General features: G+C 72.1%; 48 protein-coding genes (2 of these 48 only partly in view). 27 read left to right on the forward strand and 21 right to left on the reverse strand.

From position 1 onward, the window contains the following. Both ACIPSJ_RS35235 and ACIPSJ_RS35240 read left to right on the forward strand, forming a co-directional pair. On the forward strand, positions 1 to 3,616 hold the 3' portion of the coding sequence (locus ACIPSJ_RS35235; RefSeq protein ID WP_401351900.1) for a S8 family serine peptidase. 71 nt of this gene lie to the left of the window's left edge; 3,616 of the gene's 3,687 nt are visible here — the last part of the coding sequence; its start codon lies off the left edge, out of view; its stop codon occupies positions 3,614 to 3,616. Between the two features lie 76 nt (positions 3,617 to 3,692). Continuing rightward, complete coding sequence (locus ACIPSJ_RS35240) at positions 3,693 to 4,694, forward strand: LuxR C-terminal-related transcriptional regulator (protein WP_401351903.1); 1,002 nt, start codon at positions 3,693 to 3,695, stop codon at positions 4,692 to 4,694. A gap of 78 nt (positions 4,695 to 4,772) precedes the next feature. Here the strand turns inward: ACIPSJ_RS35240 and acnA are convergent, their stop codons facing one another. Continuing rightward, entirely contained in the window at positions 4,773 to 7,487 is a 2,715-nt protein-coding gene (acnA, locus tag ACIPSJ_RS35245) for an aconitate hydratase AcnA (RefSeq protein WP_401351906.1), read from the reverse strand. Positions 7,488 to 7,840: 353 nt separating this feature from the next. Here acnA and ACIPSJ_RS35250 point away from each other — a divergent pair, with 353 nt between their 5' ends. Next, positions 7,841 to 9,370 carry a helix-turn-helix domain-containing protein gene (locus tag ACIPSJ_RS35250; protein WP_401351909.1) on the forward strand — a complete coding sequence of 510 codons (1,530 nt, stop codon included), beginning with the start codon at positions 7,841 to 7,843 and terminating at the stop codon, positions 9,368 to 9,370. Between the two features lie 54 nt (positions 9,371 to 9,424). Here the strand turns inward: ACIPSJ_RS35250 and ACIPSJ_RS35255 are convergent, their stop codons facing one another. Continuing rightward, a complete protein-coding gene (locus tag ACIPSJ_RS35255; protein WP_355724211.1) occupies positions 9,425 to 9,964 on the reverse strand; it encodes a hypothetical protein in 540 nt (179 codons plus the stop codon). 188 nt (positions 9,965 to 10,152) lie between these two features. Between ACIPSJ_RS35255 and ACIPSJ_RS35260 the strand changes: the two genes are divergently transcribed. Both ACIPSJ_RS35260 and ACIPSJ_RS35265 read left to right on the forward strand, forming a co-directional pair. Continuing rightward, positions 10,153 to 11,151, forward strand: coding sequence for a LacI family DNA-binding transcriptional regulator (locus ACIPSJ_RS35260; protein ID WP_359217226.1), 999 nt, complete (start codon positions 10,153 to 10,155; stop codon positions 11,149 to 11,151). 138 nt (positions 11,152 to 11,289) lie between these two features. After that, entirely contained in the window at positions 11,290 to 11,853 is a 564-nt protein-coding gene (locus ACIPSJ_RS35265; protein ID WP_401351913.1) for a hypothetical protein, read from the forward strand. Positions 11,854 to 11,924: 71 nt separating this feature from the next. Here ACIPSJ_RS35265 and ACIPSJ_RS35270 read toward each other — a convergent pair whose 3' ends face one another. From ACIPSJ_RS35270 to ACIPSJ_RS35280, 3 genes are all read right to left on the reverse strand, one after another. Next, entirely contained in the window at positions 11,925 to 13,115 is a 1,191-nt protein-coding gene (locus tag ACIPSJ_RS35270) for an acyltransferase family protein (RefSeq protein WP_401351916.1), read from the reverse strand. Positions 13,116 to 13,191: 76 nt separating this feature from the next. After that, a complete protein-coding gene (locus ACIPSJ_RS35275) occupies positions 13,192 to 14,106 on the reverse strand; it encodes an ion transporter (RefSeq protein ID WP_401351919.1) in 915 nt (304 codons plus the stop codon). A 109-nt stretch (positions 14,107 to 14,215) separates the two neighbouring features. Continuing rightward, entirely contained in the window at positions 14,216 to 15,004 is a 789-nt protein-coding gene (locus ACIPSJ_RS35280) for a hypothetical protein (RefSeq protein WP_401351921.1), read from the reverse strand. Between the two features lie 302 nt (positions 15,005 to 15,306). Here ACIPSJ_RS35280 and ACIPSJ_RS35285 point away from each other — a divergent pair, with 302 nt between their 5' ends. From ACIPSJ_RS35285 to ACIPSJ_RS35295, 3 genes are read left to right on the forward strand one after another with little or no spacing between them, the layout of a single operon-like run. Next, positions 15,307 to 15,984: a DedA family protein gene (locus ACIPSJ_RS35285; RefSeq protein WP_401351923.1), complete on the forward strand. Its 678-nt coding sequence runs from the start codon at positions 15,307 to 15,309 to the stop codon at positions 15,982 to 15,984. Between the two features lie 41 nt (positions 15,985 to 16,025). Beyond that, positions 16,026 to 16,688, forward strand: coding sequence for a response regulator transcription factor (locus ACIPSJ_RS35290; protein WP_359217244.1), 663 nt, complete (start codon positions 16,026 to 16,028; stop codon positions 16,686 to 16,688). Then, on the forward strand, positions 16,685 to 18,055 hold the full coding sequence (locus ACIPSJ_RS35295) for a sensor histidine kinase (RefSeq protein ID WP_401351926.1): 1,371 nt from the start codon (positions 16,685 to 16,687) through the stop codon (positions 18,053 to 18,055). Before ACIPSJ_RS35290 ends, ACIPSJ_RS35295 begins: the two co-directional genes overlap by 4 nt. 20 nt (positions 18,056 to 18,075) lie before the next feature. Here the strand turns inward: ACIPSJ_RS35295 and ACIPSJ_RS35300 are convergent, their stop codons facing one another. Beyond that, a complete protein-coding gene (locus ACIPSJ_RS35300; RefSeq protein WP_359217250.1) occupies positions 18,076 to 18,921 on the reverse strand; it encodes a hypothetical protein in 846 nt (281 codons plus the stop codon). 415 nt (positions 18,922 to 19,336) lie between these two features. Here ACIPSJ_RS35300 and ACIPSJ_RS35305 point away from each other — a divergent pair, with 415 nt between their 5' ends. Continuing rightward, entirely contained in the window at positions 19,337 to 20,341 is a 1,005-nt protein-coding gene (locus ACIPSJ_RS35305; RefSeq protein WP_401351929.1) for a substrate-binding domain-containing protein, read from the forward strand. A gap of 14 nt (positions 20,342 to 20,355) precedes the next feature. On the opposite strand, the gene ACIPSJ_RS35310 is transcribed toward ACIPSJ_RS35305, so the two are convergent. Beyond that, on the reverse strand, positions 20,356 to 21,369 hold the full coding sequence (locus ACIPSJ_RS35310; RefSeq protein ID WP_401352513.1) for a LacI family DNA-binding transcriptional regulator: 1,014 nt from the start codon (positions 21,367 to 21,369) through the stop codon (positions 20,356 to 20,358). 220 nt (positions 21,370 to 21,589) lie between these two features. On the opposite strand from ACIPSJ_RS35310, the gene ACIPSJ_RS35315 reads away from it, so the two are divergent. Genes ACIPSJ_RS35315 through ACIPSJ_RS35330 form a run of 4 tightly spaced genes read left to right on the forward strand, consistent with a single transcriptional unit; the run spans position 21,590 to position 25,879 of the window. After that, complete coding sequence (locus ACIPSJ_RS35315; RefSeq protein WP_401351932.1) at positions 21,590 to 22,546, forward strand: TIM barrel protein; 957 nt, start codon at positions 21,590 to 21,592, stop codon at positions 22,544 to 22,546. A 10-nt stretch (positions 22,547 to 22,556) separates the two neighbouring features. Continuing rightward, on the forward strand, positions 22,557 to 23,981 hold the full coding sequence (locus ACIPSJ_RS35320; RefSeq protein ID WP_359217258.1) for a sugar porter family MFS transporter: 1,425 nt from the start codon (positions 22,557 to 22,559) through the stop codon (positions 23,979 to 23,981). 18 nt (positions 23,982 to 23,999) lie between these two features. After that, positions 24,000 to 25,016, forward strand: a complete 1,017-nt coding sequence (locus ACIPSJ_RS35325; RefSeq protein WP_401351935.1) for a Gfo/Idh/MocA family oxidoreductase — start codon at positions 24,000 to 24,002, stop codon at positions 25,014 to 25,016. Then, entirely contained in the window at positions 25,013 to 25,879 is an 867-nt protein-coding gene (locus ACIPSJ_RS35330; protein WP_359217264.1) for a sugar phosphate isomerase/epimerase, read from the forward strand. Before ACIPSJ_RS35325 ends, ACIPSJ_RS35330 begins: the two co-directional genes overlap by 4 nt. Positions 25,880 to 26,004: 125 nt before the next feature. Here the strand turns inward: ACIPSJ_RS35330 and ACIPSJ_RS35335 are convergent, their stop codons facing one another. Beyond that, on the reverse strand, positions 26,005 to 27,990 hold the full coding sequence (locus ACIPSJ_RS35335; protein ID WP_401351938.1) for a BTAD domain-containing putative transcriptional regulator: 1,986 nt from the start codon (positions 27,988 to 27,990) through the stop codon (positions 26,005 to 26,007). Positions 27,991 to 28,047: 57 nt separating this feature from the next. Here ACIPSJ_RS35335 and ACIPSJ_RS35340 point away from each other — a divergent pair, with 57 nt between their 5' ends. Continuing rightward, positions 28,048 to 28,920 (forward strand): alpha/beta fold hydrolase, encoded by an 873-nt coding sequence (locus ACIPSJ_RS35340; protein ID WP_401351941.1) that lies wholly within the window; start codon positions 28,048 to 28,050, stop codon positions 28,918 to 28,920. A gap of 52 nt (positions 28,921 to 28,972) precedes the next feature. On the opposite strand, the gene ACIPSJ_RS35345 is transcribed toward ACIPSJ_RS35340, so the two are convergent. Then, on the reverse strand, positions 28,973 to 29,398 hold the full coding sequence (locus ACIPSJ_RS35345; protein WP_401351944.1) for a DUF6299 family protein: 426 nt from the start codon (positions 29,396 to 29,398) through the stop codon (positions 28,973 to 28,975). A gap of 293 nt (positions 29,399 to 29,691) precedes the next feature. Here ACIPSJ_RS35345 and ACIPSJ_RS35350 point away from each other — a divergent pair, with 293 nt between their 5' ends. From ACIPSJ_RS35350 to ACIPSJ_RS35380, 7 genes are all read left to right on the forward strand, one after another. Then, the gene (locus tag ACIPSJ_RS35350) at positions 29,692 to 29,886 is read left to right on the forward strand and encodes a DUF5999 family protein (RefSeq protein WP_365685862.1); all 195 of its coding nucleotides are present in this window, start codon (positions 29,692 to 29,694) and stop codon (positions 29,884 to 29,886) included. 56 nt (positions 29,887 to 29,942) lie between these two features. Beyond that, positions 29,943 to 30,749, forward strand: coding sequence for a class I SAM-dependent methyltransferase (locus ACIPSJ_RS35355; RefSeq protein ID WP_401351947.1), 807 nt, complete (start codon positions 29,943 to 29,945; stop codon positions 30,747 to 30,749). Positions 30,750 to 30,802: 53 nt separating this feature from the next. Then, positions 30,803 to 31,615: a PaaX family transcriptional regulator C-terminal domain-containing protein gene (locus tag ACIPSJ_RS35360; protein ID WP_359217282.1), complete on the forward strand. Its 813-nt coding sequence runs from the start codon at positions 30,803 to 30,805 to the stop codon at positions 31,613 to 31,615. Positions 31,616 to 31,804: 189 nt separating this feature from the next. After that, complete coding sequence (gene cysC, locus ACIPSJ_RS35365; protein WP_355724153.1) at positions 31,805 to 32,356, forward strand: adenylyl-sulfate kinase; 552 nt, start codon at positions 31,805 to 31,807, stop codon at positions 32,354 to 32,356. Then, a complete protein-coding gene (cysD, locus tag ACIPSJ_RS35370; protein ID WP_401351951.1) occupies positions 32,353 to 33,255 on the forward strand; it encodes a sulfate adenylyltransferase subunit CysD in 903 nt (300 codons plus the stop codon). Before cysC ends, cysD begins: the two co-directional genes overlap by 4 nt. A gap of 2 nt (positions 33,256 to 33,257) precedes the next feature. Beyond that, complete coding sequence (locus ACIPSJ_RS35375) at positions 33,258 to 34,466, forward strand: GTP-binding protein (RefSeq protein WP_359226241.1); 1,209 nt, start codon at positions 33,258 to 33,260, stop codon at positions 34,464 to 34,466. Positions 34,467 to 34,724: 258 nt separating this feature from the next. Then, complete coding sequence (locus tag ACIPSJ_RS35380) at positions 34,725 to 35,174, forward strand: ATP-binding protein (RefSeq protein ID WP_355710157.1); 450 nt, start codon at positions 34,725 to 34,727, stop codon at positions 35,172 to 35,174. Here ACIPSJ_RS35380 and ACIPSJ_RS35385 read toward each other — a convergent pair. From ACIPSJ_RS35385 to ACIPSJ_RS35395, 3 genes are all read right to left on the reverse strand, one after another. Then, positions 35,134 to 36,573 (reverse strand): amino acid permease, encoded by a 1,440-nt coding sequence (locus tag ACIPSJ_RS35385; protein WP_401351954.1) that lies wholly within the window; start codon positions 36,571 to 36,573, stop codon positions 35,134 to 35,136. The genes ACIPSJ_RS35380 and ACIPSJ_RS35385 overlap by 41 nt on opposite strands. A gap of 102 nt (positions 36,574 to 36,675) precedes the next feature. Next, positions 36,676 to 37,683 (reverse strand): ornithine carbamoyltransferase, encoded by a 1,008-nt coding sequence (argF, locus tag ACIPSJ_RS35390; protein ID WP_393654586.1) that lies wholly within the window; start codon positions 37,681 to 37,683, stop codon positions 36,676 to 36,678. A 101-nt stretch (positions 37,684 to 37,784) separates the two neighbouring features. Then, positions 37,785 to 39,008: an arginine deiminase gene (locus ACIPSJ_RS35395; protein WP_359226246.1), complete on the reverse strand. Its 1,224-nt coding sequence runs from the start codon at positions 39,006 to 39,008 to the stop codon at positions 37,785 to 37,787. 127 nt (positions 39,009 to 39,135) lie between these two features. Here ACIPSJ_RS35395 and ACIPSJ_RS35400 point away from each other — a divergent pair, with 127 nt between their 5' ends. Beyond that, positions 39,136 to 40,272, forward strand: coding sequence for an SPFH domain-containing protein (locus ACIPSJ_RS35400; protein ID WP_401351958.1), 1,137 nt, complete (start codon positions 39,136 to 39,138; stop codon positions 40,270 to 40,272). Positions 40,273 to 40,678: 406 nt separating this feature from the next. Beyond that, positions 40,679 to 41,572, forward strand: coding sequence for a hypothetical protein (locus tag ACIPSJ_RS35405; RefSeq protein ID WP_401351960.1), 894 nt, complete (start codon positions 40,679 to 40,681; stop codon positions 41,570 to 41,572). 14 nt (positions 41,573 to 41,586) lie between these two features. Here ACIPSJ_RS35405 and ACIPSJ_RS35410 read toward each other — a convergent pair whose 3' ends face one another. The 8 genes from ACIPSJ_RS35410 to ACIPSJ_RS35445 form a co-directional block, all read right to left on the reverse strand. Next, positions 41,587 to 44,133 (reverse strand): polynucleotide kinase-phosphatase, encoded by a 2,547-nt coding sequence (locus ACIPSJ_RS35410; protein WP_401351963.1) that lies wholly within the window; start codon positions 44,131 to 44,133, stop codon positions 41,587 to 41,589. Then, the gene (locus tag ACIPSJ_RS35415; protein WP_401351966.1) at positions 44,130 to 45,605 is read right to left on the reverse strand and encodes a 3' terminal RNA ribose 2'-O-methyltransferase Hen1; all 1,476 of its coding nucleotides are present in this window, start codon (positions 45,603 to 45,605) and stop codon (positions 44,130 to 44,132) included. The genes ACIPSJ_RS35410 and ACIPSJ_RS35415 overlap by 4 nt, the downstream gene beginning before the upstream one ends. Positions 45,606 to 45,809: 204 nt before the next feature. After that, positions 45,810 to 46,736, reverse strand: a complete 927-nt coding sequence (locus tag ACIPSJ_RS35420; protein ID WP_401351968.1) for a DUF4232 domain-containing protein — start codon at positions 46,734 to 46,736, stop codon at positions 45,810 to 45,812. A 100-nt stretch (positions 46,737 to 46,836) separates the two neighbouring features. Further along, entirely contained in the window at positions 46,837 to 47,760 is a 924-nt protein-coding gene (locus ACIPSJ_RS35425; protein ID WP_401351971.1) for an LLM class F420-dependent oxidoreductase, read from the reverse strand. A gap of 533 nt (positions 47,761 to 48,293) precedes the next feature. Next, the gene (locus tag ACIPSJ_RS35430) at positions 48,294 to 48,752 is read right to left on the reverse strand and encodes a DUF6099 family protein (RefSeq protein WP_355710137.1); all 459 of its coding nucleotides are present in this window, start codon (positions 48,750 to 48,752) and stop codon (positions 48,294 to 48,296) included. A gap of 194 nt (positions 48,753 to 48,946) precedes the next feature. Continuing rightward, positions 48,947 to 49,276: a nucleotide pyrophosphohydrolase gene (locus ACIPSJ_RS35435; RefSeq protein WP_401351974.1), complete on the reverse strand. Its 330-nt coding sequence runs from the start codon at positions 49,274 to 49,276 to the stop codon at positions 48,947 to 48,949. Continuing rightward, complete coding sequence (locus tag ACIPSJ_RS35440) at positions 49,273 to 50,427, reverse strand: ATP-binding protein (RefSeq protein ID WP_401351977.1); 1,155 nt, start codon at positions 50,425 to 50,427, stop codon at positions 49,273 to 49,275. The genes ACIPSJ_RS35435 and ACIPSJ_RS35440 overlap by 4 nt, the downstream gene beginning before the upstream one ends. Positions 50,428 to 51,501: 1,074 nt before the next feature. After that, the gene (locus tag ACIPSJ_RS35445) at positions 51,502 to 51,891 is read right to left on the reverse strand and encodes a cell division protein SepF (RefSeq protein WP_355710131.1); all 390 of its coding nucleotides are present in this window, start codon (positions 51,889 to 51,891) and stop codon (positions 51,502 to 51,504) included. A gap of 305 nt (positions 51,892 to 52,196) precedes the next feature. On the opposite strand from ACIPSJ_RS35445, the gene ACIPSJ_RS35450 reads away from it, so the two are divergent. Then, complete coding sequence (locus ACIPSJ_RS35450; RefSeq protein WP_401352516.1) at positions 52,197 to 53,900, forward strand: hypothetical protein; 1,704 nt, start codon at positions 52,197 to 52,199, stop codon at positions 53,898 to 53,900. Between the two features lie 3 nt (positions 53,901 to 53,903). Here the strand turns inward: ACIPSJ_RS35450 and ACIPSJ_RS35455 are convergent, their stop codons facing one another. Then, entirely contained in the window at positions 53,904 to 54,419 is a 516-nt protein-coding gene (locus ACIPSJ_RS35455) for a YceI family protein (protein ID WP_401351981.1), read from the reverse strand. Between the two features lie 89 nt (positions 54,420 to 54,508). On the opposite strand from ACIPSJ_RS35455, the gene ACIPSJ_RS35460 reads away from it, so the two are divergent. From ACIPSJ_RS35460 to scpA, 3 genes are all read left to right on the forward strand, one after another. Next, on the forward strand, positions 54,509 to 55,036 hold the full coding sequence (locus ACIPSJ_RS35460; RefSeq protein ID WP_355710125.1) for a MarR family transcriptional regulator: 528 nt from the start codon (positions 54,509 to 54,511) through the stop codon (positions 55,034 to 55,036). An 83-nt stretch (positions 55,037 to 55,119) separates the two neighbouring features. Beyond that, complete coding sequence (locus ACIPSJ_RS35465) at positions 55,120 to 56,925, forward strand: methylmalonyl-CoA mutase family protein (protein ID WP_401351983.1); 1,806 nt, start codon at positions 55,120 to 55,122, stop codon at positions 56,923 to 56,925. Beyond that, positions 56,925 to 56,954, forward strand: partial view of a methylmalonyl-CoA mutase gene (gene scpA, locus ACIPSJ_RS35470; RefSeq protein ID WP_401351985.1) — the 5' end (the start) only. The gene runs 2,130 nt beyond the window's last position; the window shows 30 of its 2,160 coding nt (coding positions 1–30); it begins with the start codon at positions 56,925 to 56,927; its stop codon lies beyond the right edge, outside the window. The genes ACIPSJ_RS35465 and scpA overlap by 1 nt, the downstream gene beginning before the upstream one ends.

Here is a 56,954-nt window from a genome sequence, read left to right on the forward strand (position 1 = left end):
CGCGGCCGGTCCCGTGTCCCCGGTCGACGGACCGGTCGCCACCGCCGCCCGGAGCGTCACCGCGTCCCGCGCCACGAGCGCGCAGACCATCACCCTCGTCACCGGCGACACCGTGACCCTCACCGCCGCCGCGGACGGCAAGTACGGCGTCGACGTCCGGCACGGCAAGGGCCGTGACGCCGTCACCTTCCTGTCCAGTGAGCAGAACGGCGAGGTCAGTGTCGTACCGTCGGACGCCATCCCGCTGCTCCGGGCGGGCCGTCTCGACCCGGCCCTGTTCAATGTCACCCAACTGGTGAAGCAGGGGTACGCGGACGAGCGGACCGGCACCACTCCGGTGATCGCGACGTACAGGAAGGGCAGCGAGATCCCCGAGGGCGCACGCCGTACGCTCGCGCTGCCCGGGATCGACGGCGCCGCGCTGGCGGCGAAGAAGTCGACCGCCTTCTGGGCGGACGTCGCCCCCGCCGCCGGCACCGAGCCCACCGCGAAGGCCGCGGGGCAGCTCGGCGACGGCATCGACAAGATCTGGCTCGACGCCAGGGTGAAGGTGTCGCTCGACCAGAGCGTGCCGCAGATCGGCGCACCCGAGGTCTGGAAGGCGGGCTACGACGGCACGGGCGTCAAGGTCGCGGTCCTGGACACCGGTGTGGACACCGGCCACCCGGATCTCGCCGGGAGGATCGCCGACTCGGAGAGCTTCGTACCGGACGAGACGGTGCAGGACGGCTTCGGCCACGGCACCCATGTGGCCGACACGATCGTCGGTTCGGGCGCCGCCTCGGACGGCAGGTACAAGGGCGTGGCGCCGGGCGCGCAGCTGCTGGTCGGCAAGGTGCTGGACAACACGGGCAGCGGCCAGGAGTCCTGGATCATCTCCGGCATGGAGTGGGCGGCGAACTCCGGCGCGAAGATCGTCTCCATGTCCCTGGGCGGTACGGCCTCGGGCGCCTCGGACGTGATGAGCGAGACCGTCGACGAGCTGTCCGCCGCCACGGGCGCCCTCTTCGTGATCGCGGCGGGCAACGCGGGCCCGTCCGACCAGACCGTCGGCACCCCCGGCATCGCGGACTCGGCCCTGACGGTCGGCGCCGTCGACAAGTCCGACAACCTGGCCTCGTTCTCCAGCCGCGGCCCGCGCACCGGCGACTTCGCGGTCAAACCGGAGATCACCGCGCCGGGCGTGAACATCACGGCGGCCCGCGCGGCCGGGACCAGCATGGGCACCCCGGTGGACGACTACTACACGACGGCCAGCGGTACGTCGATGGCGACCCCGCACGTCGCGGGCGCGGCGGCGCTGGTCGCCGAGGCGCATCCCGACTGGACGGGCCAGCAGATCAAGGCCGACCTGGCGAGCACCGCGAAGACCATGACGGACGCCACGGCCTTCGAGCAGGGCGACGGCCGGGTCGACGCCGTACGGGCGGTGCGGCAGGGCGTCTTCGCGACCCCGACGCTGAGCTTCGGCAGGTTCGAGGACGGGGACAACGATGTCGTCTCCAAGGACATCACGTACACCAACACCACCGACAAGGCGGTGGAGTTGAAGGTCGCGTCGAGCCTCGCGGACCTCGCGCTGGGGGCCGGTGCGGTGACGGTGCCCGCGAACGGCACCGCCACGGTCCCGGTCGGCGTCGACCCGGCGGGTGAGGCCCAGGGCCGCTACACCGGTCATGTCACCGCGACCGCCGACGGCGTCCAGGTCACCACGGGCGTCGGTTTCGAGAAGGCGCCGAAGACGTACGACCTGAAGGTGTCCCTCGTGAACCGGCAGGGCAACCCGTCCACCGGCGCCTCGATCTACACGTTGCAGGAGATCAACGGCGCCTACCCCAACGAGTACGGCTTCATCGGCTCGGGCTGGACCTGGCAGGTTCCGGCCGGCACCTACTCCATCGCGGCCTGGATCCCGGACCGCGACGCGGGCGGGACGGCCGTCGGTACCTCCGTCGTCGGCAACCCGGAGATCAAGGTCGACGGGAACACCGAGGTCGTCCTCGACGCCCGCAAGGCGGTGGAGATCAAGCCGAAGACCAAGGAGGACTCCGAGTTCCAGGGCTTCAGCACCTCCTGGCACCGCGAAGGGCCGGGCGGCGCCTGGGGGGTGACGTACAGCCAGGGCTGGTGGACGGACCACATCTACGTGGCGCCGACCCCGAAGGTCACCGAGGGGACCCTGGAGTTCTCCGCCAAGTTCCGGCTGTACGCGAAGGAGCTGACGGCGAGCGTCACCAGCCCGCGGAAGACGGCGCTGTCGTCGCTCTACTACTCGCAGACCTACAACGGCTTCCCGCTGAAGATCAGCGGTGAGCACACGGTGCAGGCGGTGGACGCGGGTGGCGGTACCGCGGCCGACTTCGCGGGGCTGGACGTCAAGGGCAAGGTCGCGGTGGTCGGGGTCGGCGCCACCGAGCGGGCGCAGAGCGCCCTGGACAACGCGACCAAGGCCGGCGCGGGTTACCTCATCGTGTACCGCAAGACGCCCGGCTTCTGGATCGAGGCCGTGGACAAGGCCACCACCGTCCCGACGATGATCGCCACCGGCGAGGAGGGCGCCGAGCTCACCGGTCTCCTGCGGACCGGCAAGAAGGTCACGCTGAAGCTGGGCGGCACGCCGGTCAGTCCGTACGTCTACAACCTGCTCGCCGCGCAGAGCGGTTCCATCACGGCGGACCAGACGTACCGTCTGGACGGCTCCGACACGGCGAAGCGGACGGCCCGCTACTACGGGGCCACGGCCGGCGAGACGGGCATGGACACCCTGTTCACGTTCCGCCCCTGGCAGCAGTTCAGCCTGGAGACCCCCAACCGCCTGCAACTCGGCACCGAACGCACCGAGTACTACTACGCCGACCCCGACACCCGTACCGTGCACTCCGTCTACCCCGACTCGAAGGCGCTCAAGGGCGAGTGGAGCCCCCTGAAGACCTACGACAGGGCGACCACGGAGCCCGCCGAGGACTGGCTGCGCCAGGTCGTCCGTCCGGCGTCCAGCGCGGCATACGGCCTCTCCCAGCGCACCGGCGACAAACTCACCTTGCGGATACCGGAGTTGACCGACTCCACACCGGGCCACTACGGATCCGTGGACGGCACCCAGAACACCGCGACCGGCACGCTGTACGCGAACGGGCAGGTGGTCGGCGACTCGGCCCTCGGCGGGTACGGCACCTTCGACGTACCGGCGGACCAGGCCTCGTACCGCTTCGTCCTGGACGCACGGCGCACGGCCGACTGGGCCGTGTACTCCACGAGCACGCACACCGAGTGGTCCTTCGCCTCGGCGCACACCGCCACCACGACCGCGCTGCCGCTGCTCAGCCTCGGTATCACCCCGAAGAGGCTCGACCTCCTCAACCGCGTCGACGGCGGACAGGAGTCGGTGGTCGGCCTCTCGATCACCGACCAGTCGGGGAACGTCAAGGCACGCGAGCTGAAGGCCTGGGTCTCGTACGACGACGGCACGTCCTGGAAGGAGGTGAAGGTCAGGCACGGCGAGGCACGGTTCAAGCCCGCGAAGGGCGCGGAGTCGGTGTCGCTGCGGGTGCGGGCCACCGACCGGGACGGCAACCGGATCGACCAGACCGTGCTGCGGGCGTTCGGCCTGAAGTGAGCGGCGCGGCTTGAAGTGAGTCATGGCCCGCCTCTGTACGACGAGCCTTAACAAGGATCGCCTACCGTACCGGGCCATGGTGAACACGGCACACGAACAGGCAAGACAGACCCCCGCCACGAGCCCCTGGGCCGTGGTGGGGGTCTCCGCCTTCGACGAGCGGGTGTACCGGACGATCCTTCAGCAGCCGGACATCGGCGCGGGCGGCTGGGCGCTGCTGGCCGGGGCGTCCCCGGCCCAGGTCCGCGAGTCCTGCAACCGGCTGCTCGGGCTCGGGCTGCTCCAGGCGCCCGACTCGATGGGCGGGTTGCGGGCGGTCGACCCGCGGGTGGCGATCCGCGCGCTGATCCGGCGGCGCGAGACGGAGTCCGAACTGCTCGCCTCCACCGCCGAGGAGATGGCGACCGCGTACGAGGCGGGACTGCTGCGCGAGGAGCCGTCCCGGCTGGTCGAGGTCGCGTCCGGCGAGGGCGCCATCGCGGCCCGCCTGGAGGAGCTGTACGCGCGCGCCGAGTACGAGGTGTGCCTCTTCGACACGCCGCCGTATCTCGCCCCGCCGGCCCCGCAGGTGGACCTCCAGGCCGATCTGCTCAGGCGCGGGATCGTCTCTCGCGGTGTCTACGCGGCGACCGCCCTGGAGGATCCGAAGGTCCTCGCGCGGGCCTGGACGATGGCGGAACTCGGCGAGCAGGCACGGGTGTTGCCTTCCGTGCCCCTCAAACTGCTGGTGGTCGACGGATGCCGGGCGATGCTCCCGCTGACCGCCTCCGAGGCGGGCGGGTACTGCGCCGTCGTGGTGTGGCACTCGGCGGTGACCGAGGCCCTCCAGAAGCTCTTCGAGCTGGCCTGGCAGCAGGCGACGCCGCTCGGCCGACCGGTCGGCGACGGTGAACTCACCGCGGGCGAGAGAACGTTGATCAGGCTGCTGTCGGCCGGGATGAAGGACGAGGCGGTGGCCCGCCATCTGGGCGTGAGCCTCAGGACACTGCGGCGGCGGGTGAGCGAGCTGCAGGAGCGGCTGGGGGCGGCGAGCAGGTTCCAGCTGGGGGTGCGGGCCGCCCAGCGGGGCTGGGTGTAGCCGTAGCGGTCCGGGTACGGCGAAGGGCCGCCCCCCGGCGTACCGGGAAGGCGGCCCTCGGCTGCCGTTCCGTACCGCTTACTTGCGGATCAGGCTGCGCAGCACGTACTGCATGATGCCGCCGTTGCGGTAGTAGTCGGCCTCACCGGGGGTGTCGATCCGGACGACCGCGTCGAACTCGACGCCCGTGTCGGTGGTGACCTTGACCGTGCGCGGGGTGGTGCCGTTGTTGAGCTCCTCGACACCGGTGAAGGAGAAGGTCTCCTCGCCGGTCAGACCGAGGGACTCGGCGGTGGCGCCCTCCGGGAACTGGAGCGGGAGGACGCCCATGCCGATGAGGTTCGAGCGGTGGATGCGCTCGTACGACTCGGCGATGACGGCCTTCACGCCGAGCAGCGCGGTGCCCTTGGCGGCCCAGTCGCGGGACGAGCCGGAGCCGTACTCCTTGCCGGCCAGGACGACCAGCGGGATGCCCTGCTCGATGTAGTTGCGGGAGGCGTCGTAGATGAACGCCACCGGCGCGTCGGCCTGGGTGAAGTCGCGGGTGTAGCCGCCCTCGGTGCCCGGCGCGATCTGGTTGCGCAGGCGGATGTTGGCGAACGTGCCGCGGATCATGACCTCGTGGTTGCCTCGGCGGGAGCCGTAGCTGTTGAAGTCACGACGCTCCACACCGTGCTCGGTGAGGTACTTGCCGGCCGGGGTGTCGGCCTTGATGGCGCCGGCGGGCGAGATGTGGTCGGTGGTGACCGAGTCGCCGAGCTTGGCGAGGACGCGGGCGCCGGCGATGTCGGTGACCGGGGACGGCTCGTGCTGCATGCCCTCGAAGTAGGGGGGCTTGCGGACGTAGGTCGACTCGGCGTCCCACTCGAAGGTGTTGCCGGTCGGGACCGGGAGGGACTGCCACTGGGCGTCACCGGCGAAGACGTCGGCGTAGGACTTGTTGAACATGTCCTCGCCGATCGCGTTGGCGACGACGTCGTTGACCTCGGCCTCGGTCGGCCAGATGTCCGACAGGTAGACCGGCTTGCCGTCCTGGTCGGTGCCGAGGGCATCCTTGGTGATGTCCACCTTCATGGAGCCCGCGAGCGCGTAGGCGACCACCAGCGGCGGGGAGGCCAGGTAGTTCATCTTGACGTCGGGGTTGATCCGGCCCTCGAAGTTGCGGTTGCCGGAGAGGACCGAGGTCACGGCCAGGTCGTGGTCGTTGACGGCCTTGGAGACCTCCTCCGGCAGCGGGCCGGAGTTGCCGATGCAGGTGGTGCAGCCGTAGCCGACGAGGTTGAAGCCGACCTTGTCGAGGTAGGGGGTCAGGCCCGCCTTCTCGAAGTAGTCGGTGACGACCTTGGAACCCGGGGCGAGGGTGGTCTTGACCCAGGGCTTGCGGGTCAGGCCCTTCTCCACGGCCTTCTTCGCGACGAGCGCGGCGGCGACCATGACGTACGGGTTCGAGGTGTTGGTGCAGGAGGTGATGGCCGCGACGGTGACCGCGCCGTGGTCGATCTCGTACGTGGTGCCGTCGGGGGCCGTCACGGTGACCGGGTTGGTCGGGACGCCGTTGGTGGTGGCCGGGGCGTCGGAGGCCGGGAAGGACTCCTTGCCCGCCTCGTCGGCGGTGTCCACGTAGTTGCGGACGTCGGTCTTGAACTGCTCGGCGGCGTTGGCGAGGACGATACGGTCCTGCGGGCGCTTCGGGCCGGCGATGGAGGGGACGACCGTGGAGAGGTCCAGCTCCAGCTTCTCGGAGAAGTCGGGCTCGGCCTTCGGGTCCAGCCAGAGGCCCTGCTCCTTGGCGTACGCCTCGACGAGCGCGACCTGCTGGTCGGAGCGGCCGGTGAGGCGCAGGTAGTTCAGGGTCTCGTCGTCGATCGGGAAGATCGCGGCGGTGGAGCCGAACTCGGGCGACATGTTGCCGATGGTGGCGCGGTTGGCGAGGGAGGTGGCGGCCACGCCCTCGCCGTAGAACTCGACGAACTTGCCGACGACGCCGTGCTTGCGCAGCATCTCGGTGATCGTGAGGACGAGGTCCGTGGCGGTGGTGCCGGGCTTCAGCTCACCGGTCAGCTTGAAGCCGACGACGCGCGGGATGAGCATGGAGACCGGCTGGCCGAGCATCGCGGCCTCGGCCTCGATGCCGCCGACGCCCCAGCCGAGGACGCCGAGGCCGTTGACCATGGTGGTGTGCGAGTCGGTGCCGACCAGGGTGTCGGGGTAGGCCTGCCCGCCCCGGACCATCACCGTGCGGGCCAGGTGCTCGATGTTCACCTGGTGGACGATGCCGGTGCCCGGGGGGACGACCTTGAACTCGTCGAACGCGGTCTGGCCCCAGCGCAGGAACTGGTAGCGCTCCTTGTTGCGGCCGTACTCCAGCTCGACGTTCTGCTTGAAGGCGTCGTTGGTGCCGAACTTGTCGGCGATGACGGAGTGGTCGATGACCAGCTCGGCCGGGGCCAGCGGGTTGATCTTCGCCGGGTCGCCGCCCAGCTCCTTGACGGCCTCACGCATGGTGGCGAGGTCCACGACACACGGGACACCGGTGAAGTCCTGCATGATCACGCGGGCCGGCGTGAACTGGATCTCCTGGCTGGGCTGGGCCTGCGAGTCCCAGCCGCCGAGGGCGCGGATGTGGTCGGCGGTGATGTTCGCGCCGTCCTCCGTGCGGAGCAGGTTCTCCAGCAGCACCTTCAGGCTGTACGGAAGGCGAGCCGAGCCTTCCACCTTGTCCAGCCGGAAGATCTCGTACGACTCGTCGCCCACCTGCAGCGTGCTGCGGGCGTCGAAGCTGTTCGCCGACACGACAGTCTCCTTCATTGATGTGCGCGTACCACCACGATCCTGCCGCCACGCCGACTTGGCCGATCCACTAAGGTAAGGCTAAGTTAGGTAACCCTCACTGGGGTGGCGGTCACGGTGCGCCTGGCAGATATCTCGATGTCGAGATAACTCTAGTACACGGGGGCCGGATGGTCATGCCCGGACCGCCGTCCGACGGAGTTTCGGGACCCACACTCGCCCGAAACTTCCGCATACGGCGACACACCGGACATTCCGATCCTCGACCAGCCCTGCCACGGGGCCCCGCTGACAGCCCGTCACCCGAACGGCCCCCCTGCCGGGCACCATCTCATATCTGAGATAACCTCGGCCTCATGTCAGACGACTACCTCGTACGCATCGGCAAGCTCATCCGTGACGCCCGGCAACACCGCGGCTGGACACAGGCGCAGCTGGCGGAGGCGCTCGGCACCAGTCAGAGCGCTGTCAACCGCATCGAGCGCGGCAATCAAAACATCAGCCTTGAGATGATCGCCCGAATCGGTGAAGCCCTGGACAGCGAGATCGTCTCACTGGGCTACGCGGGCCCGATGCATCTGCGGGTGGTCGGCGGTCGCCGGCTGTCCGGCGCGATCGACGTGAAGACCAGCAAGAACGCGTGCGTGGCCCTGCTGTGCGCCTCACTGCTCAACAAGGGGCGCACGGTGCTGCGCCGGGTGGCCCGGATCGAGGAGGTGTACCGCCTGCTGGAGGTGCTCAACTCCATCGGCGTGCGCACCCGCTGGATCAACGACGGCGTCGACCTGGAACTGGTGCCGCCGGCCGACCTCGACATGGCGTCGATCGACGCCGAGGCCGCCGTACGCACCCGCTCGATCATCATGTTCTTCGGTCCGCTGCTGCACCGCATGGACCACTTCAAGCTGCCGTACGCCGGCGGCTGCGACCTCGGCACCCGGACCATCGAGCCGCACATGATCGCGCTGCGCCGGTTCGGCCTGGACATCGCGGCGACCGAGGGGCAGTACCACGCGCAGGTCGACCGCGCGATCCGCCCGGACCGCCCGATCGTGCTGACCGAGCGCGGCGACACGGTGACCGAGAACGCGCTGCTGGCCGCCGCCCGCCACGACGGCGTCACCGTCATCCGCAACGCGTCCTCCAACTACATGGTCCAGGACCTCTGCTTCTTCCTGGAGGCGCTGGGCGTCAAGGTCGAGGGCATCGGCACGACCACGCTGACCGTGCACGGCGTCCCGAACATCGACGTGGACGTGGACTACTCCCCCTCCGAGGACCCGGTCGAGGCGATGAGCCTGCTGGCCGCGGCGGTGGTGACGGAGTCGGAGCTGACGGTGCGCCGCGTCCCCATCGAGTTCCTGGAGATCGAGCTGGCGGTCCTGGAGGAGATGGGGCTCGACCACGACCGCAGCCCCGAGTACTTCGCGGACAACGGCCGTACCCGCCTGATCGACCTCACGGTCCGCCCCTCCAAGCTGGAGGCGCCGATCGACAAGATCCACCCGATGCCGTTCCCGGGCCTGAACATCGACAACGTCCCGTTCTTCGCGGCCATCGCGGCGGTCGCGCAGGGCAAGACCCTGATCCACGACTGGGTCTACGACAACCGCGCGATCTATCTGACCGACCTGAACCGCCTCGGCGGCCGTCTGCAACTCCTCGACCCGCACCGGGTCCTGGTCGAGGGCCCGACCCGCTGGCGCGCCGCCGAGATGATGTGCCCGCCGGCACTGCGCCCGGCCGTCGTCGTCCTCCTCGCCATGATGGCCGCCGAGGGCACCTCCGTACTGCGCAACGTGTACGTCATCAACCGCGGTTACGAGGACCTCGCGGAGCGCCTGAACACCATCGGGGCACAGATCGAGATCTTCCGCGACATCTGACGCGCGCGCGTGCCGCCGCGCCCCTCCTGAGGGGTGCGGCGGCACGCGTCGGGGTCACCAGGTGTGGGCTACGTCCACCACGAGGTGGTTGGCGGTCTGGAAGACGCGGAACGGGAGGCGGGCGCGGACGCCGAGTCCGGCCTGGGTGTAGCCCTCGGAGCCGCCGGTGATCTTGAATTCGCGGAAGGTCCGGTACCCGGTGACGTCGACGGACGGAAGCGGCGGGTAGGGCGTTCCGGTCGCCGGGTCGTAGCGCGGGGCGAACAGCGAGATCTCCAGGATGGCTCCGCCCTTGATCGGGATCACGGCGTCGCTCGGGTCCTGGTGCAGTACGTCGACGTAGCGGACGGTGTAGCCGATCGGGTCGGCCGACGTGCCCTGGGCGTCGAAGACCAGGCGGTCGTAGCACTCGTGCTGTCCGGTCCGTACGTCGGTCAGCCGCCTGGAGGCGGTGGAGTCGCCGGTCTTGGCCAGGCTTCCCCATGTCACGGCGCAGTCCACCGCCGTCGGCGCGGCCACCGCCGGAACCGTGCCGGCCAGCAGGCCGCCACCCGCCAGCATCATCGCGACCAGTGCCGTACCTGTTCGTCCCATCCGTCGCATGGCTACCCCCCGGTAGTTCGCGTAGGTGTGTGTTTGTTCAGACCCGCGGCTTTCCAGAAGGTTGTGCGGCAGAGAGCAGTTCTTCGCGGTACGACGCCATGGTTCTCCATGCCGTACAGAACCGAGAGTTTTCACCCTAATCTTGCAAGCCGGAGAAGGGGACCGACGGAGGGAACCGCATGAAGGTCGGCATCACCGAGGTCGCGGACCGGGCGCAGGTCAGCGAGGCCACGGTCAGCCGGGTCGTCAACCGGCGCCAGGGGGTGTCGCGCAAGACCCGTGAGGCGGTCGAGCGGGCCATGGCCGACCTGGGGTACGAGCGGCAGACGCGGGGCCAACTCGTCGCGATCATCACCGAGTTGGTCTCCAACCCGTTCTTCGCCGACATGTGCGAGCGGATCGAGTCCACGCTCGCCCCGCACGGTCTCAAGACGATCCTGTGCCCCTGCTTCCCCGGCGGAGTGCAGGAGCCGGACTACCTGACCTCCCTCGCCGACCGGGGTGTCGCCGCCGTCGTCTTCCTCTCCGCCAGCAACACGATCGAGGACGCGGACCCCGAGGCGTACGAACTGCTGCGCACCCGCAGGATTCCGTTCGTCGGGATCAACGGCCAGTTCGAGGGCGGATACGACGCCCCGGTCTTCTCCACCGACGACCTGCTGGCCGCCGAACTCGCCGTCGACCACCTGTACCGGCTCGGGCACCGCCGTATCGGCATGGCCTCGGGCCCGGTCGGCAACCGTCCGGCCGACCGCCGGGTCGACGGCTTCGTCGCCTCGCTCGCCCGGCGCGGCATCGCGGATCCGGAGCAGTGGGTGGTCCGGCAGTCGTACACCGTCGAGGGCGGCCAGTCCGCCGCGCTCTCGCTGCTCGGCCGCGGGGCCACTGCCGTCGTCGCCGCCAGCGACTACATGGCCCTGGGCGCGATCCGCGGCGCCCGGAGGCAGGGGTACGACGTCCCGGGGGACGTCTCGGTCGTCGGCTACGACGGCTCCCTGATCATGGACTTCGTCGATCCGCCGCTCACCACGGTCCGCCAGCCGGCCGACCGGCTCGCCCCCGAGGTGGCCCGCAGCGTCCTCGCGCTGCTGGGCAACCGTGAGGTCCCCGTCGGCGAACTCCTCTTCGATCCCGAGCTGGTGATCCGGGCGAGCACCGCGCCGCCGAAGGCGGAGTGAGGAGCCGGACCGCTCCCCCGGCGGGCGGGCGCGGCGATGGTCAAGACTGCGTCACGTGATCTCGGCGGCTGAGAGGGCGGGAGCCGGTCCACGTACTAGGGAGGCGAGTGACCGCGACTCCCGACGAAGGGCACCTCCTTGATCTCGCGACGCATCGTCCTGAGCCTCGCCGCAGGGCTCGCCGCCACCTGCCTGCTGGGGGCGTGCGGTTCGTCCGGCGGCACCGGTACCGCCGGGGCCGCCGCCCCGGTCACGCCGGCCACGTCGGCCCCCGCGACCTCCGCCACCTCCGCTCCGGCCGCGACCGGCAGCACCGGCTCCGGGAGCGGGCAGTCGGGCACGACGGCCGGGGTGACGGCGGTGGCGGCGCAGGGTATCGGCAGCATCGTCACCGACGACCAGGGGCTCACCCTCTACCGCTACGACAAGGACGAGCCGAACCCCTCCAAGTGGACGTGTTCCGGGGCGTGCACGAAGACCTGGATCCCGGTGATCGTGCAGGACTCGGTGCGGACCACGGGAGTGGAGAAGAGCCTCCTCGGCACGGTGCACCGCAACGGCCTGACCCAGCTCACGCTCTCCGGCTGGCCGCTCTACCGGTACGTCGGCGACACGGCGGCCGGACAGGTCAACGGCCAGGGGAAGGACGGCGCGTGGTACGCCGTCACCCCGTCCGGACAGAAGTCGACCGCGACGGGCTGACGCCCGCGGCCCGAGGGCTGCGGCACGACCGCGGCGGCTCGATCGCCTCGGCACGATGACCGCGGGGGACGTCACACCGTCGGTTCCCCGCGGAAACTCCCCGGTGCGAGCAGGGACTTCCAGGACCTGTTCCGCTTGAACGGTGTCTCGAAGACCTTCGCGAACAGCCACGCCCCGAGCACGGAGACCGGCAGGGCCACGGCGAGCGTGAAGCAGAAGGTGGGCAGTCCGCGCGCGACGAAGTGCGGGGCCACCCGGCGGATCACGGCCAGGACGATCGGCAGGTGGATCAGGTAGAGGCTGTAGGAGAAGCCGCCGAGGCGGTGCACGGGGCGGGCGGTCAGGAGCCGGACGAGAACGGCGGGACGGCCGGTGGCGACGGCGGCGAGCAGCATCGTCATGGCGGGGGCGATGGCGAGGTCGATCCAGAAGTAGTGGTTCACCGTCCAGACGGAGCCCCGGAGGACGCCGAGGGCCAGCACGGGCAGTGCGGCGAGGGCGGCGAGCCATCCCCACGGCAGGCGGCGGATCCGGTCCGACGCGGTGACGATGCCCGCGCCGATCACCCCCGCGGCGAACACGGGGGCGAGGTGCGGGGCGAGCCAGTTGTCGCCCTCCACCGGGTTCGCGTGCGCCGCCAGCAGCCCGCGGGCGACCACCGGAAGCGTCACGCACACGGCCAGGACCACGGCACCCCGGCGCCGGCGGAGGAACAGGAGGAGGGGGAAGAGCAGATAGAGCTCGGCCTCCACGCCTATCGACCAGAACGCGCCGTTCGGCGTCGGGGCGGTGAACACGTCCTGGGCGACAAGGCCGTACACCAAGGCCGTCGCGCCGGTGGGCGGCCCGAAGTGCGAGGCCGGTACGACGAACCACGAGACGGCCAGGCTCAGGGCCAGTGCGGCCCAGTACGGGGGCAGGATCCGCCAGGCGCGGCGCCTCAGGAACTCGCCGACGCCGGTCAGCCGCCAGCCGTGGCGCGCCGGGGAGATCGCCAGGGAGAACCCGGACAGCACCAGGAAGAAGACGACGGCCAGGCGCCCGAACATCAGCCCGTCGAGCCAGAAGGGCGCCGAACTGTCCGGGTAGCCCGGGAAGGTGTACAGCCAGCAGTGGAAGAGGACCACATAGAGCGCCGCCAGGCCGCGGAGCCCGTCCAGGCCGGCCACCTGCCGGGGGACGCGCGCCGCGCTCTCCGCCTCCTCCCGGAGTACCGGGGGTGCCAGGTCGAGGGCGCTGCCGCCCGGGCGACTCGAATCCACGGAAATCGTCCGACCCCTCTTCCGGGCAGCACCGCGCCGTCCACGTCGACTGGTACGTGGCCTGCGGTCCGGCTGTTCAACGGCCGGTCAGGTCCGCGTGGCGGTCCCGCTGCTCCGGCGGGGCGCCGGCCAGGTCGCGTTCGAGGGCGTCGAGGGCCTGGCGGGCCGCCGCGATGCGGGCGAGGAGGAGCGGGCCGTCGGCCGGGGCGGCGGCCGGGCGGGAGGCCTCGGCCGTCTCCTGCTCCATCTCCCGGGCCTCGTCGAGGGAGGTGATGACCACGCCTATCAGGACGTTGACCAGGACGAAGGAGGCGATGAGGACGTACGAGGCGTAGTAGACGAGGCTCCAGCGGGAGATCTCCAGGCCCGCGTGGACCGCGTCGCCGATGCCGTCCAGGGTCATCAGGAGGAAGAGGGTGAGGACGGCGCGGCCGATGGAGCCGTAGTGCCCGGGGTCGTGGCGGCCGAAGAAGACCCAGCCCACCATCGCGTACACGTACAGCAGCAGCGCGCCGACCAGCAGGAAGCTCAGTGTGCCGGGCAGGCTGCGGGCCACCGCGACCAGCACGATCCGCAGTTGGGGCAGGAAGCGGGCGGTGCGCAGCACCCGGGCCAGCCGCAGCAGCCGGAGCACGGTGGCGTTCTCGCGGACGACGGGCAGGAAGGCGCAGAGGACCACGGCGAGGTCGAAGAGGTTCCAGGGATCCTTGAGGAAGTCCCGCGGGCGGTCGGCGTACGCGCCGAGGCGCAGCAGGATCTCGGCCGTGAACGCGGCCAGACAGGCGTGTTCGACGAGCCGCAGCCAGAACTGCCACCGTTCGACCAGGCCGGAGTAGGTCTCCACGCCCAGCAGTACGGCGTTGAGGAGGATCACCGCGAAGACGGTCAGGGCGAACCAGCGGGATTCCGTGACGGCGCGGCACCGCTGTGCCAGGTCCGGACGGACGGATCGTAACTCGACGGCGTTCGTCTGGTCGTACTGCTCCGGCATCGTGGTGCCCTGGCTCCTTGTCGCACGAACACCGCCTTCCGGCCGACTCGGCCGGAAGGCGGGCTGGTCCGGTGATCACTCCCCGGAGGAATTTCTACAGCACTGTAGATCAACCGGCGGCGGAGGCGGTGTCCCGGCGGGAGACGGCGAGGTAGCCGACGAAGCAGACGATGGCGACCGTCCAGGCGAGGGTGACCGGCCCCAGGCCGAGGCCGAGTCCGCTGCGGGCGGGGGTGATCGCCATCCAGTCGGCGAGGGAGGCGCCGAGCGGGCGGGTGATGACGTAGGCCGTCCAGAAGGCGGCCACCGCGTTGAGGGCGCCGGCCCGGTGGGCGATCGCGGGCACGCAGATCGCGGCGGCGAAGAGCACCGCCGAGCCGAGGTAGCCGAGGCCGGCGGTGGCGGTCAGGTCGCCGGCGGCGGTGCCGAGCGCGAAGGTGGCGAGGACGGCCGCCCAGTAGAAGGCCTCGCGGCGCCGGGTGCGGATGCTGTGGATGGACAGGGTCCGTTCGACGGCGTACCAGAGGGCGAAGACCCCGGTCAGCGCGAGGAGGAAGAAGGGCGTGGAGAGCGTGTAGGGCACGCCGAGGCCGACGTGCAGGATGTCGGCGGCCATCGTGCCGAACACGCTGACCATGACGACGGCGGTCCAGTAGACCCAGGCGATGTAGCGGCGGACGGCGAACTGCACGGCCAGCGAGGCCGCGAACGCGACACCGCCGAGGGCGACCGCGGGCACCGGGCCGAGGACGTGGGCGAGCAGGTCCGAGGCGGTCTCGCCCATCCCGGTGGTGAGCACCTTGATGATCCAGAAGTAGACGGTCACTTCCGGCACCTTGTTCGCCATGGCGCGGAGCGGAACACGGGGCGGGTCGTCGAGGAGGTGCTCTGTGGTCATGAGCGGCACGATGACACGGCGGATCCCCGGTGCCACAGAGGCCTTTGCCATTGTTTTGGGGCTTCTGGTGCATGAGTTTCACCGGCGCGCGGCCAACCTGACCGCAACCTGAACACCGCGGCGAATCCCCTGTTCAGGCCGGTCGGCGTGCTGATAGGCAGGAGAGTTTCCGGCCCGGCGGCGGGGCCGTCGGCGCACGGTGTACCGCGCGATCGTCTACAGTGCCAGCAGACGTCTACAGGACTGTAGTCATTCGTGTGACCGTGACCCTGTCGGATCTTCCCAGGAGAGGCCCTCCGACCATGACGACACCGATCACCGCCGCCTCGCAGCTGGCCGTGAACGTACTCGACGCCCATTCCCTGCTGGCGGCCTTCGGCGTGCTGGGCGTCGGGGTGGTGATGTTCGTCGAGACCGGGCTCCTGGTGGGGTTCTTCCTGCCCGGCGACTCCCTGTTGTTCACGGCCGGCCTGCTGTGCACGGGCACCGCCGAGGGGACCGTGCACCTGTCACTGGGCCCGCTGCTCCTCGCGGCCGCGGCGGGCGCGCTGGCCGGGGCGCAGTGCGGATATCTGCTCGGCCGGAAGGCGGGCGCCACCGTGCTCGCCCGCGGCCGTTCGCAGCGGCTGCGCGAGGGCGCGCAACGCGCCGAGGAACTGCTGGAGCGGTACGGCTACGCCAAGGCCATCGTCCTGGCCCGGTTCGTGCCGGTGGTCCGGACGGTGCTCAATCCGCTGGCGGGCGCGCTGGAGGTGCCGGTACGGACGTTCACGCTCTGGCAGGCCGTCGGCGGGCTCGTGTGGAGCGTGGGCCTCACCCTCGCGGGCTACGGGCTGGGTTCGACGATCCCGAACGTCGACCGCTATCTGCTGCCGCTGGTGGCGCTGATCGTGGTCGTGTCGCTGCTCCCGCTGCTCGCCGAGGTGTACCGGGGCCGCCGCACCGCCCGGACCGCCCGGCCCGAGGGCGGGGACAGGTGACCGGGGCGCCGCCCGTACGGCCGGAGGACTGACGGACCGTCATGCCGCACCGGATCCTTGTCGTCGAGGACGATCACGCCCTGCGTGACGTGCTCCGCCGCGGCCTGGCCGAGGAGGGCTTCGAACCGGTGCCCGCCGCCGACGGCGCCACCGCGCTGCGGCTGACCGACCACGGCATCGCCGCCGCCGTCCTGGACGTCGGACTGCCCGACGCGGACGGCCGGGACGTCTGCCAGGCCATGCGCGCGGGCGGTTTCGCCGCCCCGATCATCTTCCTGACGGCCCGCCACGGCCTCACCGACCGGCTGTCCGGGTTCTCCGCCGGGGCCGACGACTATCTGCCCAAGCCGTTCCACCTCGCCGAACTCGTCGCCCGGCTGCGGGCCACGCTCAAGCGGGCCGCCCCGCCGGCCATGGCCAGGGCCGGCGACCTGGTGCTCGACGCCACCCGGCACCGGGCGCGCGTCGGCGCCGTGGACGTCGACCTGTCCCCCACCGAGTTCCGGCTGCTGGCCACCCTCGCCGCCGCGGGCGGCACCCTGGTGAGCCGCCGCGACCTGGTCCGCGCCGCCTGGCCGGACGGGGCCCAGGTCAGCGACAACACCCTCGACCAGTACCTGACCCGGCTGCGCCGCAAGCTGCGCGAGGCGGGCAGCGGCCTGAGCCTGGGCACGGCGCGCGGGATCGGCCACCGGCTCTCATGAACACCCCGCTCCGCCACCTGGCCCCCCGCACCCTGCGCGGCCGGCTCTCGCTCGTGGCGGTGACCATCGCGGCGCTCCTGATCACCGTGCTGACCGTGGCGTTCACCACCGTGATGGACCGGCATCTGCGGCACCAGGCGGACGACGAGCTGCGCACCCGGGCGGCCGCCGTCGCCACGACCGTCGACACCAGCGGCCGGCGGGTACGGATCCTGGACACCGTCAACGACGGCCTCCTCGACGCGAACGCCTGGATCTACACCGGGACCCGCCTCCTGGAGAAACCACCGGCGGCCGCCGCCCCCCTGACCCGGGCCGCCGGCCGGCTCGCCGCGGGACGGCACGACGGCTGTACGACCGTGGAGGCCGCGAACCCCCGCTTCGTCCGGCTCTGCGCCCGCCCCGTGACCGGCCGCCGCAGCACCGCCACCGTCGTCACGGCCCTGGACCTCGCGCCGTACCGCAACTCGGCGGACACCCTGCTGGTGGGGTCCCTGGTCCTGGACGGCGTCATGCTCGCGGGCACCTACGCGCTGACCCGGCTGGCCGTGGGGCGGGCGCTGCGCCCCGTGCGCACCATGACCGACCAGGCCACCGAGTGGAGCGCCGTCGGCTCCGCCGAGCGTTTCGGCGCGGCCCGGCAGCCGGCCGAACTGGCCCGCCTGGGCGCCTCGTTGGACGCGCTCCTCGACCGCATCCGGACGGTGCTGCGGCACGAGCGGCAGCTGACCGGGGAACTCTCCCACGAGCTGCGCACCCCGCTCACCCGGATCATGATCGAGCTCGACTGGTGGCGGGCCCGCCCGCGCTCCGCCGCCGAGACCCGCGCCACCCACGAGGTGATGGCCGAGGCCGCCCGCTCCATGCGGACCATCTGCGACACCCTCCTCGACGACGTCCGCGAGGACGCGCTCGGCGCGGGCACGGCTCCCGGTACCGCCCAGGTCGTCCCGGTGCTGCGCCGGCTGGTCGGGAACCTCGGCCCGCAGGACCGGGTGACGGCCGTCATCGACGTCGGCGATCCGGCGCTGGCGGCGGGCGTCGCCCCCGCCCTCCTCGAACGCATCGTCAGTCCGCTGCTGGCCAACGCGGTCCGGCACGCCCGCGCCACGGTGACCGTGTCCGCGCGACGGCTGCCGGACGGGGTGCGGATCGACGTCACCGACGACGGTCCCGGCGTGCCGGAGGCGTTCCTCGGCGAGCTCTTCCAGCCCGGCCGCCGCGCCGACCGGGACGACGGGCACGACGGCGCGGGCCTCGGGCTGCCGCTCGCCCGGCGCCTGGCCCGCGCCGTCGGCGGCGAGGTGTCCCACGACCCCGGGCACACCGGCGGAGCGCGTTTCCTGGCCGACCTGCCCGCCGGCTGAGCCCGCCGCCCGGCCGGCTCTCAGCCGGCCCTGCGCTCCCGGACCTGCGCATAGGCCATGAGGCCGAGCAGCAGGGCCAGCAGGACGGCCGAGGACCCGGCCGTGCCGAGGTCGAGACCGCCCTTGGCGACCGGCTTGGTCAGGAGGTCGCCCGCGGTGGCGCCGAGCGGGCGGGTGAGGACGAACGCGATCCAGAACAGCAGGACGTTCGGCACCACGGGCACCTTCATCAGGGCCACCAGGACGGCGAGCAGCCCGGTCACCAGGAGCGCGCCGCCCGCGTAGCCGAGGCCGGAGCTGTCGGACAGGAAGTCGCCCATGGAGGTGCCGAGGGTGTTGGAGACGAGGATCGCCGACCAGAACAGGGCCTCGCCGCGGAAGGTGACGATGTCGCGGATCTGGAAGGTCATCCCGCTGAGCCGCCAGACGGCGAAGACGACCAGCAGGATCGAGATGAGGATCGCCGCGCCGGCCGGGTAGCCGAGGCCGAGGCCCTGGGGCCCCCAGCCGAGGGACGTGGCGCCGCCGGACAGGTACTGGGCACTCGCGTCGCGGTTCATGAAGTCGGACATCGTGGTGCCGGCCATGCTGGTCGACAGGATGACCGTCCAGTAGAAGAACGGGTTGTAGCGGCGGGACCTGAGCTGGACGACGAGGGTCACCACGAAGATCAGGAACAGCGCGATCGTGGTGAGGAAGTAGCCCAGCTTCAGGGTCTGGGAGAAGAGGTCGCCGGCCGTCTCGCCGAGGGTGGTCGCGGCGATCTTCATGATCCAGAACGCCAGCGTCACCTCCGGGAGTTTCTTCATCACCGACGTGGCCGTGCCCGGGACATCAGGGTCGGCGAGGACTTCGGACTGTTCCAAGGTGGGGGGTTCCTGTTCAGTTTCCGTCGTACCGCGGGGGGGGGATGACCGCGCGCGGACGGCCACCACGACCGACCTTGGCAGAACCGACCTGAACGCATCCTGAACGGCTTGCGCGGCCACCCGGCCTCTTTGTTGGAACGTCATGACAAAGTCATTGACATCCCCTGGGGGCCGCCCCATAGTACGTGTCACTAGAGCGCGCTAATAAAGCGCTCTAGGGCAGCAGCGGACGTCGGCGGCCGCACCCCTTGGCCGTCGGCACGGAGCTCCGTCCCCGCCCGTGCGCGGTACCCGGCCGGCCACCGGTGCCGCGGTCGCCACCACCGGCGGACCGCTTATCCCCTCCCCGTATATCTCCCGCTCGTTCCGCTCCCCAGAGCCGATCCAGACCGCACAGCGAGGTGCAAGGGACATGCACAGAAACCACCGAGCCGCCGCCATGGCCGCCACCGTTCTCGCGGGCGTCCTGCTCGCCACGGGCTGTTCCAGCAGCTCCGGCGGCAAGAAGTCCGAGAACGGCGGCGCGGCCGCGTCCGCCGGCAAGGCGTCCACGCCCCGCATGACGGTGGCCATGATCACCCACGCCCAGCCCGGCGACACCTTCTGGGACCTGATCCGCAAGGGCGCCGCCGCGGCGGCCGCCAAGGACAACATCAAGCTGGTCTACTCCGCCGACCCGAGCGCCGCCAACCAGGCCAACCTGGTGCAGAACGCGATCGACCAGAAGGTCGACGGCATCGCCCTGACGGCCGCCACGCCCGACGCGCTGAAGTCCGTCATCGGCAAGGCCGAGGCGGCCGGCATCCCCGTCGTCGGCTTCAACTCCGGTGTGGACGCCTGGAAGAAGCTCGGCATGCTCGAGTACTTCGGCCAGGACGAGAACATCGCGGGCCAGGCCTTCGGCGAGCGCCTCAACAAGCTCGGCGCCAAGCACGCCCTGTGTGTCGTGCAGGCCCAGGGCCAGGTCGCCCTGGAAGCCCGCTGCGCGGGTCTGGCCAAGGGATTCAAGGGCAAGACCGACAAGATCTACGTCAACGGCACCGACATGCCCTCGGTCAAGTCCACCATCACCGCCAAGCTCCAGCAGGACTCCTCGATCGACCAGGTCGTCACCCTCGGCGCCCCGATCGCCCTGACCGCCGTCCAGTCCGTCAAGGACGCCGGCAGCAAGGCCAAGATCGCCACCTTCGACCTCAACAAGGACCTGGTGTCCGCCATCCAGGACGGCTCGGTCGAGTTCGCGGTCGACCAGCAGCCGTACCTCCAGGGCTACCTCGCGGTCGACGCCCTGTGGCTGTACAAGAACAACGGCAACTACAGCGGCGGTGGCGCGGCCCCCGTCCTGACCGGCCCCGCGTTCGTCACCAAGGACAACGCCGACACGATCGCCAAGTTCGCCGCCAACGGCACCCGCTGACGATCCGTCAGTGATCAGCGGGCACTCGGGCCGTCCCCTTCGGGGGGCGGCCCGCTCGTGCCGCGTACCACCAGCTTCGGGTCCAGCACCGCCTCGCGCGGCTCCAGTTCGGGGTCCTCCAGCCGCTCCACGGCGAACCGCACCGCGTACTCGGCCATCAGCCCCGCGTCCTGCCGCACGGTGGTGAGGCCGACCGGCATGAGGTGGGAGAGATGGCTGTCGTCGAAGCCGACCACCGAGATGTCCCGGGGGACATCGACACCGGCGCGGGTCATGGCCATCAGCACGCCCATCGCGCACCGGTCGTTGCCCGCCAGCACGGCCGTCGGCAGGGGCAGCCCGCGGTCGCGTTCCGCCAGCAGCAGCCGTCCGGTCTCGATACCGGACCGCTCGGTGTGCTCACCCGGTATCACCCGGATCTCCGGCTCAAGGCCGTGCCGGCGCATCGCGGCCCGGTAGGAGCGCCGCCGCTCGGCCGAGCCGGGACCCCGGCCGCCGTCGATGTGCACGATCCTGCGGTGCCCGAGCTCGGCCAGGTAGTCCATGGCCTGCCGGACGCCCTTGCTCTCGGCACTGTGCACGAAGTCCACCCGGGCCCGCGGCACCCGGCGGCTGACCGACACCGTGACGGCCCGCTGGCCGAGCCCGTCGAGGTAGGCGGGGTCCGTCTCGGGGCCGAGCAGGATCAGCGCCTCGCAGCGGTGGCCGAGCAGCGCCTCGACCGCCTTCTCCTCGCTGCGGCCCTGGGCGGCGGCCGAGAGCAGCACGTCGTAGCCGAGCCGCTCGGCCTCCGGGTAGATGCCCTCGATGAGGTCGGTGTGGAAGGTCTGGTGCACGGTGAACATCACGCCGAGGGTGCGACTGCGCCCGCGGGCCAGCAGCCGGGCCGCGCTGTCGGGCCGGTAACCGATCTCGTCGGCGACCCGCAGCACCCGCTCACGGGTCTCCTGGCTCGCGCCCGGCTGGTTGCGGAACACGATCGACACCAGCGCCCGGGAGACCCCCGCCCTGTCGGCGACGTCGGCCATCGTCGGCCGCCGCCGGCCCGCTGCATCCACCTGAGCACCCACCCTTCGACGGAGCCCCAGCCTAGGCCCTGGGCTCGGCGGCTCCAGGAAATCCCCCGGCAACAAGGTATTGACATGACATTCGGACAGGAGTCATCGTACTCGCACTAGAGCGCGCTAGTAGAGCGCAGCAGCCGCCTCACGGCAGAACTCTCCGTCCCCTCTCCCCGAAGGACACACCATGGCGACGGCGCCATCCCCCCTCCGCACCACCGTGGGCAACCTGTGCCTCGGCTCCGCGCCCGACTCCTGGGGCGTCTGGTTCCCGGAGGACGAGCACCAGGTCCCGTACACCCGCTTCCTCGACGAGCTGAAGCAGGCCGGCTACGAGTGGTTCGAGCTCGGGCCGTACGGCTACCTGCCCACCGACCCGCGGCGGCTGAAGGAGGAGCTCGGCGCCCGTGGGCTCAAGGTCTCCGGCGGCACCGCGTTCGGCGCGCTGCACCGCCCCGGGGCCTGGGACGAGATGCTCGCCCACGTCCGCCAGGTGGCCGCGCTGACCCAGGCCGCCGGCGCGCACCACCTGGTCCTCATCCCGCCGATGTACCGGGACGAGAAGACCGGCGCGTTCACCGAGTCGCCCGAGCTGACCGCCGAGCAGTGGGCGGGCTTCGGCAAGGCCGCCGACCGGCTGGGCCGGCTGCTGCTCGACGAGTACGACGTACGGCTCGTCGTCCACCCGCACGCGGACAGCCACATCCAGACCCAGCCGGAGATCGAGCGGCTGCTGAACGAGTCCGACGGCCGGTACACGAACCTGTGCCTGGACACCGGGCACGTGGCCTACGGCGGCGGTGACAACGTCGACCTGATCCGCCGCTTCGGCGAGCGCGTCGGCTATGTCCACATCAAGCAGATGGACCCGGAGGTGCTCGCCCAGGTCGCGGCCGAGGACCTCGGGTTCGGCGAGGCCGTGAAGCGGGGCGTGTGCGTGTCGCCGCCGGCCGGTGTGCCGGACCCGGCCGACGTGGTGGCGGAGCTGGCGAAGCTCGACGCCGAGCTGTTCGTGATCGTCGAGCAGGACCTCTACCCGTGCGCCCCCGAGGTGCCGCTGCCCATCGCCACCAGCACGCGCGCGTACCTGAACGGCCACGGCCTGTCCGGTACTCGGCGCCCCGCCCTGAACCCGAACCGGTAGGAGGCGGCCGATGAACGTCAGGGACGACACGATCCAGGCCACCGCCGCCGTCGCCGACCAGCCCTCCGCGGCGGTCTCCCGGCGGCTGCGGCTCATCACGATCATCGCCACCTTCGGCGGTCTGCTCTTCGGCTACGACACCGGTGTCATCAACGGTGCCCTGCCCTACATGAGCAAGGACCTCGGGCTGAACTCGGTCACCGAGGGCATGGTCACCAGCTCGCTGCTGCTGGGTGCCGCGCTCGGCGCGGTGGCCGGCGGCCGCCTCTCGGACGCGCGGGGCCGCCGCCGTACGATCCTCACCCTCGCGGTGCTGTTCTTCGTCGGCGCGCTCGGCGCCACCCTCGCACCGACCACCGCGGTCATGATCGTGGCCCGCTTCGTGCTCGGCCTCGCGGTCGGCGGCGCCTCGGTGACCGTGCCCGTCTACCTCGCGGAGATCTCCCCCGCCGAGCGGCGCGGCGCCCTGGTCACCCGTAACGAACTGATGATCGTCAGCGGTCAGTTGCTGGCCTTCACCTCCAACGCGGTCATCGCGAACGTGGGCAGCGAGTCCGGTGGCATCTGGCGCTGGATGCTGGTGATCGCCACCGTCCCGGCCGTGGTGCTCTGGTTCGGCATGCTCGTCATGCCCGAGAGCCCCCGCTGGCTGGCCTCCCAGACCCGGTTCACCGAGGCGCTGGACGTCCTGAGGCAGGTCCGCTCCCGGCAGCGGGCCGAGGCCGAGCTGGCCGAGGTCTCCGCGCTCGCCGTGAAGGAGGAGCAGGAGAAGCTCGGCGGCTGGCAGGACATGCGGAACACGCCGTGGCTGCGCAAGCTGATGCTCGTCGGCTTCGGCATCGCGATCGTGCAGCAGATCACCGGCGTCAACACGATCATGTACTACGGCACGCAGATCCTCTCGGACGCCGGTTTCGCCTCGGACACCGCGCTGACCGCGAACATCGCCAACGGGGTGATCTCGGTGCTGGCCACCTTCGTCGGCATCTGGCTGCTGGGACGGGTCGACCGCCGTCCGATGCTGATGACCGGTCAGATCGGTACGACGGCCGCCCTGTTGCTGATCGGCGTGTTCTCGCTGGTGCTGCCGACGGGCGACGGGCGGGCCTACGCCGTGCTCGCCATGACGGTCACCTTCCTCGCCTTCCAGCAGGGCGCGATCTCCCCGGTGACCTGGCTGATGCTCTCGGAGATCTTCCCGATGCGGATGCGCGGCTTCGGGATGGGCGTCGCGGCCGTGGTGCTGTGGCTGACCAACTTCGTGATCGGGCTGGTCTTCCCGTCGCTGGTCGCCGCGATCGGGATCTCCAACACGTTCTTCCTGTTCGTCGTGGCGGGGATCTTCTCGCTCACCTTCGTGAAGCTCTACGTCCCCGAGACCAAGGGCCGCACCCTCGAAACCCTCGAAGCCGAGCTCCGCGCACGCTTCTCCTGACCACATGAAGGAATCACCATGACTGTTCGAGTAGGAGTGATCGGCGCCGGCTGGATCGGCAAGGAGCACATCCGGCGCCTCACCCACACCGTCACCGGCGCCCGGGTCACCGCGGTCACCGACATCGACCCGGCCCGCGCCGCCGAGGCCGCCGGACCGGTCGGCGCCCGGGTGCTGCCCGACGGCGCCGCCGTGGTCGCGGCGGACGACGTGGACGCCGTCCTCGTCACCTCCTGGGGCCCCACCCATGCCGAGCACGTCCTGAACGCGATCGCCGCCGGGAAGCCGGTGTTCTGCGAGAAGCCGCTCGCGACGACCGCGGAGGACTGTCTGCGCATCGTCGAGGCGGAGACGGCGCACGGCCGCCGCCTGGTCCAGGTCGGTTTCATGCGCCGCTACGACGCCGGGTACCGCCAGATGAAGCAGGTCATCGAGGCGGGGACGATCGGCGAGCCGCTGATCGTGCACTGCGCCCACCGCAACCCGACCGTCCCGGAGTCGTACACCTCCGAGATGGCCTCGCTGGACACGGCGGTGCACGAGGTCGACGTGCTGCGCTGGCTCCTCGACGACGAGATCGTCTCCACCCAGGTGATCACGCCGCGTGCGACGAGCAAGCGGTTCGCGCACCTCAAGGACCCGCAGATCATCCTCTTCGAGACCGCCAAGGGCGTCCGTATCGACCTGGAGGTCTTCGTCAACTGCCAGTACGGCTACGACATCCAGTGCGAGGCGGTGGGTGAGGAGGGCCTGGTCCGGCTCCCCGACCCCGCCGCGGTCGGCGTCCGCACCGCCGGCCGGCACAGCACCGAGGTCCTCACCGACTGGGTCGGCCGGTTCCGGGACGCCTTCGACACCGAGTTCCGCGAGTGGATCACCAGCCTCGCCACCGGCGACGAGCCCACCGGCCCCTCCGCCTGGGACGGCTACGCCGCCACCGTCATCACCGCCGCGACCGTCGAGGCCCTGGAGTCCGGCAGCGTCGTCGCCACCGACATCAAGCCCCGCCCGGCCTTCTACGGAGGCACCGCGTGAAGATCGCCCTCGACCCGTACATGTTCCGCGCCCTGCCGATCGACGACATGGTGCGCACGGTGGCCGAACTCGGCTACGAGTACATCGAGTTGTCGCCGCGCGACGACTTCATGCCGTTCTTCCTGCACCCGCGCGCGGACGACGAGCGGATCGCGGAGCTGAAGAACTCCCTGCGCACGCACGGGGTGCGGCTGTCCTCGGTGCTGCCGCTGTACAAGTGGTCCTCCCCGGACGAGGCCGAGCGGCAGGCTGCCGTCCGCTACTGGAAGCGGATGATCGAGATCACGGCGGACCTCGAATGCCCGCTGATGAACAGTGAGTTCAACGGGCGCCCGGAGCGGGCGGCGGAGAGCGAGGCGGCCTTCTGGCGCTCCCTTGAGGAACTCCTCCCCCTCTTCGAGCGCGAGGGCATCGCCCTCAACCTGGAGGCGCACCCGGATGACTTCTGCGAGGAGAACACCCCCGCGGTGGACCTGGTCCGCGCGATCAACAAGCCGTGGGTGAACTACCTCTACTGCGCCCCGCACTCCTTCCACCTGTCGGGCGCCGACCCGACGGCGGACGTCGCGGCGATGATGCGGTACGCCGGGGACAAGCTCCGGCATGTGCACATCGCGGACTCCTTCAACCACAAGGGCTCCAGCGGGCTGCGCTACATCCTCAACCCGCCCGGCACCGCGGCCCGGATCCACCAGCACCTGGACATCGGCCAGGGCGAGGTCGACTGGAACGCGTTCTTCGGCACCCTGCGCGAGCTGGACTTCGACGGGGTCGCCACGGCGTGTGTCTTCGCCTGGGAGGAGCGGGCGCGCGAGTCCTCTGCGTTCATGCTGGACCGGATCAGGAAGGGGCTCGCGGCGTAGGAGTTGCGCTGGGAGTGTTGTTCGGCTGCGGCGCCGTCGTGGCTGGTCGCGCCCACGCGGCGGTAGCCGCATGTCAGATACTGCCCCGCGCCCCTTTCGGGGCGCGGCTCAGCTCGGGGCGCTGGTCAGTCGAGGGCGTCTCCAAGCGCCTTCAGCCAGGCGTCGACCGGGCCTGCTGTCAGCAATCCGCTGCCCGCGCCGGCGAGTTGGCCGATGGCCGGGCGGAGGGCTTCCTGGCAGCGGTGGAGTGTCGGGCGGTCGTCGAGGTCCAGGGCGGCGGCCGCCACGACACACCACAGCGCCTCCTGCACGAGGTCGGCAGGGGGCTCGGGCAGCCCGCGGAGTGCTTCGCGGGCTGCCCTTTCGTCGTCGGCGGCGAGGGCTAGCGCGGGACGGATCCAGGGGAGGTACGGCCCCCAGTCGGCGGTCGGGCCGAGGGCTTCCCGGATGCCGTACGGTCGCCCCGCGAGGCGGAGGCAGAGCAACGCGAGCGGCAGCAGACCGTCGCGTACCCCGGGCATCCCCGGCCCGTCGAGGAGCCGGTCGACCTCGCGGTAGGCGTCTTCGACGGCTCCGCTCCCCACAGGCGGTCTCGCCTCCGCCGCCAGCCGCACCGCCCGGTATCCCGTCGTGAACACCCGTACCAGTGGCAGTTCATGACGGTCCGCCAGTCGGTCGGCCGCCTCGGCGTGTGCGTCGGCCGTGGGGAAGTCGGCGAGGGCGGACCGTGCCTGGACGCGGATCAGGTGGCCGAGGACCTCGTAGGCGGTCAGGCCGTGCCGCTGGGCGAGGGTGACCAGTTCGGTGCCGATGGTGTCGCGGCGTGGGGCGAGGCCGGGCCGGGTGCAGGACTGCATGAAGACGCCGTTGAGGGCGAAGGCGAGCAGGGCCGGGTCGTCCAGGCGGCGGGCGAGCCGTTCGGCCTCGGCGGCGGCTTGCGGGGCGCGGGCCGACCGGGTGCCGCGTGACTCCAGGGCGACGGTGGCGAGCAGCCGGCAGCGGGCCGTGTCCTGGGCGGGGGTGGCGGGGAGCCGGGCCAGTGCCCGTTCGGCGGCCTCGACGATCCGGGCGGCGCCCGCCGGATCGTCCGAGCGGGTCCAGATCGCGGGGACGTCGTAGGCGCCGATGACCCGGGCGGTGAGTTCCGGGTCGCCGGACTCCTCGGCCGCGGTGATCGCCGCGAGCCGGTGCTCCCGGGCGGCGGCCAGCCCGCCGGAGCCGGTCACCGCGAGGGTGCGCAGCAGGCCGACGGTCGCTTCGAGCCGGGCCCGGGCACCGGCGGCGACGGTACGGTCGTACGCCTCGGCCGCCCGGGACCACACCCGTGCCGCCGTGGCGCCGCGTTCCGCGTCCAGGCCGGGGTGCTGCGCGAGGACGTCGGCCTCCAGGCGGCGCAGGGCCGGGCCGGGGTCGACGCCGAGCTGGTCGGCGAGGCTGGCGCGGGCCCGGCGCAGCACGGCGAGGGCGTCGCCCTGGCGGCCGGTCCGGTACAGGGCGAGCGCCAGCAGCCGCCAGCCCTCCTCGCGCCACGGGTGCCCGGTGAGGTGGGCGTCCAGATCGGGCACCGCCTCGGCCGGCCGGCCCGCCGCCAGCAGCGCCCCGGCCCGCTGTTCCACCGCCCGCGGCCGCAGCTCGGCGAGGCGCGCCCGCTCGCCCGCGCACCACGCCTCGTCCGCGAACTCGGCGTAGGCGGGGCCGCGCCACAGCTCCAGCGCCGCCCGCAGCGACAGCGCGGCCCGCGCGGGTTCCTCCTCGGCGGCCGTCTCCACGGCCGTCTCGAACCGCCAGGCGTCCACCGCCTGGGCCCGCAGGGCGTAGCCGGGGCCGTCGGTGACCAGCAGCCGGGGCGGGGTGCGGGGCGGGCGGCCGGGTTCGAGGGCGCGCCGCAGATCGCCCACGAAGGTGCGGACGGTACCGACGGCGGTGGGCGGCGGCTCCTCCCAGAGGTCGGCGACCAGCCGGGCGACGGGGACGACCCGTCCGCGGGCGACGATCAGCCGGGCCAGCACGGCACGGTGCCGGGGGCCCTTCAGGGCGAGCGGCACACCGTCGTGCTCGGCCGTGACCGGCCCGAGCACCCCGAAGGCGACCTGGTCCCTGTCCCTGCTCACCCGCCCACCGTACGTGCTGCTGATCGGCTGCTGATCCGGGCACGGGAGCCTCGGCGCATGAACATCCCCGGTTTTCGGCAGCACCGCGTCCCGGTCGCGGACGGCGTGTCCCTGCACACGTCCGTCGGCGGCACCGGCAGTCCCGTCGTGCTGCTGCACGGTTTCCCCCAGACCCGTCTGATGTGGCGGCACGTGGCGGCCGGTCTCGCCGCCGACCACACCGTGATCTGCCCCGACCTGCGCGGTTACGGCGCCAGCGACAAGCCGGCCGACGTTGACGGGACGTCGTACGCGAAGCGGACCATGGCGGCCGATGTCGTGGCGCTCGCCCGGGCTCTGGGGCATGAGCGTTTCGCCCTGGCGGGGCACGACCGGGGCGCGCTGGTCGCGTTCCGGGCCGGCCTCGACCACCCGGACGCGGTCACGCACCTGGCCCTGCTGGACGTCCTGCCGACGCTGGACATGTGGAAGGTGCTGCGCGGGAGCACGGCCGCCGTGGCCTTCCACCTGTATCTGATGGCCCAGCCGCCGGGTCTGCCGGAGCGGTTGATCGGCGCGGCCCCTGACCTCTTCTTCGGTCACTTCCTGGACCTGTGGTCCCGTACCCCCTCGGCGATCCCCGCCGACGTCCGCGCCGACTATCTCGCGGCCTGCCGGGCGGCGGTGCCGTCGATCGTGGCCGACTACCGGGCCTCGGCGGGCGTCGACACCGAGCACGACCGGGCCGACCGGGCCGCCGGGAACGTGCTGCGGATGCCGGTCGCCGTGCTGCAGCAGGACTGGGGTGCCGCCCTCGGCTACGACGCGGCCGGGCTGTGGCGGGCCTGGGCGCCGGAGCTGGAGCACCGGACGGTGAGCTGCGGGCACTTCATGGCGGAGGAGGCGCCGGAGGAGGTGACCGCGGCGATCGGGAAGCTGCTCTCCCGCTGAGCGGGCGGGCGGCCCGGCACCGCTGGGGTGCCGGGCCGCCTTCGGCCGGGGGTCAGGCCTCGGAGAGGGTGATGTCCCGCTGTCCGGTGGCGTGGAAGGTCGGCAGCGGCAGGCCGCCCGAGGAGCGCAGCTCCATGATCGTGGCCTCGACGTGGGCCGCGCCGGGCTCCAGCTTCTGCGAGGTCACCTTGCTGGTGTTCGTCCAGCGGTGCTCGGCGCCGTCGCACACGGCCCGGGTGCCGCCGATGCCGTGGCGGTAGTTCGGCGAGTCCTGGCTGAGCGAGGAGCTGATGAACACCGGGCCCGTGCCGCCGGTGCAGGTGTAGGTGCCGCTGAGGGTGACCGTGCCGTCGGCGGCGAGCCGGCCGACCCGGTCGACGGTGACGGACTCGTCGGGGGCGGCGGTGGCGGGGCCGACCGCGGCACACAGCAGGGCGGCGGAACCGAGGGCCGCGGCGAGGAGGGGGCGTACGCGCATGGCTTCCTTCCCGGATCAGGGGGTGGGGGTATGCCCTGCATACCGGGCACCCTGGCCGCGAGGCGTGACCGTCACCCCTTCGGTGGCGCGTCCCACCCGGGCCCGGACACCGACCGCGCCGGACCGGAGGCGGTGGTTCATCCCGGACGGGCGGCGTCCGTGTCCGGGGTGTCTGTGAGTTGTCCGCGTGTTGTCACAGGTCGCGATGGGTGGTTCCCCGGCGTTCACGACCGGAGCATGGTCTGGGTATGTCTCTCGGCGAACGCGCCGCAGGCTTCCCGTGGAGGTGCGCCATGTGTTCCCACCAGTTCCCGAGCGCGACGGCCGACCGCGGCCTCTCGCACATCGTCGCCGCCCACCCCGAGCAGGGCTGGACCCTGCTGTGCGACGGGGCGATCGTCTTCGACGACACGGGTGAGCTGCACCCCGACGGCAGTGTGGTGCCGCCGCGGCGCGGCCCGGCCGAGCGGCTCGCCGTCGCCGCCTGAGCCGGCGCCGGGCGAGTCGGGGGGAGTACTGGCCGCGCCGCCGGTACAAAGGCCGCATGCCCCTCCCCGACGACCACGGCGGCTACGGCGAACGGCTGCTCGGGCAGTCCAGGCCCGGCGAGGCGGACCGCCTGGCGGCCCTGGCGGACGCCTGCGACCCGGCCACCCTCGCCGTACTCGACGCCCTCCCGCTCGCCCCGGACAGCCGCTGTCTGGACGTCGGCGCCGGCCTCGGCACCATCGCCCGCCGGCTGCTGGCCCGCTGTCCACAGGGCAGGGTCACCGCCGCCGACCTCGACACCCGGTTCCTCGACGGAACGGCCGATCCGCGGCTGGACGTCCGGCGGCTCGACGTCCGCACCGCCGACCTCCCGGCCGGCTCCTTCGACCTGATCCACGCCCGCAACCTCCTCGCCCACCTCCCGGACCGCGAGCGGGTGCTCACCCGGCTGGTGGGCTGGCTCGCCCCCGGCGGCTTCCTCTACGTCGAGGACGTGTCGTTCTTCCCGGTCGACTCCTCGCCGCACACCGCCTACCGGACGCTGATGCGGGCCGGCCTGGCCACCGTCGGCCGTACCGTCGGCAGCGACCTCGACGGCTGGGCCCGCTCCTACCCCGCCCCGCTGCTCGCCCGGGGCCTCACCGACGTCGGACTGCGGGTGCACTGCGGCCCGGTCACGGCGGACAGCCCGGACGGGGTGCTGTGGCGCCGGTCCCTGGAACAGGTCCGGGACGCCATCGTCGACGGCGGCGCGGCCACCGGGCGCCAGGTCGAGGAGGGGCTCGCCTGCTTCGCGGACCCCGCGTTCACCGACCTCGCGCCGGCCCTGGTCGCCGCCTGGGGCCGGGCCCCGCGTTCCTGACTCACGTTCAGCCGGGCACCTGAGGTGACCAGCAGTGATGCCGGGGACCTAAAATGATCAACGTGTCCGAGCCACACGCCCCGAGGTCCCTCATCGTCACGCTCTACGGCGCGTACGGCCGCTTCCTGCCCGGCCCGGTGCCCGTCGCCGAGCTGATCCGGCTGCTGGCCGCCGTGGGCGTGGACGCCCCGTCCGTACGCTCGTCGGTGTCCCGGCTGAAACGGCGCGGGCTGCTGTCCCCGGCCAGAACCGCGCTGGGCGCCGCCGGGTACGAGGTCTCCGCGGAGGCACGGCAGCTGCTCGACGACGGCGACCGCCGGGTGTACGCGGCGGCGCCGCCGCAGGACGCGGGCTGGGTGCTCGCGGTGTTCTCGGTGCCCGAGTCGGAGCGGCAGAAGCGGCATGTGCTCCGCTCCCGGCTGGCCGGGCTCGGCTTCGGCACGGCCGCGCCGGGGGTGTGGATCGCCCCGGCCCGGCTGTTCGAGGAGACCCGGCACACCCTGCGCCGGCTCGGCCTCGACCCGTACGTGGACTTCTTCCGCGGCGACCATCTCGGCTTCGCGCCCACCACCGAGGCGGTCGCCCGCTGGTGGGACCTGACGGCGATCGCCAAGGCGCACGAGCAGTTCCTCGACGCCCATGAACCGGTGCTGCGCGGCTGGGAGCACCGGACGGACACCCCGCCCGAGGACGCCTACCGGGACTATCTCCTCGCCCTCGACTCCTGGCGCCATCTGCCGTACACCGACCCGGGGCTGCCGACGGACCTGCTGCCCGCCGACTGGCCGGGCATCCGCTCGGCGGCCGTCTTCCGCGCGCTGCACGAGCGGCTGCGGGACGCGGGGGGCGCCTTCGTCGGCCTGTGAACACTCACACCCGCTGTGAATGGAACCAAGTCTGTGAAATGTTCATTGCAGGACCCTGTGACCTCTTGCGTACCACGAGTCACTCAGCTAAACCTCAGCTTCCTTAACCACTCCTCTCAGACTTCTTACCTACTCTTCGACGGGTCGTACGCGAGTTTGAGTAGTAGGTAAGGAAGAGGTCTGTTGCGGATGACCACCACGCCAAGGGCTCAGGGGGCCACGGTCTGGCTGACGGGGCTGCCGAGCGCGGGCAAGACGACGATCGCCCGGCTCCTCGGCGACCGGCTCAAGGCCCAGGGACATCGCGTGGAGGTTCTCGACGGCGACGAGATACGCCGCTTCCTCTCGGCCGGCCTCGGCTTCTCCCGGGAGGACCGCAACACCAACGTCCAGCGCATCGGACTGGTCTCCGAGGTGCTCGCGCGCAACGGCGTGCTCTCCGTGGTCCCGGTGATCGCCCCCTACGAGGACAGCCGTGAGGCGGTGCGGGCCCGGCACGAGAAGAGCGGGACGCCGTACCTGGAGGTGCATGTGGCGACCCCGGTCGAGGTCTGCAGCGAGCGGGACGTGAAGGGCCTGTACGCCAAGCAGGCGGCGGGCGAGATGACCGGGCTGACCGGCGTCGACGACCCGTACGAGCCGCCCGCCGACCCGGCGCTGGTGCTGCACACCGAGCACCAGACCCCGCAGGAGTCGGCCGACGCGGTGCACGCGCTGCTGGTCGAGCGGGGGCTGGCATGAGCACCTTCACGCTGTCCCACCTGGACGCGCTGGAGTCCGAGGCGGTCCACATCTTCCGCGAGGTGGCGGGCGAGTTCGAGCGGCCGGTGATCCTGTTCTCCGGCGGCAAGGACTCCATCGTCATGCTGCATCTGGCGCTCAAGGCGTTCGCCCCGGCGGCGATCCCCTTCTCGCTGCTGCACGTCGACACCGGGCACAACTTCTCCGAGGTCCTGGAGTACCGGGACCGCACGGTGGAGCGGCACGGGCTGCGGCTGCACGTCGCCTCCGTGCAGGACTACATCGACCGCGGCGTACTGCGCGAGCGCCCGGACGGCGTCCGCAACCCGCTGCAGACCGTGCCGCTGACGGAGAAGATCCAGAGCGAGCGCTTCGACGCGGTCTTCGGCGGCGGCCGCCGGGACGAGGAGAAGGCCCGCGCCAAGGAGCGGGTGTTCTCGCTCCGGGACGAGTTCTCGCAGTGGGACCCGCGGCGGCAGCGGCCCGAGCTGTGGAACCTCTACAACGGCCGGCACGCGGCCGGCGAGCACGTCCGCGTGTTCCCGCTCTCCAACTGGACCGAGCTGGACGTCTGGCAGTACATCGCCCGCGAGGAGATCGAGCTGCCGGAGATCTACTACGCCCATCACCGTGAGGTGTTCCGGCGCGGCGGCATGTGGCTGACCGCCGGCGAGTGGGGCGGCCCCCGTGAGCACGAGACCGTCGAGAAGCGCCAGGTGCGCTACCGGACCGTCGGTGACATGTCCTGCACGGGCGCGGTGGACTCCGACGCCGACAGCATCGAGAAGGTGATCGCCGAGATCGCCGCCTCCCGGCTCACCGAGCGCGGCGCCACGCGTGCCGACGACAAGCTCTCCGAGGCCGCGATGGAAGACCGCAAGCGCGAGGGGTACTTCTAAGCATGAGCACGACCATCGACACCCTGCGGTTCGCGACGGCCGGCTCGGTCGACGACGGCAAGTCCACCCTCGTGGGACGGCTGCTGCACGACTCCAAGTCGGTCCTCGCCGACCAACTGGAGGCCGTCGAGCAGGCCTCCCTCAGCCGTGGCAAGGACGCCCCCGACCTGGCGCTGCTCACCGACGGGCTGCGCGCCGAGCGCGAGCAGGGCATCACCATCGACGTGGCCTACCGCTACTTCGCCACCCCGAAGCGCCGGTTCATCCTCGCCGACACCCCCGGGCATGTGCAGTACACCCGGAACATGGTCACCGGCGCCTCCACCGCCGAGCTGGCGATCGTCCTGGTCGACGCCCGCAACGGGATCGTCGAGCAGACCCGCCGGCACGCGGCCGTGGCCGCCCTGCTCCGGGTCCCGCACGTCGTCCTCGCCGTCAACAAGATGGACCTGGTCGGGTACGAGCGGGCCGAGTTCGAGCGGATCGTCGCCGACTTCGCCGCGCAGACCGCCGAGCTGGGGCTCCCGGAGGTCACCGCGATCCCGGTCTCCGCGCTCGTCGGCGACAACGTCGTCGACCGGTCCGCGCGGATGGACTGGTACGACGGCCCGGCGCTCCTGGAGTTCCTGGAGAACGTCCCGGTCGCCGCGGACGCGGCCGACGCCCCGGCCCGTTTCCCGGTCCAGTACGTCATCCGTCACGGTGACATCCGTCACTACGCGGGCCAGCTGGTCTCCGGCTCGCTGCGGGTCGGCGACCGGGTCACCGTCCACCCGTCCGGGGAGACCTCCGAGATCGCGGCGATCGACGTGCTGGGCACCGCCGTCGGGTCGGCGCACGCCCCGCAGTCCATCGGGGTGCGCCTGGCCGACCAGCGGGACGTCTCGCGCGGTGACATGATCACCGCCGGAACCGAGGTGCCGGTGCTCACCCAGGACGTCACGGCGGCCGTCTGCCATCTGGCCGACCGGCCGCTCAGGGTCGGCGACCGGGTGCTGCTCAAGCACGCCACCCGGACCGTCAAGGCGATCGTCCGGGACCTGGCGGGCGCCGGCGAACTGACCGCCAACGACCTGGGCCGGATCACCCTGCGCAGTGCCGAGCCGCTGCCGCTGGACGCCTACGCGGTCTCCCGTCGTACCGGCGCGTTCATCCTGATCGACCCGGCGGACGGCGCGACGCTCACGGCGGGCATGGTCGAGTTCGGCTGAACCCAGCCGTCCGCGCACACGAAGATGCCCCCGGCGATCGCCGGGGGCATCTTCGTGTGCGCGGTCACCGCGTCACAAGGTCACGGCGCGTCAATAAGGCGGTAACAGTGGAGCCGGGCATGCGAGACGGGCCGGAGGGCGGGGTAAGCCACCCGTTACCGGGGCGAAGGTCCCGTCCGGGGGGCGCCGAGAGCCTCCGGGACCGGCCCCGTACCATTCCTACAGTTGAAAGCAGGACAAGCAGTGATCGCCTGCGCCATGAACGGAATCGCCGTGTACGAACCACCTTCCACCGCCTCCTGGCGCATCGCGCTGCCGCACACCGTCGCGGCCGTGCCGGTCGCCCGTGCCCTGGTGCGTTCGGCGATGGAGGAGACGGAGCACGCGGCGGACCCCGACACCGCCGAGCTGCTCACTGCGGAGCTGGTCGCCAACGCCGTCGAGCACACCGCGGGCAGGGGCCCGATAGAGCTGGTCGTCGAGCTGCTGCCGAGCGGCTGCAAGGTCGAGGTGCACGACCCGGACCCGGCGCCGCCCGGCCATCTCACCCGTCCGGTGATCGAGGAGCCCGACCCCATGCAGGAGGGCGGGCGCGGCCTGCTGCTGATCCGCGCCCTCAGCTCGTCCTGCGGGCACCGCCCCACCGAGTCCGGCAAGGCGGTGTGGTTCAGGCTTCCTGTAGTACCGCGTCAGTGGCGTCCGGCGTAGCGACGACCGCCGCCGTGGCCAGCGTCGAGTTGCGGCGCCCGTAGCCGAGGTAGACCAGCAGGCCCACCGCCAGGAAGACGGCGAACTGGAGCCAGGTCGTCCACCCGGTCTCGTACATCAGATAGAGGCAGAAGCCGACACCCAGCAGGGGCACGACCGGGTAGAGCGGGACCCGGAAGGTGCGGGCGAGGGCCGGTTCGCGGCGGCGCAGGGCGATCACCGCGATGTTCACCACGGCCATGATCGCGAGGGTGCCGACGGTGCAGAGGTTCATCACCGCGTCCAGCGAGGCGAAGGCCGCCGGGAGCGCGAAGACCACCGCCACGATCAGGGTGCCGGCGACGGGGGTGGCGGTCTTGGGGGAGACCTTCTCGAAGACGCGCGGGATCAGTCCGTCCCGGGACATGGACATCAGGATGCGGGTCTGGCCGTACATCACCGCGAGGACCACGGAGGCGATGGCGACGACCGCGCCGAAGGCGATCACCCCGCCGCCGACGGTGGACCCGGTGACCTCGTTGACGACGTAGGAGAGGGCGGCGGGGCGGCCGGCGACCTGGTCGCCGCCGATGGCGCCGGTCGCGGCGAGCGCGACCGCGCAGTAGAGCAGGGTGACCACGCCCATGCAGACGAGGATCGCGACCGGGATGTCCCGGCGCGGGTTCTTCGCCTCCTCGCCGGCCGTGGTGATCGCGTCGAAGCCGATGTACGAGAAGAACGCGGCGGTGGTGCCCGCGCCGATGCCGCCGAGCCCGGCCGGGGAGAACGGGACGAGGTTGCCGTCCTTGAAGGCGCTGAAGCCGATCGCGCAGAAGGCGACCAGGACGACCAGCTTCACGGCCGCCATCGCGGCGGTGGCCCAGGCGCTCTCCCGCACCCCGCGCACCAGCAGCACGGCGGCCAGCGCGATGACGACCACCGCGGGGAGGTTCACGATCCCGCCGTCGCCGGGGCCCGCGGCCAGGGCGTGCGGGAGCTGGAGGCCGGTGAGGCTGTGCAGCAGTTCGTCGACGTACTGGCTCCAGCCGACCGCGACGGCCGAGATCGAGACGCCGTACTCCAGGAGCAGGCACCAGCCGACCAGGAAGGCGGTGGACTCGCCGAGCCCGGCGTAGGCGAAGGAGTACGACGATCCGGAGACCGGGATCGCGCCGCCCAGCTCGGCGAAGGAGAGCGCGGTGAAGACGCAGGTGAGCGCGGCGAGCACGAAGGAGACGACGACGGCGGGGCCGGCCTGGGCGACCGAGTCGGAGAGGCCGACGAAGATGCCGGTGCCGACGATCGCGCCGATGCCGAAGCAGATCAGCTGGAAGAGGCCCATGGTGCGGCGGAGGCCGTGGCCCGCGCGGTCGGCGCCGGATTCGGCGACCAGCAGGTGCGGGGACTTGATGCGGGGCATGCGGGTGGTGCTCGTTTCTGGTGGTGCGGTGCGATCCGGGGTCGGTCGCGGCGGCGGCCCCGGCGAGGGGTGGTGCGGGGCCGCCGCAAAGGATAGGGCTGGTCAGGCCAGGGTGGCGACCAGGACGGCCTTGATGGTGTGCATCCGGTTCTCGGCCTCGTCGAAGACGACGGAGTGCTCGGACTCGAACACCTCGTCGGTGACCTCCAGCTCGGTCAGGCCGTGCCGCTCGTAGATCTCGCGGCCGACGTCGGTGCCGAGGTCGTGGAAGGCCGGCAGGCAGTGCAGGAACTTGACGTCGGCGTTGCCGGTGGCGCGCAGCACGTCCATGGTGACGGCGTAGGGGCCGAGCAGCGCGATCCGCTCGTCCCAGACCTCCTTGGGCTCGCCCATCGACACCCAGACGTCGGTGGCGACGAAGTCGGCGCCGCGCACGCCCTCCTTGACGTCCTCGGTGAGCGTGATCCGGGCGCCGGAGGCGGCGGCGAGCTGCTGGGCCAGGTCGACGATCGTGTCGTCCGGCCACAGCACGCGGGGGGCGACGATCCGTACGTCCATGCCGAGCAGGGCGCCGGTGACCAGGTAGGAGTTGCCCATGTTGTAGCGGGCGTCGCCGAGGTAGGCGAAGGCGATGCCGGTGAGCGGCTTGTCGCTGTGCTCGGTCATGGTGAGCACGTCGGCGAGCATCTGGGTGGGGTGCCACTCGTCGGTGAGGCCGTTGTAGACGGGGACCCCGGCGAACGCGGCCAGCTCCTCCACCACACCCTGGCCGTGGCCGCGGTACTCGATCGCGTCGAACATCCGGCCGAGGACCCGGGCGGTGTCCTTCACCGACTCCTTGTGCCCGATCTGCGAACCGGCCGGGTCGAGGTAGGTGGTGACGGCGCCCTGGTCGGCGGCGGCGACCTCGAAGGCGCAGCGGGTGCGGGTGGAGGTCTTCTCGAAGACCAGCGCGATGTTCCTGCCGCGCAGCCGCTGGGTCTCGGTCCCGGCCTTCTTGGCCGCCTTCAGCTCGGCGGCCAGCTCGACCAGCCCGCGGAACTCCTCCTGGGTGAAGTCCAGTTCCTTGAGGAAGTGGCGGCCGGCGAGGGCGGTCGGGACAGTCGCCATGGGGCGCTCCAGCGGTAGGGGGACAGGGTTCAGCTTCAGGGACCATGGAAGTCTATACGATGTTCCACATTTCTATACAGTCGGCCGTGCGGCCGGATCCGTCACACCGCGTCCCGCTCCACCGGGCAGCTCATACAGCGCGGCCCGCCCCTCCCTCGGCCCAGTTCACTGCCCGGGATCTCGATCACCTCGATGCCCTGCTTGCGCAGATGGGTGTTGGTGGTGGAGTTGCGTTCGTAGGCGACCACGACACCGGGTTCGACGGCGAGGACGTTGCAGCCGTCGTCCCACTGCTCGCGCTCGGCCGCGTGGACGTCCTGGGTGGCGGTCAGGACGCGGATCTCGTTCAGGCCGAGGGCGGCGGCGATGGCGCGGTGCATGTGCTCCGGCGGGTGGTCGGTGACCTTGAGCTCCTTCTCGCCGACGCCCGGTTCGATGGTGTACGAGCGGAGCATGCCGAGCCCGGCGTACTGGGTGAAGGTGTCGGCGCCGACCATCGTCATCACGGTGTCGAGGTGCATGAAGGCGCGCCGCTTCGGCATGTCCAGGGCCACGATCGTGCGCGCCGAGCCCGCCGCGAACAGCTTGTGCGCGAGCATCTCGACGGCCTGCGGGGTGGTGCGCTCGCTCATCCCGATCAGGACCGCGCCGTTGCCGATCACCAGGACGTCGCCGCCCTCGATGGTGGAGGGGTAGGCGGCCTGCCCCTCGGACCAGACGTGGAACGTTTCCGCACGGAAGAGGGGGTGGTGCCGGTAGATCGCCTCGAAGTGCACGGTCTCGCGCTGCCGGGCCGGCCAGCGCATGGCATTGATGGAGACCCCGTCGTAGACCCAGGCGGAGGTGTCCCGGGTGAAGAGGTGGTTGGGGAGCGGTTCGAGGAGGAAGTCGTCAAGATCCATGACGTGGAAACGAACGGAGGTGGGCTCCTCGTGCGCGCCCAGGAACTCCCGCTTGGTCATCCCGCCGACCAGCGCCTCGGCCAGCTCGCGTGCGGGCAGTTTCTCGAAGGCGGCGCGCAGATGATCGGTGGCGAGCGGGCCGTACTCCTTCTCGTCGAAGACCCGGTCCAGGACGAGGGTGCGGGCGGCCGGGATCTCCAGCGCCTCCTCCAGCAGGTCGCCGAAGAGGTGGACGGCGACGCCGCGGTCGCGCAGCACGTCGGCGAAGCCGTCGTGCTCGGCCCGGGCCCGGCGCACCCAGAGGACGTCGTCGAAGAGGAGGGCGTCCTTGTTGCTCGGGGTGAGCCTTTTCAGCTCCAGGTCCGGCCGGTGCAGGATGACGCGGCGCAGCCGCCCGGCCTCGGAGTCGACATGGAATCCCATGTCTCCATCCTGACCATCGGGGACCGCGTTCACCCCCTGCTTGACCGTTTCCTTTTCTCGTCCTCTTGACGACAAGCGCCGCACGCTGGATTATGGTCGTACTGACTCTAAATTACGAGGGGGGACCATGGCCGACATCACCCGGCGCCTCGGCAGGCGGCATCTGCGCGGGGTGCCGACGGCGCACGTCCGACACCACCGGGACGGGCGGCTGGTGCACGACGGACCGGGGCTCAGCTTCTGGTTCCGCGCGCTCACCGCGGCCATCTCGGAGATACCGGTCGACGACCGCGAACTGGCGATGACCTTCCACGCCCGTACGGCCGACTTCCAGGACGTGGCGGTGCAGGCGACGGTCACCTACCGCATCGGCGACCCGGCGGCGGCCGCCGCCCGCCTCGACTTCTCGATCGACCCGGACACGGGGGTGTGGCGGGGCACCCCGCTGGAACAGCTGGGCACGCTGCTCACGGAGACGGCCCAGCAGCACGCGCTGCACGTGCTGGCCCGGACCCCGCTGTCGGCGGCGCTGGTCGACGGGGTGGCGGCGGTGCGGGAGCGGATCGCGGCGGGGCTGGGGGCCGAGCCCCGGCTGCCGGCGACCGGCATCGAGGTGGTGGCCGTCCGGGTGATGGCACTGCGGCCGGAGCCCGAGGTGGAGCGGGCGCTGCGCACCCCGGCCCGGGAACAGATCCAGCAGGAGGCCGACCGGGCCACCTACGAGCGGCGGGCGGTGGCCGTCGAGCGGGAACGGGCGATCGCCGAGAACGAGCTGGCCAGCCAGATCGAACTGGCCCGCCGCGAGGAGCAACTCGTCGAGCAGCGCGGCACCAACGCGCGCCGCGAGGCGGAGGAGGCCGCGGCGGCGGACGCGGTCCACGCGGAGGCGGAGGCCGCCCGCACGGTGAAGCTCGCGGAGGCGGAGGCCGCCCGTTCCGTGAAACTGGCGGAGGCGGAAGCGGCCCGCTCCGTGACCCTCGCGGAGGCCGAGGCGGTCCGGTCCGTGAAGCTCGCCGACGCCGAGGCGGCCCGGGCGATCACGCTCGCCCGCGCCGAGGCCGCCGGGGCGCGGGAGGTCGGCGAGGCGCGAGCCGCGGCACAGGCGGCCTGGCTGCGCGTGCACAGCGAGGTCGACGTCGCCACCCTGCACGCCCTCACCGGCACCCGGCTCGCCGAGAACCTCCCACGCATCGACAGCGTGACCGTGTCCCCGGACGTACTGACAGGACTGCTCGCGAAGCTGGGCTCGGGGGAGCAGGCGTGAACGGGGTACGCGGAGTGCGGGGGGTACGGGCCGAGAGGCGTACGGCGGTGCCGACGGCACGGGCGCGGGTGCCCGGGCTTCTGGCCGAGAGGCGCGCGGCACGGGTGGCGGGCGGGGCCGGGCCGTCTGCCTCGGCCGCGCCTGCCCGCGAACTGCCCGTCGGTGGGCCGGAGGGGTGGCGCGAGCGCCGAGATGGCTCGGCGGCTCCCTTCGCTCGGCCGCGCCGGCTTTCGGGGGCGGCGAGTGCGGCGCGGCCGAGGGCATGGGCGGCGGGCGGTGCCGAGGTGTCTGTCTCGGCCGAGTGTGCCCGCGGACTGGTCGGCGGTGGGCCGGAGGGGTGGCGTGGTTGGCGGGGCGGCTCGTCGGTTTCTGTCGGATGGTCGGGGGGGCTTTCGGGGGTGGGGCCGTGAGTCTTGCGCCGCGTGCAGTGGTTGTTCATCGGACCACGGAGTACGAGGAGTTGGTGGCGCACCACGGGACGCACGGACAGGCCGCGTTCTTCCTGTCCTCCCGGGGGCGGAGCATCGAGGAGGTCGCGGAACGGCACCGGCGGACCCGGCGGGCGCTCGCCGAGGTGACCTCGGCGGTGCCGCTGACCTGGCGTCAGGCCCGGGTGGAGCGGTCCGACCTGGACCGTTTCCTGTTCGCGCCGGAGGACGTGGTCGTGGTGGTCGGCCAGGACGGGCTGGTGGCGAACGTCGCCAAGTACCTGGACGGCCAGCCGGTGGTGGGCATCGACACCGACCCCGGCCGCAACCCCGGTGTCCTGGTACGGCACCGGCCCGAACAGGCGGCCGTGCTGCTGGCCTCGGTCGTGGCCACCGGCGTCGACGAGCTGACGATGGTCGAGGCGGTCGCCGACGACACGCAGCGGCTCGTGGCGCTCAACGAGATCTACCTGGGTACCGCCGGTCATCAGACCGCCCGATACCGCCTGGGCCTCGAGAACGACGGGGGTGTCGTCGAGGCCCAGGCATCCTCCGGGGTGCTGGTGGGCACCGGCACCGGGGCCACCGGCTGGCTGCGCTCGCTGTGGCAGGAGCGCGGCACCCGGCTGCCGCTGCCCTCCCCCACCGAGGACCGCCTGCTGTGGTTCGTCCGGGAGGCCTGGCCGTCCCCGGCGACCGGGACCTCCCTGGTCGCCGGGGAGCTGAAGGACTCGGCGTCCCTGACCCTCACGGTCGAGTCGGACCGCCTGATCGCCTTCGGCGACGGCATCGAGACCGACGCCCTGGAGCTGACCTGGGGACAGACCGTCCGGGTGGGGGCCTGCGACCGGCGGCTCCGGCTGGTCGGCTGAGGCCCTGAGGCCGGTCAGAGCCGGGGGTCGACCGGCTCCGACTCCAGGGCCAGCACCCCGAACACCGCCTCGTGGACCCGCCACAGCGGCTCGCCGTCCGCGAGGCGGTCCAGGGCCTCCAGGCCCAGGGCGTACTCGCGGATCGCCAGGGACCGCTTGTGGTTGAGGAAGCGGCCGCGCAGGCGGGTGAGGTTGTCGGGGCGGGTGTACTCGGGGCCGTAGATGATCCGCAGGTACTCCCGGCCGCGGCACTTGATGCCGGGCTGGACCAGGCGGCCCTCCCGGTCGCGGACGACCGCGCCGAGCGGCTTGACGACCATGCCCTCGCCGCCCCGGCCGGTCATCTCCAGCCACCAGTCGACGCCGGCCCGCACCGACTCCGGGTCGCCGGTGTCGACGTACAGGCGGCGGGTGGTCTGCAGCAGACCGCTCGGGTCGTGCTCCACCAGCCGGTCCAGGAGGGCGAGTTGCCCGTCGTGCGGGAGCGCGGCGAGGCTGCGGCCCTGGACCGCGAGGATCTGGAAGGGGGCGAGGCGCACCCCGTCCAGGCCGTCGGTGGTCCAGCAGTAGCGGCGGTAGGCGTCGGTGAACGCGGCCGCGTCGGCGGCGCGGTCACGCTGCCGGTCGCGGAGTTCGCCGACGTCGACACCGCGCGCCGCCGCGCCCTCCAGGGCGGCCAGCGCGCCCGGGAAGACCGCGCCGGAGGCGGCGCCGACCGCCGCGTACTGGGTGCGCAGCAGGCCGGAGGCCTTCAGCGACCAGGGCAGCAGCTCGGCGTCCAGGAGCAGCCAGTCGGTGGCGAGTTCGTCCCAGAGACCGGCCGCGTCGACCGCCGCGCGGATCCGGCCGAGGATCTCCTCGGTCACCGACTCGTCGGCGAAGAACGGGCGTCCGGTACGGGTGTACAGGGAGCCGGTGGGTCCGGGGGCGACGCCGAAGCGCTTCTGTGCCGCCTCGGCGTCCCGGCACACCAGGGCCACCGCCCGCGAGCCCATGTGCTTCTCCTCGCACACGACCCGGGCCACTCCGTCCCGCGCGAACTGGGCGAAGGCCTCCGCCGGGTGCTCCAGATAGCCCTCCTCGTGACTCGTGGCGGTGGGCGCCATGGTCGGCGGGAGGTACGGCAGCAGGCGCGGGTCGATCGCGAAGCGGCTCATCACCTCCAGGGCCGCCGCCGCGTTCTCCTCGCGGACCGCGATCCGGCCCTGGTACCGGGTCTCGACGACCCGCCGGCCCTGGACGTCCGCCAGGTCCAGCGGCCGTCCGTCCTGGCCGCCGGGTGCCTCCGTCCGCAGCGGGCGGGCCGGCTCGTACCAGACCCGCTCGGCCGGTACGTCGACCAGCTCCCGCTCCGGCCAGCGCAGCGCGGTCAGCTTGCCGCCGAAGACCGCGCCGGTGTCCAGGCAGATGGTGTTGTTCAGCCAGCTCGCCTCGGGGACCGGGGTGTGGCCGTAGACGACGGCCGCGCGGCCCCGGTAGTCCTCGGCCCACGGGTAGCGCACCGGCAGGCCGAACTCGTCGGTCTCGCCGGTGGTGTCGCCGTACAGGGCGTGCGAGCGGACCCGGCCGGAGGTGCGGCCGTGGTACTTCTCGGGCAGCCCGGCATGGCAGACGACCAGTTTCCCGCCGTCGAGGACGTAGTGGCTGACGAGTCCGTCGATGAACTCCCTTACCTGCTTCGTGAACTCCTCGCTCTCGCCGTCCATCTGCTCGATGGTCTCGGCGAGTCCGTGGGTGTGCTGGACCTTGCGGCCCTTGAGATACCGCCCGTACTTGTTCTCGTGGTTGCCGGGCACGCACAGGGCGTTGCCCGACCCGACCATCGACATCACCCGGCGCAGCACGCCAGGACTGTCCGGGCCGCGGTCGACGAGGTCGCCGACGAAGACGGCGGTACGGCCGTCGGGGTGCACACCGTCGGCGTAGCCCAACTTGGCCAGCAGCGACTCCAGTTCGCTCGCGCAGCCGTGGATGTCGCCGACGATGTCGAAGGGGCCGGTGAGGTGGGTCAGGTCGTTGAACCGCTTCTCGGTGACGACGGTCGCGGACTCGGCCTCCTCGACACCGCGCAGGATGTGCACCTTGCGGAAGCCCTCGCGCTCCAAATGCTTGACGGAGCGCCGGAGTTCGCGGATGTGGCGCTGGATGACCCGGCGCGGCATGTCGGCCCGGTCGGTGCGGGCCGCGTTGCGCTCGGCGCATACCTCCTCGGGCACGTCGAGGACGATGGCGATGGGCAGCACGTCGTACGTCCGGGCCAGGTCGACCAGCTGCTTTCGCGACTCCTGCTGCACGCTGGTCGCGTCGACGACCGTGCGGCGCCCGGCGGCCAGTCGCTTGCCCGCGATGTAGTGCAGGACGTCGAAGGCGTCCTTGGTCGCGCTCTGGTCGTTCTCGTCGTCGGAGACCAGGCCCCGGCAGAAGTCGGAGGAGATCACCTCGGTCGGCTTGAAGTTGCGGCGCGCGAAGGTGGACTTGCCGGAACCGGAGGCGCCGACGAGGACGACCAGGGAGAGGTCGGTGACGGGGAGGACCCGTCCGGTGCGCTGTGTCCCGGTCATGCTGCCTTCGCCTCCTTCGCGGCGGACGTGGTGGTGTTGATCTCGAACACGGCCATCTGGGTGGGCGGCCCGACTTCGGGGTCGTCCGGCCCGACGGGGGTGAACTCGACGCCGTAGCCGTGGAGTTCGGCGACCCGGTGGGCCCAGGCGCGGAACTGCTCGCGGGTCCACTCGAAGCGGTGGTCGCCGTGCCGGACGTGTCCGGCGGGGAGAGTCTCCCAGCGGACGTTGTACTCGACGTTCGGGGTGGTCACGAGGACCGTGCGGGGGCGGGCCGTGCCGAACACCGCGTATTCCAGGGCGGGCAGCCGGGGCAGGTCGAGGTGCTCGATCACCTCGCTGAGCACGGCGGCGTCGTATCCCTTGAGCCGCTGGTCGGTGTAGGCGAGCGAGCCCTGGAGGAGCTTGACGCGGGCGGCCTGCCGCTCCCCCATGCGGTCGAGCTTGAGCCGTCGGGAGGCGATGGTGAGCGCGCGCATCGACACGTCGACGCCGACGATCTCGGTGAAGGACGGGTCCTTCAGCAGCGCCTGCACCAGTTGGCCCTGCCCGCAGCCGAGGTCGAGGACACGGGCCGCGCCGGAGCGCTTCAGGGCGGCGACGATCGCCTCGCGTCGCTGCACGGCGAGCGGGGTCGGCCTCTCCTCGGTCTCCGTCTCGTCCTCGACCGCGTTGTCGAGGTCCTCGACCTCGCTGTCGTCGGCCTCGGCGAGCCGGACCAGCTCCAGCCGTTCCATGGCCTGCCGGGTCAGCGACCAGCGGCGGGAGAGGTAGCGGCTGGTGATGAGCTTCTGCTCCGGGTGGGCGGGCAGCCAGCCCTCGCCGGCCCGCAGCAGCTTGTCGACCTCCTCGGAGGTCACCCAGTAGTGCTTGGCGTCGTCGAGGACGGGGAGCAGGACGTAGAGGTGGCGCAGCGCCTCGGAGAGGGTGAGCGTCGCGGACTCCAGGACCAGGCGGACGTAGCGCGAGTCCCCCCACTCGGGGAACGCGGTGTCCAGGGCGACCGGTTCGGCGGTGACCGTCCAGCCGAGCGGCTCGAAGAGGCCGCGCACCAGGTCGGGGCCGCCGCGGGCGGGCAGCGCGGGGACCTCCACGCGCAACGGCCTCGGCTGTGCCGGGGCGTCGGGCAGGGCCCGGCACACCCCGCGCATCGCGCTGGAGAAGACGTTGCCGATCGCCACGGCGAGCAGCGAGGAGGCCGCGTACGGGCGGTCGTTGACGTACTGCGCGAGCGCCGCGTCGGGCGCCCCGCCGCGCCCCTTGCCCTTGCCGCGCCGGACCAGCGCCACCGCGTCGACCTCCAGGAGCAGCGCCGCCGTGCAGCGCGGGGCGTCCGCCTCGGGGTAGAAGACGTGCGCGACGCCGTAGGAGGTCGAGAAGGTCTGCGCGTTGTCGGGGTGCTTGTGCAGCAGGTACCCGAGGTCGGTCGCGGGACGGTCGGCTGTGCCGGTGGTGGTGATCGTCAGGAACACGGTGGATCGCCTCGAAAAGGGTCAGGGAAGAGTGCGAAAGCGCTGGTCGTGCGCGTGTCCGCGGTCCCAACGTACCTAGGTTCGCGGGGCGGACGCGCGGAATTTCGGTGCGGCAGCGCCCCGAAGGGGCGCGGGGAACTGCGCGACCGGCCACGACGGCGCCGCAGACGGCAGACGGCAGACGGCAGACGGCGAGCGGAACGCTCAACCGTCGGCTCGTTTCCAGGCGCCGACGCCGAGCTGTCCCGTGGTGCCGAGATCCAGCTCCGGGGTGACCGTCACGGGCCGGGCGCCGGGCTTCGCCACGACCCGGACGTAGGGGACGTTCACCGCGGTGCCCGCCAGGGTGGTGTTGCGCCAGACCAGGCCGGACCGGGCGCTCTCACCGGGTTTCAGGGTGAGCGGGGCGGGCGGGTCGTCGAAGCCGGTGCCCGAGGCGATGGCGGCGCCGCCGTGCCGGATGCGGATGCCGTCGACGGGCTCGCGGTTCTCGTCCAGGAGGCTCAGCCGCGGATAGCCGTCGAGCGCGTAGTCCCGCTTCCCGCAGTTCTCCAGGTGGAGTCCGACGACGCGCAGGCCCATCGCGGCGTCGCCGTCGTCGGCCCACAGCCGCAGCCCGGAGGCGGGGCAGGCGCCCGTCTCGGACGGTGCCTCGTCGGCGAGGACCTTGGTGACCCGCTCGACCTTCACCCGGGTCACCGGGGAGGCGCCGGGCGCGAGGACACCCAGGTCGACGGTCCCGTTCCTGCTGCCGCCCGCCGCGACCCCGCTCACGGTCACCTTCTTGTCGCCCATGACCGCGCCGGTGTCCGTCGTGAACGCGAAGATCACGGTGTAGGTCATCGCCTCGGCGCCGTCGTTGGCGACCTGGTAGGCGGCGGAGATGCCCGAGTCGCCGGGCAGCCGGTCCGCGTGGACCGAGCCCAGGGACGCGGACGGGCTCGGGGAGGCGGTGGGGAGGGTGACCGAGGTGATGCGGACGCCGTCCACCGGGGGGTCGGTGACGGTGACGCGGGGTGCCGGGACGGCCGCGCCCGCGCCGCCGGTCGGGTCCGCGTGCTCCGTCCCGCACGCCGTGGCCAGGAGCAGGACGGCGGCCGGGGCCAGGAGACGGGGGTGGGGTCTGCGCATCCGGTCACCTCATCAGGGCGAGCGGCGGGCGACTGTGGCGGAAGCCACAGCTCCGGTCACAGCCGTGTCACAGCCGACCGGACGCGCGGACCCGGCCGGGTTACGACAGCTGGGACTGGACCTGGGCGGAGATCAGCTCCAGGTGGTCCAGGTCGGAGAGGTCGAGGATCTGGAGGTAGAAGCGCCGGGCGCCGATCTCGGCGTAGCGGCCGATCTTCTCCACGACCTCGGCCGGGGTGCCGGCCAGGCCGTTGGTCTTCAGCTCGTCGACCTCGCGGCCGATCGCGGCGGCACGGCGGGCGACCTCCTGGTCGTCCTTGCCGACGCAGACCACGAGGGCGTTGGAGTACGTCAGCTCGTCCGCCTTGCGGCCGGCCGCCTCGACAGCGGCGCGCACCCGGCCGAACTGGGCCGCGCTGTCCTCGACCGAGGCGAACGGCATGTTGAACTCGTCGGCGTAACGCGCCGTCAGCTTCGGGGTGCGGGTGGCGCCGTGGCCGCCGATCAGCACCGGGACCTTCGCCTGGGCGGGCTTGGGCAGCGCGGGCGAGTCGGTGAGGTCGTAGTAGGTGCCGTGGAAGTCGAAGGTCTCACCGACCTTGGTCTCCCAGAGGCCGGTGACGATCGCCAGCTGCTCCTCCAGCCGGCCGAACTTCTCCTTCGGGAAGGGGATGCCGTACGCCTTGTGCTCCTCCTCGAACCAGCCCGCGCCCAGGCCGAGTTCGACGCGGCCGCCGGACATCTGGTCGACCTGGGCGACCTGGATGGCGAGCACGCCGGGCAGGCGGAAGGTTCCTGCGGTCATGAGGGTGCCGAGGCGGATCCGCTTGGTCTCCCGGGCGAGCCCGGCGAGGGTGATCCAGGCGTCGGTGGGGCCGGGCAGGCCGTCGACGTCGCCCATCTTCATGAAGTGGTCGGAGCGGAAAAAGGCGTCGAAGCCGAGGTCCTCGGTGGCCTTGGCCACGGTGAGGAGGGTGTCGTAGCTCGCGCCCTGCTGGGGCTCGGTGAAGATGCGAAGGTCCATGCGTCCATCCTGCATCTCCTTGCCCCCGTCAACCGCATTGGTATCGGCCGACCCGCGCGTCCCCGCCGCGGGTGAATATCGCCGACGGCGGGACGCGGGGCCGTACGGGCCAGTGACCGGCCTCTTCGGTGATCGTTGGGTGGGCGGTGCCGGGCCGTCCGGCACCCGCGCCGGACGGTCTCCGCCGCGCGTCAGATGGCCCGCCGCCACGGCGGGCCGGGGGGCCGAGGAGGCCGACTTGTCCGAAGAGTCCGTCCCGGATTCCGTCCCGGATTCCGGTCTGGGGTCCGGTCTGGGGTCCGGTCTGGGGTCCTTTCCGGGTTCCGGCCCGGGGTCCTTTCCGGGTTCTGTTCCGGATTCCGTTCCGCAGCAGGGTGGCGCGGCCGGTCGGCCGAAGGGTCTGCTCCAGCAGATGGAGGAGCTCATGGCGGCGCTGAACGCGGACCTGTCCGACCTCCACAAGGAGGCGGGACTGGCGCGAGGATCGGCGATCGAGAGCTGAACGCCGTCCGGCGTGATCCACCGGACCCCCGCTAGCCGTCGCGGACTTCCTCCCGGGCCGCCAGCTTGCGCAGCATCTCCAGCACGCGGTCCCGGGACTCGTCGGCGGCGTCGATGGCCTCCATGCACTGCCAGTACGTCGCCTCGTCGGCCGCGGTGCTGGCCATGCCGACCAGTGTGATGCCGACCTCGCCGAGGAGGCCGCCGAGGCTCAGCAGGGTCTGGCGGGCGTCGTCCAGTTCGGTGAGCTGGGCGGCGCGCAGGGCGCCGGGGTCCAGGTCGGGGGTGCCCAGCACACCGCAGCCCCGGCCCGCCAGCTCGGTGAGGCCGAGCGCCTCGCCGCGCAGCTCGGGCGGACCGGAGACGGCCAGTCTGCTGCCGATCGCCTGGGCCAGGGCCTGGGCCTGCCATACCTCGGTCATCAGTTCCGGTACGCCGGCGCCGTGCGCCAGCGCCCGTCTGCTCACCACGATGAGCCGCATCGCGTCCATCAGCCGCCCCGTCCCCGTCGGTCCGAACTGCCTTGCCGCACTCAGTAGTTCACTACCCAGAGTGAGGGTGCGCGAGACGCGAAGCCAGAGGAAGACGGAAATCTGTGGACAACAATTCGGATTCGAGCAGGGTTCCGGCTACGGAGCGTTAATGTGGACTGCCCGGCTCCCTCCCAGGGCGCCCTGATTACCCGTCAGGCACGCGGGAACCGCCGCTCGTTGCGGTCGATCTTCGCGGCCAGCGCGGCCAGCGGGTCGATGTCCAGGACCTCGCAGAGCTGTAGCAGATAGGCCAGGACGTCGGCGACCTCGTCCGTGACCTGGTGCGCGGTGTCGGGGTCGGCCATCACCCGGGACGACTGTTCCGGGGTCAACCACTGGAAGATCTCGACCAGTTCGGAGGCCTCCACGCTGAGCGCGGACACCAGGTTCTTGGGGGTGTGGTACTGCCGCCAGTCGCGGGCGGCGGCGAACTCGGCCAGCCTGCGCTGGAGTCTCGCCACGTCGAGGGGTTCGTCGGTCACGCGTCCAGGTGTACCACTGTGATCGCCCCGGCCCCGGCGGCCCAGGAGGCGTCGCTCACCGCGCCGACGAGGCGGATGTGGCCGCGCTCGCCCATCAGGACGGCGGTGCGCAGGAGTTCGGCGCGCTGGCGGGGGTCGAGGCAGCGGTCGAAGCCGTCGGCGAGGACGGTGAGGCCGCGCATGGCGTCGGGGACCTCGCCGGGGGCGTCGACCTCCAGGACGCCGGGGCCGGTGAAGAGGACCAGGGCAAGGGCGAGGTAGCGCAGTTCGCCGTCGCCGAGCCGTTCCAGTTCCGAGCGGTGGCCGTCGCCGCGGTCGAGCAGCGCCCGTACCGTGCCGTCGCCGAGCGGCTCCGCGAGCAGGTCGGCCACGGGGCCGGCGCAGCCGGTGCGCACGGCGTCGACGAGCAGCCCGTGCCGCCGCCCGCATTCGGCGCGGGTGCGCCACAGGACGTCGGCGAGGTTGTCGCAGCCGCGCAGCAGGCGTCCGGAGCCGATGAGGACGGGGGTGCGCATGCCCTCGGGCCGCGGATCACAGGCGAACACCGACCGCAGCGCGACGACCATCTGCTCGGCGGCGGCCAGCACCTGCCGCTGTCCGTCCGTCTTCCCGGCCACCCGCAGCGGCAGCAGCGCGGTACCGAGGCGGTCGTCGGGGAGCGGGGCCCGGGTCACCGGTGCGGAGCCCGCCGTGTGCCAGGCGGCCTGCACGGCCCGCCGGCCCGGATCCCGCAGCGCGGTCTCCAGGAGCACGAGTCCGCCGGAGGTCAGCCGCTCCCCCACGATCCGCAGTTCCGGCTCCGCCTGTACGGCGACGTCCAGCCGTACCGGTCCTTCGGGACCGTCCGCCGTACACCCGATCCGGAACCCGCGCCGCCGCTGCGCATCGGGCCGCGCCCGCTCCGGCACCAGCGCGACGGGGTCGGGAAACACCTCGCCCAGCTCGGCCCCGCCCCCGAGCCGTGCCAGCGCCTCGTACGCCGCGAGCACCGCGGACTTCCCACTCCCGCTGGGCCCGGCCAACAACGTCACCTGCCCCACCGGAATGCTCGCCCCCCGATGCCGGGCGAAGGCAGACAGCCGCAACTCCGTGACCCGAGGCCGAGGATCACGGCGGGGCACCGCCACAGGCGCCGACGGCTCCCGCCCCACCCGAACCCCCGAACCACCACCGCCCTGAGCGGCAGCCCCCGCGCCCGTCGGCACTTCCCCGCGTCCCGAACGGGCGCGAGGGACAGCCTCCGACGACCGGGCGGACGCACGCGATCCGGCACGGGGAACGGCCTCCGACGGCCGAGCGGACGCATCCGTGCGTGCGCGAGGAGGCTGCCCGGGCTCGCGAAGGGGCTGCCCGGGCCGCGACGGGCCGTCGGGCCTCACCGACACACTCGGCGCCGCCGGTGGCACCGCGACTTCGGGCGACGGCGACACAACGGCCGGCACATCACCCGAACCCGCACGGCGGGACCGACCGGACGATGACGGACCACCAGACCTCGACGGTGGGCTCGACGCTCCCGGTGACACCCCGCCTCCAAGCGACGGGGCGCCCGGCGCAACGCCCGAACCCGCACGACGCGACCGCCCGGCCGACGACGAACCATCAGGCCTCGCAACCGCGCTTGACGCTCCCGGTGACACCCCGACTTCGGGCGCCGGCGACGAGGCGGGTGCTTCGTCTCGCGAACGCGCGCGGTGGGACGGTCCCGGCGACGGCGGGTTGTCGGGCCTTGCCGGTGTGCTCGGGGCCGCCGGTGGCGGTGGAGCCCCGGGCGACGGAGACGGAGACGGCGACGATGTGTCGCTCGGGGCGGATTCGGCGGACGGGGAAGGGCAGGGCGCGGACGACGCGGAGGGCACGGCCATATGCGGACCGTAGGGCTCCGGGTGAGCGGCGAACCGTTCCGTCGTCCGGACCTTCCTACGATCGGGGGACGGGCGGGCGCCGGCTCCACGGCCGGCACGCCGATGGCCGAGCCGCCGCCGGGGGTGCCGGAGACGCCCGTGAGCGCCCCCGAGGGCACCCGACCCTCAATCAGAGCGGCCGTTCAATGACGCCCACCCCGCAGCCGAAAACCCGAAGAGACGTCCGTCCCTCAGCCGGACCGGGAGACCCGCCAGGCCTCCAGGCCCCGCCGCCAGCCCGCCAGGCCTCTAGGCCGCGCCTCAGCCCGTCAGCCCGCCAGCCCGCCAGCCCGCCGTCGGCGATGTCGGCGCCGCCCGCCCTCAGGTCCCCGAAACCCCCGCACCCTCCATCAGCCCGCTGACCTCGGTGCCGGGTGGGGTGAGGAGGAAGACGTTGCGGTCGACGCGGTGCATCCCGCTGGCGAGGCCGAAGACCACGCCGGTGCTGAAGTCGAGGACGCGTTTGGCGACCTCGGTCTCGGCGCTGGTGAGGTCGAGGAGGACCGGTATCCCGGCCATCAGCGTCTCGGCGACCTCGCGGGCGTCGGCGAAGACATTGACCCGCAGGACGACGAAACGGCGCCGCGTCTCGGTCTCCGCGTCCGGCAGCGCACGGTGGCCGACCGCGGAGGGCCACGCGTCACGGCCCCGCAGCGGCACGACCTGGGCGAGCCCCTCCCACTGTTCATCGGTGACGTCGTAACGGCTCACCGGCTCCCCCTGACCTGACTCGCACTCGATGCCTGCACCAGCCAATTCTTACGCCAAGTCACCCGTTCGGCCCAACAGCGACACGATGGGCGAGCGGGTCCGGGCGGCGATCGGTGCTGATCGATGCACAAAGGCGTGATCTTTTCACTATTCAGGCGATTGCCGCGCATTGGGGGCTTCTTACCGCCCTCACACCGGACTCTTCTCCTCCAGGAACACCCCGCTCACCCCCCGCGATTACCGTCCGGTGCGTGCACTTGGCAGAAACACAACAGGTGACACCCGACCGGCGGACACAGTCGGCGGTGTCCGCCGCTCCGGGAGATACCGGGGCCCCCGCGCAATGGCACCGCGTCCTGACCGTCCTCGCCGACATCAGTCTGTTCATCGGGACCCGCTCGATCTGGACGCAGGCGGCCACGCACCACCTGGTCCTGGCGGCCGCGATCTCGGTCTGTTACGTGTCGATCCTGGTCTCCGGCGTGCTGGCGCTGACGGTCCGCAGGACCCGTTCGCTGGCCCGTGTCGACCTGGTGGTGCTGGTCACGGCCGTGGCCCTCGCCCTGTGCGCCTGGGCCCTGAACCACACCGGCGGCGACGAGGGCGCCCTCACCACCCAGGCCGCCAGGGAACTCGTCGCCGGCCACGCCGTCTACGGACAGCCGTGGCCCTGGCTGTTCCACGGCACGGGCATCGCGCTCACGCCGACGATAGGCGGCAGCTACGACTACACCTACGGCTATCCGCCGCTCGCCCCGCTGCTGACCGCCCCGCTGCTCTGGCTCGGCCACCACGGCGCTCCGGCGACGGCGGTCTGCACGGGCGCGCTGATCGCCGGCACGATCGCGCTGTGGCGGATGCTCCCGGCGCCGTGGCGGTCGGCGGCGACGATGGCCTGCCTGGGCTTCGGTTTCCTCTCGACGTACGCCCGGGTCGGCTACCCGGCCGTCATCGCGCTGGCCCTGCTGATCCCGGCGGCGGTGCGCTGGCCGCGGATCGGGCAGGGCGGCCGGCTGGGCGCGGCCGGCATCGCCCGGGCCGCGTGCCTGGGGGCCGCGTGCGCGGCGCAGCAACTGCCGTGGTTCGTCACGCCGTTCCTGCTGGCCGGGGTCTACGCGGTGCGGCGCGGTGAGCTCGGCGGCCGGGCGGCCGGTCTGGTGGTGCTGCGGATCACCGGCGTCGCCGTCACCGTGTGGCTGCTGATCAACACGTACTTCATCGTGTCCGAGCCGGGCCGCTGGCTGGCCGGGATCGCGCTGCCGCTGACCCAGGGTGCCGTGGTGCACGGCCAGGGCCTGGTGGACATCACGCTGTACTACACGAACGGCAGTGACCGCATCGACTGGTACTCGCACGCGAGCATGCTGCTCGCGGCGGCCCTGCTCGCCCTGTTCGTGCTGTTCGTACGGCGCCTCGGCCCGGCCGCGACCGTGCTGCCCTGGCTGGCCTTCTACCTGGCGACGCGCTCCCAGGACGGCTACTACCTGATGATGACGCCGCTGTGGCTGGCCGCGGCCGTGACCGCGCCGCTGTCGGAGTTCGAGCGGGCCTGGCAGCCGCGCCCGGCCTTCCTGACCGGACCCCGGCGCCGGCCCGCCCTGGTCGCGACGATCGCGCTGCTGCTCGCCCCGGCGCTGGCGAGCGCGGCCCTCGCGGCGTCCGGCGGGCCTCCGCTGCGGATGGAGGTCACGGCACTGCGCCGGACCGGGAAGTCGGCGGCGGTGGTGCGCGAGATGACCCTGAGGGTGGTCAACACGGGGAGCGCCGCGCTCACCCCGCACTACACGCTCACCACCGGCCAGGGCATGAGCATGTACTGGCTGCTCGTGCGGGGTCCGGCGACGATTCCCGGGCACGGCACCGCGAGCGTCGAACTCCGCCCGCCGAACGGCCGGTTCGGGATCCCCACCAAGCCGAGCACCCGGATCCGGCTGCGCGCCTTCACGGCGGACCCGCAGACCCTGTCCAGCCAGGACGTGCGGCTGCGCAGGACGGCGACCGGCCGGTGAGGGTCAGGCCGCCGCGCGGGTGAAGCGGAGCGTGCCGGTGACCGTGGTCAGGCCGCGGATCATGCCGCCCTGGTTCCAGCCCATGCCGAACTCGTTCCGGTCCACCGTGAACTCGGCCTCCAGCGTGAGCCCGTCGGCGTCCGCCGAGACCAGCTTCGCGGTGATCTTCTGCGGCCTGCTGATGCCCCGCACGGTCAGCTGACCGTCGACGTCCACCGCGTCGCCCGCACCCCGCACGGCACCGCGCACCGCGAAGGTGATCTCGGGGTGGTTGGCGGCGTCGAAGAAGTCGGCCGAACGCAGGTGGTCGTCGCGCTTCTTGTTCCTGGTGTCCAGCGAGGCCGCGTCGATCGCCAGCGAGCCGGTGGCGGTGCCGTCGGCGGCGACCTCGCCCCGGCCGGTGACGCCCGCGAAGGTGCCCTTGACGGTGACCAGGCCCCACATCGTCTTGTGCCGGAGGGCGACGGCGGAGGCGGTCGGGTCGAGCTGCCAGAGGCCGGTTTCCACGGTGACGGGCATGGCCGTACTCCGATCAATTGATGATTCAAATTTGGATGATGTCACGCTAGCTCAATATGCAAATTTGGACAACAGGTAGAATCGACGGCATGGCCGCCTCCCAGGAACACCCCGCCGAGCTGCCCGAATGTCCGTCCCTCAGGGGTGACGGACTGCTCCCCGCCGAGCTGCGCGCCTGGATGCTGCTGCTGGCCGCGACGGGCGCGGTGGAGCAGCGGCTGCGGTCGGTCGTGAAGGAGACCCTGGACGTCTCGCACGACGAGTTCCTGATCCTGTGCCTGCTGGCCGAGCAGCCCCGGGAAGGGCTGCGCATGACCCGGATCGCCGAGCTGCTGGGCCGCCCCAAGACCCGCCTCACCTACCAGATCGCCTGCCTCCAGCACGGCGGCCTGGTCACCAGGAAGTCGGTCTGCGGCGACAAGCGGGGCATCGAGGTCGCCCTCACCGACAAGGCCCGCGGACTCCTCAGGGACACCTCCGCCACCTTGGCCGAAACGGTCGGGCAGGCGGTCGCCCACGTCATCGGCCCCGAGCAGCGCCAGGCGCTGTGCGCGCTCGTACCGGAGCTCGCGGACGACACGCACGGACCGCACGAATCAGGCCACTTCACCCCCTAGAGGCGCAGGTCACAGCCACAGGGAGGGCAAGGTCACAGCCCCGCCACCCATGCACTTCTGACCGTCTGCCCTAGCATCCGAGCATGACGGTCCTGCCTGACGACGGGCTCTCCCTGGCCGCCGAGTTCCCTGACGCGACACACGAGCAGTGGCAACGCCTTGTCGAGGGTGTGCTGCGCAAGTCGGGCAAGGAAGTCTCGGGCGAGGCCGCTGAGGACGCCCTGTCCACGACGCTGGAGGACGGGCTGCGCACCCGTCCCCTCTACACCGCGCGCGACACCGCGCCCGAACCCGGCCTGCCCGGCTTCGCGCCCTTCGTGCGCGGCGGCCGCCCCGAGGGCGGCACCGACGGCGGCTGGGACATAAGGCAACGGCACGCGGCGGCGCCCGACGGCGCGGTCCTGGCCGACCTGGAGAACGGCGTCACCTCGCTCTGGCTGGTGCTCGGCGAGGGCGGCATCCCCGTCGACGGCCTGGGCCGCGCGCTGGAGGGCGTCTACCTCGACCTGGCGCCGGTCGTCCTGGACGCGGGCCGGGACGCCGAGACGGCCGCCGCCGAGCTGTTCCGGGTGTACGAGGCGAAGGGCGTCGCGCCCGAGGCCGTACGCGGCAACCTGGGCGCCGACCCGCTCGGCCACGAGGCCCGCACCGGCACCGCCCTCCCCTTCGCGCCCGTCGCCGAACTGGCGAAGCGGTGCGCCGGGGAGTTCCCGGGGCTGCGGGCGCTGACCGTGGACGCGCTGCCGTACCACGAGGCGGGCGGCTCGGCCGCGCAGGAGCTGGGCGCCTCGCTGGCCACCGGGGTGGCGTATCTGCGGGAGCTGACGGAGGCCGGGCTCGGCGTCGAACAGGCCCTGGCCCAGCTGGAGTTCCGGTACGCGGCGACCGCCGACCAGTTCCTGACGATCGCCAAGCTGCGCGCGGCCCGCCGGCTGTGGGCGCGGGTCGCCGAGGTCAGCGGGGCGGCCGACGCGGGCGCCCAGACGCAGCACGCGGTCACCTCGCCGGTGATGATGAGCCGCCGCGACCCGTGGGTGAACATGCTCCGCACGACGATCGCGACGCTGGCCGCCGGGGTGGGCGGCGCCGACTCCGTGACCGTGCTGCCGTTCGACCACGCGCTGGGCCTGCCGGACGCCTTCGCCCGCCGGATCGCCCGCAACACCTCGACGATCCTGGTCGAGGAGTCGCACCTGGCCCGGGTCGTCGACCCGGCCGGCGGTTCCTGGTACGTCGAGCGGCTGACCGACGAACTCGCCCACGCGGGCTGGGAGTTCTTCCGGACGATCGAGCGCGACGGCGGCCAGGCGGCCGTCCTGCGCTCCGGCCGGCTGCGCACCGACCTCGCGACCACCTGGGCCGAGCGCTCCAAGAAGCTCGCCAAGCGCCGTGAACCCATCACCGGCGTCAGCGAGTTCCCCTTCCTGGCCGAGAAGCCGGTGGAGCGCGAGCCCGCGCCCGAGCCGCCGTCGGGAGGCCTGCCCCGGGTCCGCCGGGACGAGGCGTACGAGGAGCTGCGCGCCCGCTCGGACGCCCATCTCGCGGCCACCGGCGCCCGCCCCCGGATCTACCTGGCGACGCTCGGCTCGGCCACCGAGTACACGGGCCGCGCGACCTTCGCCTCGAACCTCTTCCAGGCGGGCGGCATCGAGCCGGTCACCGGGGGAAGCTTCGAGGAGAGCGGTGCCACCGAGGCGGTGCTCTGCTCCAGCGACGCGCAGTACGCCGAACAGGCCGCGCGGACGGCCGAGTCGCTGAAGGCGGCCGGTGCCCGGCACGTGGTCCTCGCGGGCCGGGGCGACTTCCCCGGCATCGACTCGTCCGTCTTCGCGGGCTGCGACGCCGTGGCCGTGCTGTCCGAGACCCTCGACCGCATGGGAGTGTCCTGATGGGAATCCCCGACTTCTCCGGCATCGAA

The organism is Streptomyces sp. NPDC090088, assembly GCF_044747345.1.
In the GTDB taxonomy this organism is placed as follows: Bacteria; Actinomycetota; Actinomycetes; order Streptomycetales; family Streptomycetaceae; genus Streptomyces.

Coding starts and splice junctions, on each gene's coding strand:
- ACIPSJ_RS35240 (WP_401351903.1), top strand. CDS start 3,693: ATGGTGAACACGGCACACGAACAGGCAAGACAGACCCCCGCCACGAGC.
- ACIPSJ_RS35250 (WP_401351909.1), top strand. CDS start 7,841: ATGTCAGACGACTACCTCGTACGCATCGGCAAGCTCATCCGTGACGCC.
- ACIPSJ_RS35255 (WP_355724211.1), bottom strand. CDS start 9,964: ATGGGACGAACAGGTACGGCACTGGTCGCGATGATGCTGGCGGGTGGC.
- ACIPSJ_RS35260 (WP_359217226.1), top strand. CDS start 10,153: ATGAAGGTCGGCATCACCGAGGTCGCGGACCGGGCGCAGGTCAGCGAG.
- ACIPSJ_RS35275 (WP_401351919.1), bottom strand. CDS start 14,106: ATGCCGGAGCAGTACGACCAGACGAACGCCGTCGAGTTACGATCCGTC.
- ACIPSJ_RS35280 (WP_401351921.1), bottom strand. CDS start 15,004: ATGACCACAGAGCACCTCCTCGACGACCCGCCCCGTGTTCCGCTCCGC.
- ACIPSJ_RS35285 (WP_401351923.1), top strand. CDS start 15,307: ATGACGACACCGATCACCGCCGCCTCGCAGCTGGCCGTGAACGTACTC.
- ACIPSJ_RS35290 (WP_359217244.1), top strand. CDS start 16,026: ATGCCGCACCGGATCCTTGTCGTCGAGGACGATCACGCCCTGCGTGAC.
- ACIPSJ_RS35295 (WP_401351926.1), top strand. CDS start 16,685: ATGAACACCCCGCTCCGCCACCTGGCCCCCCGCACCCTGCGCGGCCGG.
- ACIPSJ_RS35305 (WP_401351929.1), top strand. CDS start 19,337: ATGCACAGAAACCACCGAGCCGCCGCCATGGCCGCCACCGTTCTCGCG.
- ACIPSJ_RS35310 (WP_401352513.1), bottom strand. CDS start 21,369: ATGGCCGACGTCGCCGACAGGGCGGGGGTCTCCCGGGCGCTGGTGTCG.
- ACIPSJ_RS35315 (WP_401351932.1), top strand. CDS start 21,590: ATGGCGACGGCGCCATCCCCCCTCCGCACCACCGTGGGCAACCTGTGC.
- ACIPSJ_RS35320 (WP_359217258.1), top strand. CDS start 22,557: ATGAACGTCAGGGACGACACGATCCAGGCCACCGCCGCCGTCGCCGAC.
- ACIPSJ_RS35325 (WP_401351935.1), top strand. CDS start 24,000: ATGACTGTTCGAGTAGGAGTGATCGGCGCCGGCTGGATCGGCAAGGAG.
- ACIPSJ_RS35340 (WP_401351941.1), top strand. CDS start 28,048: ATGAACATCCCCGGTTTTCGGCAGCACCGCGTCCCGGTCGCGGACGGC.
- ACIPSJ_RS35345 (WP_401351944.1), bottom strand. CDS start 29,398: ATGCGCGTACGCCCCCTCCTCGCCGCGGCCCTCGGTTCCGCCGCCCTG.
- ACIPSJ_RS35350 (WP_365685862.1), top strand. CDS start 29,692: ATGTGTTCCCACCAGTTCCCGAGCGCGACGGCCGACCGCGGCCTCTCG.
- ACIPSJ_RS35355 (WP_401351947.1), top strand. CDS start 29,943: ATGCCCCTCCCCGACGACCACGGCGGCTACGGCGAACGGCTGCTCGGG.
- ACIPSJ_RS35360 (WP_359217282.1), top strand. CDS start 30,803: ATGATCAACGTGTCCGAGCCACACGCCCCGAGGTCCCTCATCGTCACG.
- cysC (WP_355724153.1), top strand. CDS start 31,805: ATGACCACCACGCCAAGGGCTCAGGGGGCCACGGTCTGGCTGACGGGG.
- cysD (WP_401351951.1), top strand. CDS start 32,353: ATGAGCACCTTCACGCTGTCCCACCTGGACGCGCTGGAGTCCGAGGCG.
- ACIPSJ_RS35375 (WP_359226241.1), top strand. CDS start 33,258: ATGAGCACGACCATCGACACCCTGCGGTTCGCGACGGCCGGCTCGGTC.
- ACIPSJ_RS35380 (WP_355710157.1), top strand. CDS start 34,725: ATGAACGGAATCGCCGTGTACGAACCACCTTCCACCGCCTCCTGGCGC.
- ACIPSJ_RS35385 (WP_401351954.1), bottom strand. CDS start 36,573: ATGCCCCGCATCAAGTCCCCGCACCTGCTGGTCGCCGAATCCGGCGCC.
- argF (WP_393654586.1), bottom strand. CDS start 37,683: ATGGCGACTGTCCCGACCGCCCTCGCCGGCCGCCACTTCCTCAAGGAA.
- ACIPSJ_RS35395 (WP_359226246.1), bottom strand. CDS start 39,008: ATGGGATTCCATGTCGACTCCGAGGCCGGGCGGCTGCGCCGCGTCATC.
- ACIPSJ_RS35400 (WP_401351958.1), top strand. CDS start 39,136: ATGGCCGACATCACCCGGCGCCTCGGCAGGCGGCATCTGCGCGGGGTG.
- ACIPSJ_RS35410 (WP_401351963.1), bottom strand. CDS start 44,133: ATGACCGGGACACAGCGCACCGGACGGGTCCTCCCCGTCACCGACCTC.
- ACIPSJ_RS35420 (WP_401351968.1), bottom strand. CDS start 46,736: ATGCGCAGACCCCACCCCCGTCTCCTGGCCCCGGCCGCCGTCCTGCTC.
- ACIPSJ_RS35425 (WP_401351971.1), bottom strand. CDS start 47,760: ATGGACCTTCGCATCTTCACCGAGCCCCAGCAGGGCGCGAGCTACGAC.
- ACIPSJ_RS35430 (WP_355710137.1), bottom strand. CDS start 48,752: ATGGACGCGATGCGGCTCATCGTGGTGAGCAGACGGGCGCTGGCGCAC.
- ACIPSJ_RS35455 (WP_401351981.1), bottom strand. CDS start 54,419: ATGCCCGTCACCGTGGAAACCGGCCTCTGGCAGCTCGACCCGACCGCC.
- ACIPSJ_RS35460 (WP_355710125.1), top strand. CDS start 54,509: ATGGCCGCCTCCCAGGAACACCCCGCCGAGCTGCCCGAATGTCCGTCC.
- ACIPSJ_RS35465 (WP_401351983.1), top strand. CDS start 55,120: ATGACGGTCCTGCCTGACGACGGGCTCTCCCTGGCCGCCGAGTTCCCT.